Source organism: Streptomyces actuosus (assembly GCF_016921115.1).
GTDB classification, from domain to species: domain Bacteria; phylum Actinomycetota; class Actinomycetes; order Streptomycetales; family Streptomycetaceae; genus Streptomyces; species Streptomyces actuosus_A.
The window spans coordinates 1-57,671 of the sequence record NZ_JAFFZS010000019.1 but is presented as its reverse complement, the minus strand read 5'-3'; the positions used below and the strand labels follow the sequence as shown (position 1 = coordinate 57,671).

General features: G+C 70.2%; 34 protein-coding genes. 13 read left to right on the top strand and 21 right to left on the bottom strand.

Annotation, left to right across the window (positions count from 1 at the left end):
• Positions 1-169 precede the first annotated feature (169 nt).
• Entirely contained in the window at positions 170-1,675 is a 1,506-nt protein-coding gene (locus tag JS756_RS22585) for an FAD-binding oxidoreductase (protein ID WP_205384993.1), read from the bottom strand.
• 443 nt (positions 1,676-2,118) lie between these two features.
• Positions 2,119-3,564 carry an MFS transporter gene (locus tag JS756_RS22580; protein WP_205384992.1) on the bottom strand — a complete coding sequence of 482 codons (1,446 nt, stop codon included), beginning with the start codon at positions 3,562-3,564 and terminating at the stop codon, positions 2,119-2,121.
• A gap of 570 nt (positions 3,565-4,134) precedes the next feature.
• Between JS756_RS22580 and JS756_RS22575 the strand changes: the two genes are divergently transcribed.
• Positions 4,135-5,550 carry an FAD-dependent oxidoreductase gene (locus JS756_RS22575; protein ID WP_205384991.1) on the top strand — a complete coding sequence of 472 codons (1,416 nt, stop codon included), beginning with the start codon at positions 4,135-4,137 and terminating at the stop codon, positions 5,548-5,550.
• 224 nt (positions 5,551-5,774) lie between these two features.
• On the opposite strand, the gene JS756_RS22570 is transcribed toward JS756_RS22575, so the two are convergent.
• A complete protein-coding gene (locus JS756_RS22570; RefSeq protein WP_205384990.1) occupies positions 5,775-6,089 on the bottom strand; it encodes a hypothetical protein in 315 nt (104 codons plus the stop codon).
• A gap of 125 nt (positions 6,090-6,214) precedes the next feature.
• On the opposite strand from JS756_RS22570, the gene JS756_RS22565 reads away from it, so the two are divergent.
• A complete protein-coding gene (locus tag JS756_RS22565; protein WP_205384989.1) occupies positions 6,215-7,033 on the top strand; it encodes a rhomboid family intramembrane serine protease in 819 nt (272 codons plus the stop codon).
• 484 nt (positions 7,034-7,517) lie between these two features.
• Entirely contained in the window at positions 7,518-8,840 is a 1,323-nt protein-coding gene (locus JS756_RS22560) for an APC family permease (protein WP_205384988.1), read from the top strand.
• Positions 8,841-9,011: 171 nt separating this feature from the next.
• Here JS756_RS22560 and JS756_RS22555 read toward each other — a convergent pair whose 3' ends face one another.
• The 3 genes from JS756_RS22555 to JS756_RS22545 form a co-directional block, all read right to left on the bottom strand.
• The gene (locus JS756_RS22555; RefSeq protein ID WP_205384987.1) at positions 9,012-9,605 is read right to left on the bottom strand and encodes a hypothetical protein; all 594 of its coding nucleotides are present in this window, start codon (positions 9,603-9,605) and stop codon (positions 9,012-9,014) included.
• A gap of 377 nt (positions 9,606-9,982) precedes the next feature.
• Positions 9,983-10,402, bottom strand: coding sequence for a hypothetical protein (locus tag JS756_RS22550; RefSeq protein ID WP_205384986.1), 420 nt, complete (start codon positions 10,400-10,402; stop codon positions 9,983-9,985).
• Between the two features lie 42 nt (positions 10,403-10,444).
• Positions 10,445-17,698: a ricin-type beta-trefoil lectin domain protein gene (locus tag JS756_RS22545; RefSeq protein ID WP_205384985.1), complete on the bottom strand. Its 7,254-nt coding sequence runs from the start codon at positions 17,696-17,698 to the stop codon at positions 10,445-10,447.
• Between the two features lie 833 nt (positions 17,699-18,531).
• On the opposite strand from JS756_RS22545, the gene JS756_RS22540 reads away from it, so the two are divergent.
• Positions 18,532-21,639 carry an FG-GAP-like repeat-containing protein gene (locus JS756_RS22540; RefSeq protein ID WP_205384984.1) on the top strand — a complete coding sequence of 1,036 codons (3,108 nt, stop codon included), beginning with the start codon at positions 18,532-18,534 and terminating at the stop codon, positions 21,637-21,639.
• A 264-nt stretch (positions 21,640-21,903) separates the two neighbouring features.
• Here JS756_RS22540 and hemE read toward each other — a convergent pair whose 3' ends face one another.
• Positions 21,904-22,971: a uroporphyrinogen decarboxylase gene (gene hemE / locus JS756_RS22535; protein WP_205384983.1), complete on the bottom strand. Its 1,068-nt coding sequence runs from the start codon at positions 22,969-22,971 to the stop codon at positions 21,904-21,906.
• Between the two features lie 119 nt (positions 22,972-23,090).
• Between hemE and JS756_RS22530 the strand changes: the two genes are divergently transcribed.
• The 5 genes from JS756_RS22530 (at position 23,091) to JS756_RS22510 (ending at position 30,240) form a co-directional block, all read left to right on the top strand.
• Positions 23,091-23,765 carry a DUF3000 domain-containing protein gene (locus JS756_RS22530; RefSeq protein ID WP_205384982.1) on the top strand — a complete coding sequence of 225 codons (675 nt, stop codon included), beginning with the start codon at positions 23,091-23,093 and terminating at the stop codon, positions 23,763-23,765.
• A 288-nt stretch (positions 23,766-24,053) separates the two neighbouring features.
• On the top strand, positions 24,054-24,716 hold the full coding sequence (locus JS756_RS22525) for a response regulator transcription factor (RefSeq protein WP_205384981.1): 663 nt from the start codon (positions 24,054-24,056) through the stop codon (positions 24,714-24,716).
• A 257-nt stretch (positions 24,717-24,973) separates the two neighbouring features.
• On the top strand, positions 24,974-26,254 hold the full coding sequence (locus JS756_RS22520) for a ribonuclease D (protein ID WP_205384980.1): 1,281 nt from the start codon (positions 24,974-24,976) through the stop codon (positions 26,252-26,254).
• 639 nt (positions 26,255-26,893) lie between these two features.
• On the top strand, positions 26,894-28,114 hold the full coding sequence (locus JS756_RS22515) for a thiolase family protein (RefSeq protein ID WP_205384979.1): 1,221 nt from the start codon (positions 26,894-26,896) through the stop codon (positions 28,112-28,114).
• Entirely contained in the window at positions 28,111-30,240 is a 2,130-nt protein-coding gene (locus tag JS756_RS22510) for a 3-hydroxyacyl-CoA dehydrogenase NAD-binding domain-containing protein (protein WP_205384978.1), read from the top strand. The genes JS756_RS22515 and JS756_RS22510 overlap by 4 nt, the downstream gene beginning before the upstream one ends.
• 176 nt (positions 30,241-30,416) lie before the next feature.
• Here the strand turns inward: JS756_RS22510 and JS756_RS22505 are convergent, their stop codons facing one another.
• Positions 30,417-31,433, bottom strand: a complete 1,017-nt coding sequence (locus JS756_RS22505; RefSeq protein ID WP_205384977.1) for a PLL family lectin — start codon at positions 31,431-31,433, stop codon at positions 30,417-30,419.
• A gap of 173 nt (positions 31,434-31,606) precedes the next feature.
• Between JS756_RS22505 and JS756_RS22500 the strand changes: the two genes are divergently transcribed.
• Positions 31,607-31,984 carry a PIN domain-containing protein gene (locus JS756_RS22500; RefSeq protein WP_205384976.1) on the top strand — a complete coding sequence of 126 codons (378 nt, stop codon included), beginning with the start codon at positions 31,607-31,609 and terminating at the stop codon, positions 31,982-31,984.
• Positions 31,985-32,064: 80 nt separating this feature from the next.
• Here the strand turns inward: JS756_RS22500 and JS756_RS22495 are convergent, their stop codons facing one another.
• The 9 genes from JS756_RS22495 to ngcE all read right to left on the bottom strand — a co-directional run bounded on the left by JS756_RS22495 (position 32,065) and on the right by ngcE (position 44,502).
• On the bottom strand, positions 32,065-33,564 hold the full coding sequence (locus tag JS756_RS22495) for an amino acid permease (protein ID WP_205384975.1): 1,500 nt from the start codon (positions 33,562-33,564) through the stop codon (positions 32,065-32,067).
• 279 nt (positions 33,565-33,843) lie between these two features.
• Positions 33,844-35,763 (bottom strand): 1-deoxy-D-xylulose-5-phosphate synthase, encoded by a 1,920-nt coding sequence (dxs, locus tag JS756_RS22490; RefSeq protein ID WP_205384974.1) that lies wholly within the window; start codon positions 35,761-35,763, stop codon positions 33,844-33,846.
• 243 nt (positions 35,764-36,006) lie between these two features.
• Positions 36,007-37,299, bottom strand: coding sequence for a sugar ABC transporter permease (locus JS756_RS22485; RefSeq protein WP_205384973.1), 1,293 nt, complete (start codon positions 37,297-37,299; stop codon positions 36,007-36,009).
• Positions 37,296-38,087, bottom strand: coding sequence for an ATP-binding cassette domain-containing protein (locus tag JS756_RS22480; RefSeq protein WP_205384972.1), 792 nt, complete (start codon positions 38,085-38,087; stop codon positions 37,296-37,298). Before JS756_RS22480 ends, JS756_RS22485 begins: the two co-directional genes overlap by 4 nt.
• Before the next feature lie 186 nt (positions 38,088-38,273).
• Positions 38,274-39,380, bottom strand: a complete 1,107-nt coding sequence (locus JS756_RS22475; protein ID WP_205385061.1) for a substrate-binding domain-containing protein — start codon at positions 39,378-39,380, stop codon at positions 38,274-38,276.
• Between the two features lie 133 nt (positions 39,381-39,513).
• Entirely contained in the window at positions 39,514-40,725 is a 1,212-nt protein-coding gene (locus tag JS756_RS22470; protein ID WP_205385060.1) for an ROK family transcriptional regulator, read from the bottom strand.
• 238 nt (positions 40,726-40,963) lie between these two features.
• On the bottom strand, positions 40,964-41,887 hold the full coding sequence (locus JS756_RS22465) for a carbohydrate ABC transporter permease (RefSeq protein WP_205384971.1): 924 nt from the start codon (positions 41,885-41,887) through the stop codon (positions 40,964-40,966).
• Between the two features lie 15 nt (positions 41,888-41,902).
• Positions 41,903-42,832 carry a carbohydrate ABC transporter permease gene (locus JS756_RS22460; protein WP_205384970.1) on the bottom strand — a complete coding sequence of 310 codons (930 nt, stop codon included), beginning with the start codon at positions 42,830-42,832 and terminating at the stop codon, positions 41,903-41,905.
• A gap of 212 nt (positions 42,833-43,044) precedes the next feature.
• Positions 43,045-44,502 (bottom strand): N-acetylglucosamine/diacetylchitobiose ABC transporter substrate-binding protein, encoded by a 1,458-nt coding sequence (gene ngcE / locus JS756_RS22455; RefSeq protein WP_205384969.1) that lies wholly within the window; start codon positions 44,500-44,502, stop codon positions 43,045-43,047.
• Between the two features lie 424 nt (positions 44,503-44,926).
• Between ngcE and JS756_RS22450 the strand changes: the two genes are divergently transcribed.
• The gene (locus JS756_RS22450) at positions 44,927-48,673 is read left to right on the top strand and encodes a GH92 family glycosyl hydrolase (RefSeq protein WP_205385059.1); all 3,747 of its coding nucleotides are present in this window, start codon (positions 44,927-44,929) and stop codon (positions 48,671-48,673) included.
• Between the two features lie 114 nt (positions 48,674-48,787).
• Positions 48,788-49,312, top strand: a complete 525-nt coding sequence (locus JS756_RS22445) for a hypothetical protein (RefSeq protein ID WP_205384968.1) — start codon at positions 48,788-48,790, stop codon at positions 49,310-49,312.
• Between the two features lie 394 nt (positions 49,313-49,706).
• Here the strand turns inward: JS756_RS22445 and JS756_RS22440 are convergent, their stop codons facing one another.
• The 3 genes from JS756_RS22440 to acnA all read right to left on the bottom strand — a co-directional run bounded on the left by JS756_RS22440 (position 49,707) and on the right by acnA (position 53,750).
• Entirely contained in the window at positions 49,707-50,162 is a 456-nt protein-coding gene (locus tag JS756_RS22440) for a hypothetical protein (RefSeq protein WP_205384967.1), read from the bottom strand.
• A 3-nt stretch (positions 50,163-50,165) separates the two neighbouring features.
• Positions 50,166-50,951, bottom strand: a complete 786-nt coding sequence (locus JS756_RS38085) for a DUF3710 domain-containing protein (RefSeq protein WP_205384966.1) — start codon at positions 50,949-50,951, stop codon at positions 50,166-50,168.
• A gap of 81 nt (positions 50,952-51,032) precedes the next feature.
• Entirely contained in the window at positions 51,033-53,750 is a 2,718-nt protein-coding gene (gene acnA, locus JS756_RS22430; RefSeq protein ID WP_307790897.1) for an aconitate hydratase AcnA, read from the bottom strand.
• 786 nt (positions 53,751-54,536) lie between these two features.
• Between acnA and JS756_RS22425 the strand changes: the two genes are divergently transcribed.
• Positions 54,537-56,066, top strand: a complete 1,530-nt coding sequence (locus tag JS756_RS22425) for a helix-turn-helix domain-containing protein (protein WP_205384964.1) — start codon at positions 54,537-54,539, stop codon at positions 56,064-56,066.
• A gap of 241 nt (positions 56,067-56,307) precedes the next feature.
• Here JS756_RS22425 and JS756_RS22420 read toward each other — a convergent pair whose 3' ends face one another.
• A complete protein-coding gene (locus JS756_RS22420; protein WP_240204187.1) occupies positions 56,308-57,078 on the bottom strand; it encodes a hypothetical protein in 771 nt (256 codons plus the stop codon).
• Between the last annotated feature and the right edge of the window lie 593 nt (positions 57,079-57,671).

Below are 57,671 nucleotides of genomic sequence, written 5' to 3'. Positions count from 1 at the left end.
CTGCCGCTCCGCCTCAACCAGGCCCAGCTGCCTGCGGGTTCGAGCCCCCGGACATCCGGTATGCCGCACACGGCCGACCCGTCGACCCACCGCCTCGAAGATCAGTAGCCGAGGGCCGACCGTGCCCGCACTCCAGGCACGGCCAACGGGTGTCTCCGGCCGGCGCACGTCAGGCGTGCCGGCGCACCGTCGCGGGCGGGATGCTCTGCTCGTACTGGAAGACGTTGTAGGGGTCGTACTTCGCCTTGATCTCGCGCAGTCGGTCGAAGTGGCAACCCCAGTAGGCGGTCTCCCACTCCTGCATTCCGACATTCGGCACGTTGACGTAGGCGCCGTTCACGTAGGGCCGCAGTGCCTGGCTGAACTCGGCGATCCAGGCCTGGGCCTGCGGAGTGATCGCATCGCCGCTGCCCGCCTGTCCGCGAGTCCCCCAGCCGGCGCCGGGTTCGGAGTAGAAGATCGCGTCGCGATGAGGGAACGCCGTACCACCACGGGGAGTCCTCCTGACCGCCCCGCCGAAGGACTGGGTGAAGAAGTTACTGGCATCGGACGGGGCGTCCTGCATGAATGAGCCGATCAGGCTGATCGCCTGCTCCGGGAACGGCTTGCTGGTGAACTGTGAGAAAAACTTCCAGTTCGCGGGATCGACCTGGGTCGGAATCTGGAATCCCGTATATACGTCACCCCAATTACCGACCTGCGTCGAGACAACGGGGCTGCCGACCGACAGGATCGGGGCAAGCAGCTTCTTCGCCTCCGCCTCCGTCCCTTCCGCGAGGACCGCGAACAGCAGAATCTTGTTCCTGTGGACTTCGAGCTGGCTTCCGAGACGGTTGTCGGCGATCGGCGCCGTACGCTGCCACGTGTCGAACACCGCGTGCAGGTCCCCGAGGCCGTTCCACGTCGCTTGCACGTAAGCGACGCTCTTGAGTGGAGCCGCCTTGTAGGTAAGTGATGTAACGATCCCGAAGTTGCCGTTTCCCGCCCCGCGGAGCGCCCAGAGAAGATCCGAGTTGTGACGCAGGTCCGCCTTGACGACCTTGGCGCACTCTGCACCCGACGCGACGACGACCTCGGCCCCGATCAGGCTGTCGCAGGCCATGCCGAGCCAGCGGTTGAGGAAGCCGAAGCCGCCGCCGAGCGTCGCGCCGGACAGGCCCACGGTGCCCTCCGATCCGGTCGTCACCGCGAGGTCCTTCTCCGCGAGCATCGTCACCGCCTCCAACTGGGTGAGCCCGGCGCCGACCGTCGCGACATGGGAGTGAGTGTCGATGTGAGCCGACTTCAACTCGCTGACGTCGATGACGATGCCGTTGTCCACGTTCGACCAGCCCTCGAGGCTGTGGCGGCCGCTGCGCACCCGCAGCGCGACGTTGTGCTGCCGAGCCCAAGTGAGGGCGTTGACCACGTCCTGGGTGTTCTGCGCGTAGACGATGACCAGGGGATAGTGAACGAAGAGCTCGTCCCAGCCGAGGCTCGCGTCCGCGTACCCGGCGTCGCTGGGACGGACGATGCGACCGGTCAGCTTCGCCGGCTTGCATTTCACGTGTCCGGGCCCTTGGCCCACAGCACCCGCGGCCGGCGCTTCGGCGGCCGAAACACCCGGGAGAGCAACTGCTCCGGCACCCATGACCGCCGTCGCTTTGAGTGCTCCGCGACGAGTGAATTCATGCATGATCCGCATCCTCTCGGCCAGACTGCGCCAGTACTCGGCCCAGAAGACTCTTGTCCGCCGGCCGGCGTGTTCAATTCCTTGCAGGCAATCCCTGGGAGCGCAACGTAGCAAGTGCGACCATGACGGTGTCGTCCGACACACTGATCGCGAAAGGTGACGGCATCCGGAAAGGGGATGCGTGCGAGTGGGTGTGAATCAGCGCAGCCCGGCGGATCCGGCGGGCTGGGAACTCGCTGCAGAAAGGCACTTCCCCCTTGGAACAAGGGCACCTGATGGTGCGTCAGCCCTCGCATGTGGAGGGGTGAGACTTTCGTGGATCGCGTCCGATGAGTTGTGGGCACGGATCGAGCCGTTGCTTCCGGCAGCGCCACGCCGCAGGGGTCACCCGGGGGTCGTTACCACCGAATATGAGACGGAGCCCGAATCGCCCCCACGGGACGGGCTCAGTCGGCGGAGATGCCGAGGCGCCGTGGCATCAGCCGTGCGGCGAGCATCGCGAGGAGGATCGCGGCCGCGGCGCTGCCGAACGCGATCCAGCGCAGCACGGCCTCGACGGCTGCGGCCAGGCTTGCTCCCCGGCCGCCGACCTCGATGACCAGGGCGGTGACGGCGACGAACAGGCCCGCGACGCCGATCACGATGCTGAGCGTGACCCCCGATGCCTGGCCGGCCCGTTGAGGTGGGACGACGGTCTGGGTGCCGACACTGGCCATGGCCCACCCGATGCCGTACCCGAGACCGTTCATGGCGAGGCCGGGCAGAAGAGAGCCGAAGCCTCCGGCGAGCGAGACGAGAAAGGTGCCCGCGCCGCCGATGAGGGTCGCGGCCGCGATGGCGCGTGGAATGTCGAAGCGTTCGCCGAGCCGACCCGCCAGGGGACCGCCGACAGCCGCACCCAGGGAGACTGGCAGAAAGATCAGACCGGCCCCGAGCGGTGTGTGCTTCTCCACCTCCTGAAGGTAGATCGTCATGCAGTACACGGAGGAGGTGACGCTGATGTTGGCGACGGTCGCCATGACGGTGACGATCACATAGGGCACATTGCGGAACAGGTCGAGCGCAACCAGTGGCCATCGTGCGACCCGTTCCCAGAGAACGAATGCCACCAGCAGCAGGACCCCGGCCGCGAAGACGCCGACCGTCGCGCCTGCGGGCCAGTCGGCCACGCGGTCGACGGCGAAAGTGACGGAAGAGATACCCAGTGCCACCGCGACCAGGCCGGGCAGGTCGATCGAGCGCGGCACCGTGGTGTCGCGCGACTCACGCACCCCCACCCACACGGCGAGGATGGCCGCTGCAGTCAGCGGGACGTTGATCAGGAACACCAGCCGCCAGGTGATCAGCTGAGTCAGCCCGCCGCCGACCACCGGGCCGAGCGCCAGGCCGACGGCGCCGATCCCGTAGGCATTGCCGATCGCCCGCATCGTCTGGTCCTGGGGAAAGGCATCGGTGATCACCGCGACGGAGAGCGGGAACAACAGGCCCGCCGCCGCACCCTGGGCGACACGCAACACGATGACGGCGCTCGCGCTGGAGGCGAGACCGGCGCCGAGCGAGCAGAGACCGAACACGGCCAGACCCGCCATCAGCATCTGCTTGCGGCCGAGGATGTCCCCGAGCCGGCCGCCCGGGATCAGGAACGCCGCCAGCGCCAGCATGTAGCCGCTGACCGCCCACTGCAGGCCTGTCACCGTCGTGCCGAGCTCCGAAGCCATCCGGGGCAGCGCCAAGTTGAGGGCGAGGAAGTCGAGCTGGGGGACGAAGATGCCCAGGGATGCGGAGATCAGTGCCAGGCCCGTGCGCGGCCCGTGCGCGGCCCGGGCGACGCCCGAGGGCGCCGAACTTGCGGCCCGGCCGCGTCGACGCAACGGAAGACGTGGACCGGACATGTGTCTCCCTGCATCCGCCCTGTGAGGCGCGCCGACAGGACTGCCCACGCGCGCGGCACGGTCCACATGACGGCCGCGACGGCGACCACTGCGACCGCGTCATGGGTACCGATCGTCTCCACGCACATTCTGCGCATCCAGCAACCCCCGAGTGTGTAATGAATCGCGATTTCGAGACGAGTCTTGAGAAGCGACCTGCTGCGCCGGCAGCTGCGAGAGAGCCGGAAGCGATCGGCCGACCCGAGCCTGGTGGCTGTGGACGCGCAGAGCATCCACGCCTCCGTCGGCGTCCCTGCCGACACGACAGGCAAGGACGGCCGCCAAAAGGGTGCCGGACAGGAACAGATGCCTGGCCGTGGACGTGCTGGGCCTCGTCATCGACTGCGTCGTCCTGCGCGCCTCCGCACACGAGAACACCGCCGGCATCGCCCTTGGACGGTGTCGCCGGGCAGTGCGACACGGTGAAGAAAGCCCTCGCCGACCAAAGCTTCACGAAGAGCGTCTTCGATCACGGCACGGAACCACTCACGTTCCGCACGCTGAAATGCCCGCCGCCCGTAGCGTGTTCGCATGGACATGAGTGCTGCACGGGACGACGGGGGCGCCGGGGGCGCGAGGGAGCGGCTGGTCGTGATCGGGGGCGACGCCGCGGGTATGTCCGCGGCGTCGCAGGCCCGCCGGATGCGCGGGCCGGACGAGTGGGAGATCGTGGCGTTCGAACGGGGCCACTTCACCTCCTACTCGGCGTGCGGCATCCCGTACTGGGTGGGCGGCGACGTCGCCGACCGGGACGAGCTGATCGCCCGCACCCCCGAGGAGCACCGCGCCCGGGGCATCGACCTGCGCATGCGCACCGAGATCACGGAGATCGACACCGCCCGGCAGCGGGTCCGCGCGCGGGACGCCGACACCGGGGCGGAGTCCTGGACCGCGTACGACGGGCTGGTCGTCGCCACCGGCGCCCGCCCGGTCCGCCCCGACATGCCGGGCGCCGACGCGACCGGCGTGCACGGGGTGCAGACGCTGGACGACGGCCAGGCGCTCCTGGACACGCTGGCCCGCACGCGTGGCCGCCGGGCCGTCGTCGTCGGCGCGGGCTACATCGGCGTCGAGATGGCCGAGGCGATGATCAACCGCGGCTACGAGGTGACGGTCGTCAACCGGGGCTCGGAGCCCATGTCGACGCTCGACCCGGACATGGGCCGCCTGGTGCACCGGGCCATGGAGGGGCTCGGCATCACCATGGTCGACGACGCCGAGGTCACCAAGATCCTCACCGGGGACGACGGCCGGGTCCGCGCCGTGGCCACGCAGGACGCCGAGTTCCCTGCGGACGTGGTGATCCTCGGCATCGGCGTCCGCCCGGAGACGACGCTCGCCGCGGCGGCGGGGCTCCCGCTCGGCGCCCACGGCGGCATCCTCACCGACCTGGCGATGCGGGTGCGGGGCCACGAGAACATCTGGGCCGGCGGCGACTGCGTCGAGGTCCTCGACCTGGTCTCCGGCCAGGAGCGGTACATCCCCCTCGGCACCCACGCCAACAAGCACGGCCAGGTGATCGGCACCAACGCCGGCGGCGGCTACGCCACGTTCCCCGGTGTCGTCGGCACGGCCGTCAGCAAGGTCTGCGACCTGGAGATCGCCCGCACCGGGTTGCGCGAGAAGGACGCCCGCCGGGCGGGTCTGGCGTTCGAGTCCGTCACCGTCGAGTCGACCAGCCGCGCCGGCTACTACCCGGGCGCGAACCCCATGACGGTCAAGATGCTGGCCGAGCGGCGCACGGGCCGCCTGCTGGGCGTGCAGATCGTCGGCCGGGAGGGCGCGGCCAAGCGGGTGGACATCGCGGCCGTGGCCCTGACGGCCGGCATGACGGTGGACCGCATGACGGCTCTGGACCTGGGCTACGCACCGCCGTTCTCGCCGGTGTGGGATCCGGTGCTGGTCGCGGCGCGCAAGGCGGCGCGGGCGGTGGAGCGGCACCGCTGAGCGGGGCGGGCGGACTCCACTGCGCTTCGGCGGCGCCCCGAAGGGACGCGGGGAACGGCGCGGCCGGCCACGACGACGCCGGGGTCGACGGACGCCGCGCCGCGGCACTTTCGGCGCTGTGACCGGACGGGGGCCCGCTCGGCGCCGGGCGCGGGGGGCCGCGCGGGCGCGGCCACGACCGGCCCCCCGCGCCGCACCGTGCCCGTGCCGCCGCGTCCGCGCCGCTACGCCGTGCCGCTCAGACGCGGCAGGGAGGCCACGGAACCCGTGGCGGAGGACGCCGCGGAGGACGCCGCGGGAGACGTCGCGGGGGGCTGTTCCCCGGCGGGCTTGGCGTGCGCCGCCGGGACCCGGGCCGACCGCAACCGGTGGCTGGCGGCCTCGTCCAGCGTCACCGGCCGCTGCATCTGCGCGGCCAGCCGACCGGCCTCCTGACCCAGCCGTGCCACGTCCTCCCAGGAGAGGCGCAGCACGAGGGACAGTTCCGCCTCACCGTCGGGCAGGGCCTGCATCGCCGGTGGAGTAACCCGCTCGTTCATCGCCTGATCCTCACGTCGTCCCCGCGACGCGCCTCACCCGCGCCACGGACGGTCGCACAGACATACGGAGCCGGGCGAAGGGACGTTCACCGATTCGCCGCGCGCACGGCGGGCAATAGTTCCTCGTGGTCATCCCCGTCCATGACGTCAACCCGGTGCGCCGCACCCCGTGGGTGACGTACGCGCTGATCGTGACGAACGTCCTCGTGTTCGTGTCCACGCCCGGCCTCGCCGGTTCCGTGGCCGGTGACAGCGACCTGGCCCAGCTGTGCCATCTGCAGGCCTTCCTGGACCACTACGCGGCGGTCCCGCAGGAACTGATCCACCATCGGATGCCGCGGCTCGTCCCCACCGGCGAGGTCGGCTTCGGCGTCCACGGCCCCGGGTGCGTGGTGGGCCCGCCGCCGTACGACAAGTCGCCGGTGCTCAGCGTGTTCACGTCGTTGTTCCTGCACGGCGGCTGGCTGCACCTGCTGGGGAACATGCTCTTCCTGCTGATCTTCGGCAACAACGTCGAGGACCGCATGGGGCGGGTCCGCTTCGCACTGTTCTACGTCGTCTGCGGCTACGCGGCGGCGTACGGTTTCGCGCTGCTCAACGCCGACTCCGGCGACCCGCTGATCGGCGCGTCCGGCGCGATCGCCGGTGTCCTCGGGGCCTACCTGGTGCTGTACCCCAGGGCCCGGGTGTGGGTCCTGGTGCCGTTCCTGATCTTCCTGCCGCTCCGGCTGCCCGCCTGGCTGGTGCTGGGCTTCTGGTTCGGCCTCCAGGCGGTGTACAGCTCCGGCGGGGGCGTCTCCGACGCGGGCACGGTGGCGTACGCCGCCCACGTGGTCGGCTTCCTCGCGGGCATGCTGCTCGCCTGGCCGCTCAAGCCGGGCACGCCACCGCCACCGGAACCGCGCGGCCTGCTGTTCGGCAGGCGGGCCCGACCGGGCTGGTGAGGCGGAGCGCCGAACGCTCGGCCGGCCCAGGGGCGGTCCCGGAGAGACCACCGCCGGGCGCGCCACGGCCGTCCGGGGCGCTGTCCGCTCCGGCCCGCCCCGCGGCAGACCGGACCGTTCGCACACGCTGTCCAGCAGAGCGGTGAGCCGTTGCCTCCGCCGTGTCCAGGACGGAGCCCGCCACGGCGAAGGGGGCCCGGCGAGGTCGCCGGGGACGAACGTCGGGCCCGGCAGGGGCCGTTCGGCCCCGGGACGGCGGACGGCTCAGGGGCGCGAACAGCGGATCGTGGGCGGGACGTGCCTCGGCGACCGGGGTGAGACCGGGCGGCGCGTCGATGCGGAACCGCGGGTGCGGAGAGGGATGCCGCAGCGGGTGTCCCGGCCCTGCCGACCCGACGCCCCTGCCGTGCACGGTGGTATGTGATGATCGGCCGAAGCCAGGGAACGGCCCGGACGGCAGGGGGCCGTGACACGAGGAGGCCGGGTGGCAGCGACACGTACGCGGAAGCAGCCGACGGGCCTGGGTGTCCCGGCTCTCGTGTCGATCGGCATCGGCGGCATGGTCGGCGGTGGGATCTTCTCGGTCCTGGGCCTGACCGTCCAGGTGGCAGGTGCGGGCGCCTACCTGTCCTTCCTCGTCGGCGGTGTCGTTGCGGCCCTGACCGGTGTCTCCTACGCCCTGCTGTCGGTGCGGGTCCGCAGCCGCGGCGGCACGGCCGCGTTCCTCGACCACGCCTTCGGCGCGCGGGTGGCCGGACCTCTCAACCTGCTGCTGTGGCTCAGCTACTTCGTGATGCTCGGGCTCTACGCCGTCGCGTTCGGCTCCTATCTGGCCGCGATGCTGGGCCTGCCCGGCGGCTGGCACCGCCCCCTCGGCAGTGCCGTCGTGATCTGCTTCGCCGCGCTCAATCTGGCCGGCGCCCGGGTGGTCGGCCGGGCGGAGTCCGTACTCGTCTACTTCAAGGTGGCCGTGCTGCTGGTCTTCTGCATCGGCGGGCTGGCCTTCGTCGACACGGCCAAGGTCGCCCCGTCGGCGTTTCCGCACGGCGGCGCCGTCGTCTACGCCGGGACCCTGATCTTCCTCGGCTACGAGGGCTTCGAGCTGATCGCCAACGCCGCGGAGGACGCCGCGGACCCCGAACGCACGCTTCCGCGCGCGTATCTCATCTCCATCGGCAGCGTGATCGTGCTGTACGTGCTGGTGGCGTTCGTCGCGGTCGGCAACCTCACCGCACACCAGATCACCCATGATCGGGACTACGCCCTGGCGGTGGCGGCCAGGCCGCTGCTGGGCCAGGCGGGCTTCACCCTCATCGCGATCGCCGCCGTCGTCTCCACCGCGAGCGCCATCAACGCCACCCTCTACGGCACGGCCAAGTTCACCTACCTGATGGCCCGCCACGGCGAACTGCCCGAGCACCTGGCCGAGCCGGTCTGGCACCGACCGATCGGCGGCCTCATCGCCACCACGCTGGGCACGCTCCTGATCGTCAACCTGGTCGACATCGAAGGCATCAGCCTGATGGGTTCGGCCGGCTTCCTGATCGTCTTCGCCGCCGTGAACCTTGCCGCGTCCCGGGTCCCGGACGCCCGCCGCGCCGCACGGATCGCAGCGAGATGCGGCACGGCGGCGTGCGTCGGCTGTCTGGCCGCGCTGAGTGTCTACGCCGCCACCAACATTCCGCGCCAGCTCGCCGTGTTCGGCGCCATGCTCGGCGTCGCCGTCGGCGCCGAGGCCCTCATCCGCGCTCGCGGCCGCACCCTGCCCGCGGGTTCGGCGCCACACACCTCCGAGTCAAAGCGGTGACCTGCGCGGAAGCGGAAGGAGCTGCACGACGCTCCGGGGCCAGGAGGCGTGAGCGCCGGTCGCGTGCCGGTGGAGGGACCCCTCCCGCAGGGGACACGGCCCGGCCCCGGGAACGCCGGAGGCCCGCCGGACGGAAGGTGTCCGGCGGGCCCCGCTGAGGTGTGGGTCGGGTCAGGTACTGGGAACGGCCCGGTTCCCGTCGGTCAGGGTGCTCAGCCCGGGTGCGGCGGCGTTCCCGGGGAACTCCCCCGCGGCCCCTCGCACCTGGTCCGCGATCGAGGTCGCCAGGACCAGCGCGTCGGGCATCGGGCCGATGTCCGACGTGTCCCCGTTGACCAGTGCGTCCCAGTCGGCGTCAGCGGTCCTCCCGGTCTCGTCCACGATCAGCGCCACCGTCTCGGACGGCCTGGACAGCATCTGCGCGAAGAGCACGCGTTCGACCACGCGCATCTGTTCCGCGGTGAGGCCGTCCAGATAGTAGGTCTGCTTCTCCCAGCCGAACGGCTCGTACGAGAAGCAGCACGTCAGGTCGACGTCCGGGGAGAACCACCACTCCACGTTGAGCGTGCCGACCGCTGAGCCGACGAGCTCGGCCACGGTGGCCGCGGGCAGGGGCACCTGGCCGCCGTCGACGTCCAGGAGGATCGCCGATCCCCCGACCGGATGCTCGAGCGAGATCCCGGCCTCGGCGAAGGCCCGCGTCAGGGTGTCGAACCCGGCCCGGGTGGTCCGGGTCCGGTACCACGAGAGGTAGGCGTCGGACATGGTCAGCAGCTCGCTTCGGGGATAGGCACGTGCTCCGCTCCTGCTTCCACACGATGTCAGGCCGTCGTCCGAGCGTTCGGCCGGGGCTTCCGGCATGGCGTGACGGCCGATGGGGGCGTACTCGATGGGGGGCGTGGCCGAGTCGGCTCTTCGCCGTGTTCCTGTTGCTTCCGGTACCGGCGTCTCGACCGCCGGCCGATCGTACGACGGCGCGCCGGCCGTCGGCGTCGACCACCTCTGGCGGACACCTCTGTGGCCCTGTCGGGATACTCCCGACAGGGCCACAGATTTGCTGCTGCATGCAGATCTGATGCGAAGGTCAGGCCCTGCGACTGCGGCCTGGCCCGACCCTCCGCTCCACACCGCGCTGGAAGTGGTCAGCGTTCTTCAACGATTTCGATCGTGGCGCCGAAGTGACGTTGAAGATCACGGGCGAACTCCTCGCCTCCCCTTCCGGGAACCACGTGATGCCACCAGGCAAACACCTTCGGATCAGAAAGGTTGATACGCACGGTCGCAATCTCGCGGAATCGCTCGTCGACGACATTCACAGCATGCGAGAAATCGTCGAACCCTTCCATTCCCCTCAGAGAACGGTCCGCGAGTCCACGCTCGATCGCATCCCGGACACGAAGGTCATGGAAGTACTCGGGGAGCACGTCGTCGTAACCTTCGACGCACACGGCCACGAACTCTCTCCACGACGCCAGGTCCCGCACGGCGGAAACACCCTCATCTCGCCCTGCCCTGACCTGTACTTGCTCGTACCCTTGCAGGAAATCAGTTCCGATTCCCAAGATTCTCCACCACCTCTCGAAGGGAACACGCGGGGCATCCCGTCACTCGACAAAGGACCCGCCGTACTTTGACTGCTGTTCCCTCATGTAGTCATCCAGATTCCCGCCCGGACGGAAGAAGGTCTGAATATTCCCTCGACTGTCCAGCACTCCGAAATAGCCAGTTCCATGATCCGCTCGGAACAGCGTCCCATCGTTCGACACCAGGTCACCACGACGAGGACTTCCGGACATGAATTTACTGGCCGCTTCCTTGTAGGCCCTGAATCCACCAGGACCATTGAATTCGGCCATGTCCGGCTGATGGTAACCGTGCGCCCCGGTCCAGTTCCCCTTCTTGTTGAGCTGCACTCCAAACGCATGCTTCATGTAGTGCCGAAAGGCTGACATGGGAGAATTGAATTCCGGCCCACAGTTCGAGTTGTGTACAAGTACCGGCGTGGCCCCCGCCAGCACATAGTACGTGTGCAGTTCCTCGACGGTGAGGTTGTACGTGTCCTGATGTGCCTGGTAGGCGTGCGTGCCCAGGACGGTGACGGTGGCGCCGTCGTCCGTCCGCAGGGCCATTCCGGGCTTCAGGTCGGCGGCGTTCAGCCAGGCGTGCTCCGACTCCGACCAGAACGGGTGGTGGTCGGTGGTGTGGATGGTGCTGGCGTCGCCGGGAGTTCCGACCTTCACATCGACGTAGGACTTGTCGTCCTTGGTCAGGAAGGTAGTGGTGACGGTCTCGCCCGCGGTGTACCCGGTCTCGGGGTCCGTGGCGCGCACCCGGTCACCAGGCCTGAGGTCCTCGATCGGCTTGCTGGAACCGTCGGCGAGAAGTACCTCGGTCCCTGCCAGGAAGCTGTTGCAATGGTCCAGGAGCCGGCCCGCGGAGAACCCGTTCCCGCTGGGTGGCCGTACCGGCATCTCGACCGAGCGCGGCGTCTGCTCCTCGTGGAAGACCTTGTTGACAATCCTGCTGAACAGGCGGCTGAGCCGGCCGGAGTTCTTCGCCGTGGCCTCCGCCAGGCCGATCTCGGGCGCGGCGGGTGACGGTACGAACGGAACGGACGAGTAGCCGACGATGTAGCCGAACTTGTAGGCCTTGGTGTCCTTGTCCTCACCCCGGATGGTGTCGTGGACGCTGAACGGGGTGTTGCCGTTGCGGTCGTTGCGGACGTCCTGGGCGGCCCCGTCGGTCCATCCGAGCGCGTCTGTGATGCTGTAGACGCCTTCTGAGAAATCGTAGAAGCCGTCGACAGCACCGTTCCAGGCACCCTTGCCCGCGTCGCTGACGGCGTTGACGACGCTGTCCACCCAGCCCCAGAGCAGACCGGTCGGATCCGACAGCGTCACCGGGTTGCCGTTGGCGTAGGCGTACCCGTTCATCTGCAACGGGTCGCTGATGTCGATCACCGGGTCGACCGAGAGGAATCGCCCGGTGACCGGGTCGTACTCACGGGCGCCGATGTGGGTGAGGCCCGTGGTGCTGTCGGTGACGCCGGTGCCCAGGAAGGCACTGCGACCGGGCCAGTTGCCCGGCTCGGCACCGCGGGGGTTGCCGTACGGGCCGAACTTGCGCCGGGTGACGGCCTGGCCGTCGGCGAGTGAGACGGCTGTGGTGGCCGTGCCGAGCCGGTCGGACAACAGGACGCTCAGCTCGTGACCGGTGGGCTTGCCGTGGGTCCTGCGGAGCGTCGTAGGAGCGCCGGGCTGGCTGTAGTAGCGCTCGGCGTTCAGTGCGGTGCCGGCCGAGTCGACCGTCACCGTGGTCTCACCCAGGTACAAGGTGCGGGTGGTGGCCGTCTTCTCGACGAGGCGATCGCCCTGGGCGTCGTACAGGTAGCTGGTGGTGTCGCCCGCGGTCCAACGCTGGGCGTCGCCCGCGGCGCAGTCGCTGAGCTGCAGGTTCCGTCCGTCGGTGAAGTCCGCGGAAGGAACAGCCACACACTTGCCCGAGGCGGCCTGGTACAGCGAGTCGTCGGCCGCGCGGCGCGTGAAGGTCTGGGCCGCGCTGCCGTCGCAGGCGGACAGGACCAGGTTCGTGCCGGAGGCCGTGGCGCACTTGCCCATGGCCCGCAGGGTGTCCCCGGTGAACTGCCACTGCTGGGCCGGAGTTCCGTTGCACCGGTACAGCTGGACGGGTGTGCCGTCGGCCGTCTTGGCGCCCTCCACGTCCAGGCATTTGCCCGACGCGTTGACCACTGCTCCCTTGCCGGTGCCGAAGCCCGAGACCGAGGTGACCTTGTTGCGGCGGTCCCACTCCAGGTTCTGGGTGTCACCGCCCAGCGTGCGGGTGATGGTGTTGCCCGTCACGTCATAGCCGTACGTGGCCATCGAGGTGGCATTGGAGCCGGGTTCGCGGACGACGGAGTCGACGCGGGTCAGGGCGTGCGGCCGGGTGACGGTGCTGGGCTGGGTTCCGTTGTTGCCGGAGGTGACGCCGTAGTCGTAGGTGTAGGTGTCGTCGAGCGCGGGGTCGTTCAGGTCGTGGTCGACCAGTTCGGTGCGGTTGCCGACCGAGTCGAAGTCGTAGGAGTACCAGTAACCGTCGCCGTCGGGGCCGGCGGTCACGTCCTTCGGGTCGGGGCCCGCACCGCGCTCCCCCGAGGCCTGCGGGCAGCCACCCGTCGCACCGGTCCAGGCGTTGCGGAGCTGCCCCATCGGGTCGTAGGAGAAGCACTGCCGATCGCGGCTGCCGTCCGCGCGCACGTCGGTGATCCAGGTGACGTTGCCGGCGATGTCGTAGCCGTACCACGTGTCGTCGAGCCGGTGCGGGCCCGCTGTCTCGCGGTCGTACACGCTGCGGGTCAGGCGGCCGGTGTGGACGTCGTACTCGTTGGTGGACCACACCCGGTGCCCGGACTCACCGGAGACGGTGCGCAGGACCTGGCCGTAGGGGCTGTAGTCGGCGTCGGAGGTGTACCAGTTCAGACCGGAGGTCGTGAGGGGGACGCCGTCGCCGTTGTAGCGGGTGACGACGCGTTCGGCCGCCAGACCGCCGGGGGCCGCGGGCAGGTCGGTGTACAGCGGCTTGCCGGTGTCGGTGTAGCCGTAGCCGTAGCTGTAGCTGCCGGCCAGGCCCTTGGTGGCCTCCGTGTCGGGAACGGTGGTCCGTGTTCCGGTGACGCGGTACTCGCTGTCGTACCCGGTGACCTCGTTGACGAAGGCCTCACCGGAGTAGTAGCGGGCGGACGAGGCCAGTTGCCCCTTGCCTCCGGACACGGAGTCGTACGTCCACTTCGCCACCAGGGTGCCGTCCGCTGCGTCGTCGCGCAGTGCCGTCCTGCGACCGAGCACATCGTAGGCGGTGTACTGACGGCGACCCGCCCCGTCCTGCGACCAGATCTGGCGGTCGAGGTCGTCGTAGCCGAACGTGAACGTCCCCAGATCCGGGTCCGTGGCGCCGGTCAGGCGACCTCGGGCGTCGTGCTCGTAGCTCCAGGTGTTGCCCTGGGCGTCCGTGACCTTCGACAGGGTGTCGCGAGCGTCATAGACGTAGTGGGTGTTCTGGCCCTCGTGCAGGCCGACGTCCGTGTAGTAGCGGACGGCCCGGGTGCGGCCCAGGGTGTCCGTGAACGTCTTGACGGCGTTGCTGCCCAGGCGCGTGGAGGTGCCGTCGCCGGTCTTCCCGCTCCAGACGAGGGTCCAGTCGCCGCCGTACTTGTAGACGGTGGAGGCGTCCGGGTCGCCCTCGTGCAACTCGGTCGCCTTGACGGGGCGGCCCATGCCGTCGTAGGCGGTCTGGGTCGACGCGGGGATCTGGAACACCGATTCCGGCACGAAGATCTCCGTGTCCGGTTCGCCCTTCGCCAGGTATCCGTGGTCGGTCTGCTCGACGGTGCCGGAGGCATTGTGGAAGACGTCGGTGACCAGGCGGCCTCCGCCCAGGGCCTCGGACTGGGTCTGCCGCGGGCGCAGCAGACCGTCGTAGATCGTCACCGAGTCCTCGTAGGTGCCGTTGTCCCGCAGGGTGCTGCTGGTGACGGCGGGCGGCTCGTCGGCGCCGATCTGGTAGGCGAACCGGTGAACGGCCTTGTCGGTGCCCTGCTTGTGCGAGGGCGTCCACACCGCGGTGGTGCGGCCCAGGTCGTCGTAGGTGGCGGTGGTCCTGCGGTCGTTGGCGTCGGCCACCGTCAGCGGGGTGCCGCGCCCCGGGTCGACGAGGGTCGACCGGGTGAACCCGGCCGCGTCGGTGGTCGTCGTGGTGAAGGCCGGCCCCGTCGCGGGGGTGTACGCCGTGGTCGACTTGTGGCCCTGCGCGTCGGTGACGCTCAGTACACGGCCCAGGGCGTCGTACGCGGCGCGGGAGGTCGTGACCCAGCCCGAGCCGTCGCCCTGGACGGTGTCCACCTGGTACGGCAGGCCCCGGGTGGGCGCCGTGCCGAAGGCGTTCAGCGCGTCGTAGGAGGTCCGCGCGTCGGACACCACCTCGTCCGCGCTCGCGGTGGGGGCGTGGTCGCAGTCGCCGGCCGTGGTGCGCACGCGCTGGACGAGCCCGATGAGGTGCTCGGCGGTGTTGTGCACGTAGGTGGTGGCGGTGCACTGCCGGTCGCCGGTGGTCAGCTTTCCGTCGGCGTCCGGGGTCAGGGTGGATCGGTAGGAGGTGAGGGGCAGGCCGTAGGTACTGTCGACCGTGGTGACCGTCCGCACGGTGCGCTCGTGGCCCGTGCTGGTCATCCGGGCCGCGTCGGTGCGGGTGACCCCGGTGCGCCAGGCGTCCAGGTCGGGCAGGCCGTCGCCGCGCTCGCGGGTGGCGGTCTTCTTGGCCCACGGCACGGTCACCTGCCGCGAGGCGACGGTGCCGCCGGACTTGGTGTAGACGATCGTCTCGGCGGTCAGCCCCTGGTAGGGGAGCAGGTCCTCGGCCAGGGAGGCGCCCTGCGAGTCCTTCACGGTGACCTCGGCCCGGCCCGCGTCACGCGACATGCCGCGGAAGAACCGCAGCCGGGCCTGGGACTGCTCGGTGGCCTTGTTGCCGCCGGTCCCGGCGGTGACGCCCTTCTTCACCAGCACCGAGGCGTAGCCGCGCCACTGACTGTAGGTGCGCAGGGCGGGCTTGCTGAACTCGTCGGTGTCCTTGGCCCAGGCTCCGTCGCCCTCGTACGTGTAGGTGGTCACCACATCGGGCTGGCGGGCGACCCGGTCCTTCTCGGTCACCTTGGTGACCACGTACTTGTTGAACCACTCGATCTTCGGGGTCTTCAGGTCGGGGTCGGGCGACCAGTGCACCGGGAAGCAGCGGGTGCCGTTCGTCTTCGGGTCGGGTGCGGAACCGCTCGGGCACGGCGTGGAATAGGCGACCTGGATCTCGCCGCCGGTCTCGGTGCGGATGGTGGCCACGCGCAGCCGGTCGAAGTCCGGTGTCGGGTCACTGGCCGAGCGGGCCACCCGGTTGGGCATGTCGTCGACGTTCGGCAGGAAGGTCACGGGCGGCAGGGACGTGCCCGAGCCGTCGGTTCCGTAACCGGTGCGGGTGATGGAGTCCAGCCACAGCGGCGGGTGCGTGTCGGTGCGCTGGCGCGGGAAGGACTGCTCCAGCGCCCAGTGGTCCACCTTCGACAGCGCGGTGGAGCCCTCGGTGCGCTGGGCGTAGGTGGTCACGCCGGTCAGCCGCTTGCGGGTCCAGAAGGTGGGCGCGCTGACGTAGCAGTTCTTGACGTCCGCGGTGCAGTTGAGCGTGGAGGGGGTGTCCCACCAGGGCTGCTTGTCCTCGTAGTTCTTCGAGGTGAACTCGGTGTCGGAGCAGTCGACCGCACCTTCGGCCACGCACCGCTCGGACACGGAGAACGTCACCTTGGCGGACGGTGCGCCGCCCAGGTCGTCGGCGCGCAGGCCGTAGCGGATCTGCTTGGGGTAGCCGCCGCGCACGTAGGAGACGTGCTGCTTGAACTTGCCGTTCTTGGCGTAGTGATTGGTCTCGCGGGCCCAGTCGACGACCATCGCGTTGCCGTGGACGTCCTCGACGTAGTCGAGGTTCCAGCGCCAGGCCTGGGTGCAGGCCGAGTCGGCGAAGGCGGTCTTGTGGCAGGGTTCGCCCGCGTGGTTGCCGAAGACCGGTGCGGTGAAGACGGAGTTCGTGTCGGCGAGTCCGCCGCCCACCTTGTTGCGGCCGAACCAGTAGCGGGTGCCGTCGCGCGTGGTGACGATCCAGTACTCGCCGTCGTTGTCGCCGTTGCCGTTGGTGCTCGACGTCTTGTGCTCGACGCGCTCACCGCCGTCGGACGACGGTGTCCAGTCCCCGGAGGCGTCGTCGTGCACCAGGTCCGTCGTGGTGCCGCCGAGCGACATCACCACGTTGTCGGAGGCCCAGCACAGGTCGGCCTTCTTCTTGTCGGTGCCGTTGTCGTTGTTCGGGCTGCCGTCGAGGTCGTCGGAGCACGTGCGGTAGCGGCGTTCGATGAAGCCGGGGTGGTAGCTCCAGCCGTCGCCCACCCAGGAGGCCTGGCCGTTGGCGACCGATGTCTTGCCGTCGACCGCTTGCGACGAGTAGTTGAGGGCGATCTTGGGGGCGGGGCCGGCGGGCGGCTTGGGAATCGTCAGCGGGTACGTCCACGAGAAGCCGCCGCCACTGCCGCCCGCCGTCCAGGTGCCGGACGGGGAGAGGTCGGTGGCCTTGTAGGTGCCGCCCGCACCCGACGCGGAGTCCGTGGCGGCGAGCACCATCGGACCGCCACCGGACTGCGCGGTCAGGCCCTCGGTCTGCGCGGTGGCCGGGTCCACGGTGGCGCGTACGGTCTCGGTGCCCGGGTCGTTCTCGGTGGGCACCTCGGTGGGGGTGGCGCAACCGTCCTGCTCCGGTGCGGTCAGGAAGCACTCGGGGAGCTGCACCAGTTGGAGCCGGGAGGCCCATTCCGTGCCGTACAGGTCCTCGAACTTCCCGTAGTCCAGCTGGACGTCGACCGGGGTCGCGCCGCTCGACGGCGGGGTCACCGTGATGATCGCGCCGTCGACGGAGGCGTCCTCGGTGCTGGAACGCGGTTGTACCGCCACGTTCCAGGTGCCCGTGGGGGCGGGAGGCTCGGGGTCGGACTCGGTGGGCGAGGCCTTGCCGATACTCACCGGCAGGTCGCCGGCCTGCACCAGCCGGTCGCCGGACGCGTCCAGCGCCACAGCGGCCGAACCGCCGGGCGGAGGCGCGGTCTTGGTCGGGTTGTACTCGTCGGGAGGCGTCAGCTCGCCTTCCCAGTCCTCGTACTCGCCCGCCTTCGCCTCGTCCAGTGAGGCAGCGGTGCTCTTCTGAAGATCCGTCAGCGGCACATCGTCACGCGCGTGCGGGGCGATGGCCCACGCCGCGCTCGGCAGCAACGCCATGCACAGCGCCATGGAGACGCTGACGGCGGCCGCCCGAATCCGGAGCGGCCGCTGGTCGGCACGGAACGCTCTGACGGAAGGCAAGCGGAATGAACGCGCCGGAACCGGCGACATGTGGCTCCCCCCACACCCACTGCGAACCACGGTCGGGTAGCCCACAGAAAATTGACAAACAGCGCACAGATTCTGCGACGGGTGATCACACGAAATCCACCGGCGATCGTCTCACGTGACGTCAATCACATGAAATGAAGGGAACCTTTCGGCTTGTTTCCTCACGCGGTGCACGGATTCATGCGATGAACGGCCATCTCGTGATCACCCGAACAAGCTTCCCCTTGCCGCGGTTACATGCCCGAGCCGGACATCTACGTGATCACATCGCCCTCAGATGCCCCTTATGCCGGGGTGAATCGGCCGTACCTCTCCTCCGTCCGGCGCATCGATCAAGCTCCCACCTGCGGTAGCCGCCGCGGCGAGGCCCGCGGGCGGAGGCCGGCAGGTACACCGCCGCCGCACCGGACCACGCGTGACGAATCGTCGAACGATGGGCCATGCTCTGCTGGCGTCAATTCCGGGCGGTGATGCGACAGGACCGTTCCACACCGCGTTCCGGACGCCGATCCAGCCGGTTTCTGAGGGCAGACCAGCAGCACAACGCCCCAGGGGGGAGACAGAACATGGAGGCCGCGGACAACGCGGACACGGATGCGGGACAGGCGAATTCCGTATCGGCACGACCACCGACCGAACCCGAAACCGCCCCATCCGCGGGAGAATCGAGACGTCGGCGCACACACCGGATCAGAGCAGGCCTCGCCGCGCTGGTGGCGGTGGCGATCGCCGTGCCCGTGGGCCTGCACCTGGCCGGCGGCAAGGACTCCGGCACGCCGTCGCGTGAGCGAAGCGACCGCCACTCGAAGGGGCCACTGACCGCCCCGGAGGCCATGCGACGCGCGCGGGTGACCGGCAAGGACGTCGAGGTGACGGCGGAGCGCACACCGAACGCCACCACCTGGGCACAGCCCGACGGACTGTTGCGAACGCGAACGTACAGCGACACCATCCGGGCCGAGGTCGACGGGCGGTGGCAGCCGATCGATCCGACCCTGCGGCACACCGAGAAGGGCTGGGCGGCCACCGCGGTCAACGACCCGATCGTCTTCAGCGACGGGACGCCGGGCGCCGGGCGGAGCTCACGGGACACGGTTCGCGCCCCGCTGCATCCCGCCGGCACCGCCGAGGCCGACGGTTCCACGCCGAACGCGCAGTGGAGCGAACTGATACGGATGACCACCGGCGGTCACGAGATGACGGTCGGCTGGCCCGGCCCGCTGCCCGAGCCGGTGGTGGACGGCCCGCGGGCGCTGTACCGCGGCATACGTCCCGGTATCGACCTGCTGCTGACGGCACGGGACAGCGGCTACTCCCATGTGCTGATCGTGCACGACCGGGCCGCGGCGCACGACCCGCTGCTCGATGAACTGCGCTACCGGCTGTCCGCACCCGAGTTGGCGTTCCGGCTCGACCCCGCATCGCACGCCGTCAGCGCGCTCGACGCAGACGGTGCGGACATGGCCAGCAGCCCCACTCCGTACGCCTGGGACTCCGCGGGCCGCCCCGCCGTGACCCTGGGCGAGCAGCCCCCGTCGCCCAGCGAGGTCGACCCGACGTTCGACCTGCCGGGCCTGGCCGGACCGCAGCCCGGTACCCACGACGCCGCACTGGACACGGCGCTGGAGCCCACCGGCAAAGCCGCGCACGACGCCGTCCTGTCCGTCACGCCGGACCGCGCCCTGCTGGACGCCCCGGACACCGTCTACCCGGTCTTCGTCGACCCCTCCTTCAAGGGTCACAAGAAGAACTGGACGCTGTTGTACAAGCGTTACCCGACCCAGAGCTTCTACAACGGGCAGAACTTCAACGACGGCACCAACGACGCCCGCGTCGGCTACGAGGCCACCACGGGCGGCCTGTCCCGCTCGGTGTTCACCCTGGAGCAGTCCGGCAGTCTGCACGGCGCCACGATCAAGAGCGCGTACTTCCGGGCGCTGCAGACGTATTCCTGGGGCTGCAGCGCCCGGAAGTACGACCTGTGGCTCACCGGCACCATCTCCGGCTCCAGCACCTGGAACCACCAGCCCAGCTGGAACCGCGTGCTGTCCAGTGCCACCAACGGCTACGGCTACAAGTCGGGTTCCTGTCCGGACCGTTGGGTGAAGCTCGATGTGAAGTCCGCCGCTCAGGAGGCCGCGGACAAGAAGTGGGGCTCCATCACCGTCGGGCTGCGCGCCGCGAACGAGAGCGACACCAACTCCTGGAAGAAGTTCCAGGCCAACGGCGAGAACTCGCCGTACATCGAGGAGACCTACAACCGCAAGCCGAACCAGCCGACGGCGCAGACCATGACGCCGGGCCCGGACTGCGACCTCTCCAGCCCCTACTCGGCCGTGGGCAAGTCCGACCTGACCTTCCGCGCCAAGGGCTCCGACCCCGACGGCAACCTGAAGTACCTGCACTTCAGGGTCTGGCCCGACGGCGACAGCGGCCATCGGATCGTCGACCAGTACCTCACCACGGACAGCAACGGCTACGCGGACATCAAGGTCGGCTGGGACAAGTTCTCCGACGGCAAGACCTACGCCTGGGACGTCCGCTCCAAGGACAGCGAGGGCGCGGTGTCGTACTTCGCCCCCGACGGCAGCCAGCCCTGCCGGTTCCAGGTCGATCTCAAGGCACCGCCGTCTCCCACCGTGACGTCCACCGACTTCCCGGCGGCGGACGGCACCGACAGCACCTGGTCCACGGTGCGGTTCGGCACCGCCGGCAAGATGACTCTCACCTCCGCAGCCGAGGTCGTCCGGTACGAGTACAGCTTCAACTCGACCGGCTTCGGGCACAAGGCGAACGCCGACTCGCAGGGCAAGGCCACCTTGAGCGTCACACCACCGGAGGCAGGGCCCAACATCCTGTACGTGCGGGCCGTCGACGGCGTCGGCAACATCTCCCGGCAGACCGCCTACCGCTTCTACGTCTCGCCACGCGCCGAGCCGGACGGCGCAGGTGACACCACCGGCGACGGTCAGCCCGACCTCTTGGTGATCACCGACACCGGACGTCTCAAGGCCTTCCCGGGCGACAGCCGCGGTGACCTGCACACCGGGATGGACGCCTCCTACGACACCTCCTCCGGTAAGGCCGTGCCCACCCCGGACGGCTATTGGACCGACGCGCTGATCACTCACAACGGGGACTGGTTCGCGGGCGACGGCGTCCAGGACCTGCTCGCCCGCACGGCCGACGGGAACCTCTACGTCTACCCCGGCGACGGCTACAGCGGCTTCGACGTCTCCCGGCGCCAGCGGGTCCTGCTGCCCGCCGGAGCCCCCGACGCCTCGCAGCTCACCCAGATCCTGTCCGCGTCGGACGTGGACGGAGACGGCAGGCCCGACATGTTCGCGAACTACGGCGCCCAGCTGTGGATCTTCACCGGGTACACCGGAGGCAGCTTCGCCACCGCGCACAAGATGACCAACAGCGCCTGGGACGGCCGTGACCTGGTCCTCGTCGACGACGTGACCGGGGACGGAACGGCAGACCTGATCTTCCGCACCTACAGCAGCGGCCGGCTCTACCTGCGCGAGGGCAAGCCCGGACCGGGGGGCAGGGCGACCGACATCCTGTCGCTGGGCCTGGCCTCCACCTCCCGTACCGGCGCCGACGCCGTGTACGGAGAGTCGGGCTGGGCGACGGACAACATCCCGCACCTGATCGGTACGCCCGACGCCGACGGTGACGGCATCCCCGACCTGTGGGTGATGTTCAAGAGCGGAAACGTCTACCTCTACCCGGGCGGGCGCACGACGCACGGCAGCCCCCGCAAGGTCATCGACGAGGCGGGCGAGCACAGCGACTGGAAGCGGCCGGTGAGCCTGGGCTGATCCGGCGCCGAGCCGGGTGAGGGGCGTGGCAGGGGGCGCGTGCAGCGGTCCCCGCCGCGCCCCTCACCGGTGTGCGGACGGCCCGCGCGCGGAGGCCGGACGGGTCCGGCCCCGACGACGTCGTCCTCCACACGGAACGCTCACAGGCCATCGGCCACGCCGACGACCTGTCCTCACCGTGACCGGACGCGCGGGGCTCGACACCGCCCGGGCCCCGCGCCCTGCCGGTGTCTTCCGGCGGGCTCGGGGGCCCGGTGCCGTGCCTCAGTGCGCGGTGCGGGCGTGGACGTCCTCCACGAGCCGGGTGAGGGCGTCGGGGTCGGTGGACGGCATCACACCGTGGCCGAGGTTGAAGATGTGGCCCTCCAGGCCGGCGGCCGTCCGAAGGACCTCGCGGGTCTTGGCCTCGACGGCCTCCCGCGGGGCGAAGAGCACCGTCGGGTCCAGGTTGCCCTGGAGCGCCTTGCCGGGGCCGACGCGGCGGGCGGCCTCGTCGAGGGGGACGCGCCAGTCGACGCCGACGACGTCGGCGCCCGCCTCGCCCATGAGGCCGAGCAGTTCGCCGGTGCCGACGCCGAAGTGGATGCGCGGGACGCCGTAGTGCTCCACGGCGCGGAAGACCTTGGCGGAGGCGGCCATCACCGAGCGGCGGTAGTCGACGGGGGCGAGGGCGCCCGCCCAGGAGTCGAAGAGCTGGATCGCGGAGGCGCCGGCCTCGATCTGCACCTTCAGGAAGGCGGCCGTGATGTCGGCGAGGCGGTCCAGCAGGTCGGCCCACAGCTCGGGGTCGCCGTACATCATCGCCTTGGCGTTCTCGTACGTCCGGGACGGACCGCCCTCGACGAGGTAGCTCGCGAGGGTGAACGGCGCGCCGGCGAAGCCGATGAGCGGGGTGCTGCCGAGTTCGCGGGTGAGCAGGCCGATGGCCTCGGTGACGTAGGAGACGTCGTCCGGGGTGAGGTCACGCAGCCGGGCCAGGTCGGCTCGGGTGCGGATGGGGCGCTCGACGACCGGGCCGACGCCGGGCTTGATGTCGAGGTCGACGCCGATCGCCTTGAGCGGAACGACGATGTCGCTGAAGTAGATCGCCGCGTCCACGCCGTGCCGGCGCACCGGCTGCAGCGTGATCTCGGTGACCAGCTCCGGCCGCATGCAGGACTCCAGCATCGGGATGCCCTCGCGCACCTTGCGGTACTCGGGCAGGGAGCGCCCGGCCTGCCGCATGAACCACACCGGGGTGTGCGGGACGGGCTCACGCCTGCACGCCTTCAGGAAGGGGCTGTCGTACGTCACTGTCGGCTGCTGGCCCGTGGGGCTTCCGTTCGCACTCACGACGGCAAGTCTCGCACGGCCCCGGGGGGCGCTGCTCCCGCGTCCGCCCGCGCGCCCGGTGGGCCGTCGGCTGGTGTCTTGCCCTGCGCGAAGGCCCGCTTCCCCTTAACCTTCCCCGCATGGCTGCGGCTCAGGAACGACTGTCGGACGGCACGGGCGGAATGGACGAGGCGAAGGACAACAGCGGGGAGGGATCGGGGGGCGGGTCGGTTCCACCGCCGTTCCGGGCCGCAGTGGACGCACTGCGCACCGCGCGCTTGCGCCCGCAGGTCGAGGTCGAGCCGACACGGGCGCCACAACGGCTCGCGCCGTTCGCGTACGCGCTGGAGGCCGCGGTCGTCGACGGCGACCAGGACCTGGCGGACGGCCGGCTGGTGCTGCTGCACGACCCGGCCGGGCACGACGCCTGGCGGGGCACCTTCCGGCTGGTGACGCTGGTGCGGGCGGACCTGGAGGCGGAGATGGCCGCCGATCCGCTGCTTCCGGAGGTGTGCTGGTCCTGGCTGACGGGGGCGCTGCAGGCGCGCGGCCTGACCTACGGCGAGCCGAGCGGCACGGTCACGCGCGCGAGCTCCCACTACTTCGGCGGGCTCGCCGCGCGCCCCGCGGCCTCGCAGATCGAGATCCGTGCCTCCTGGACCCCGCGCGAGGGGCTGGGCGATGTCCCGGACACGGCGGCCCATCTGGCGGCCTGGTGCGATCTGCTGGCCCAGATCGCCGGTCTGCCGCCGGCCGGGCCGGGCGACGCCTCGGTGGTCACCCTGCCGCAACGGCGGGGGCCCGAGTCGCGCTGAGCCCGGCCACCCGGGCACCACGTATCCGGCCCGTAATCCTTTACGGGCTCGTCTTGGGCATCTCTTTGTCGATACGGACACTTTGCGACTTGCCTCGCCACCCAAACGGGCCCGATCGCGCCCGACCGATCCGATTCGATCTTCGGATGATCGAGCGCATGTCCGAATTGCACGGATTGTTACTCACTAGATCGTGATCATTCTCTAAAGCCCACCGGGGTCGGTGCCGAAGACGACTGTGACCTTGAAAGCAGGGTTCGTCCCCAATCCCGCACCCCAGGAGGCCTGGTGTCCGTTCTCCTCGAGCAGCCCTCAAGCCTGGTCGCCTACCGCCCGAACAAGCCCACCGCCATGGTCGTCGTCGCCGACCCGCGCGTCCGCTCCACCGTCACCCGCCACCTGTGGGCGCTCGGTGTGCGCGACGTCATCGAGGCCTCGTCCATCGCGGAGGCTCGTCCCCGCATCGGCAACCCGCGCGACATCTGCGTCGCCGACGTCCACCTGCCCGACGGCTCCGGCCTGACCCTGCTGTCGGAGACCCGCGCCGCGGGCTGGCCCAACGGGCTCGCCCTGTCGGCCGCCGACGACATCGGCGCCGTGCGCAACGCCCTCGCGGGCGGCGTCAAGGGCTACGTCGTCACCGGCACCCGCACCAACGTCGGGCTCCCCACCCGGCCCGGTGCGGCCCCCATCGGCGCCGCCGCCGCACGCATGCACCGCCGCCCCCCGGGTGCCCCGAGCCACCCGGGCGGCTACCGCGAGCTGTCAGGCCGCGAGGTGGAGGTGCTGCGACTGGTGGCGGAGGGCCAGTCGAACAAGGCGATCGGCGTCTCGATGGGCCTGTCCGCGCTCACCGTCAAGAGCCACCTCGCCCGCATCGCCCGCAAGCTCGGCACCGGCGACCGGGCCGGCATGGTCGCGGTGGCCCTGCGGACCGGGATCATCCACTGAGCCGTCCACCCGCCCGCTCCCGTCCCAGCCCCACCGCCTCCCACCTCCTTCCGCCTCCCTCGCCCCCTCTCCTGTCCCCCCACCCCCACCCGCGACTTCACTGACGTGAACGGGATCGGCCGCTGTTCCCGGCCGCGTCACCCCCCTCCCCCGTGAACCCGCTTCAGGCACCGCGCTGACTGGTTTGCGACCCCTGAGCGCCCGTCGACGGAACGTTCCGTCGACGGGCGCTGTCCGTGGATGGATACCCTTGACATGTGACCGACGCCCAAAACACCGCAGCAGACACTTCACTGCGAACCACCGGAGGCGCCCCTCCGGACGACGGCGGATCTTCTGCTGAAGGGGCGCCGATTCCTCTGCTGGACCCACGCGAGGGCATCCCGCCCGTGATCGCGGACGAGGCCGCGCTCGCCGAGGTCGTCGCCGCGTTCGCCGCCGGGACCGGACCTGTGGCCGTCGACGCCGAGCGGGCCTCCGGCTACCGGTACGGCCAGCGCGCCTACCTCGTGCAACTGCGCCGCGAAGGCGCGGGCAGCGCACTGATCGACCCCGTCGGCTGCCCCGACCTGTCCGGTCTGGGCCAGGCCCTGTCCGGTGTCGAGTGGGTGCTCCACGCCGCCACGCAGGACCTGCCGTGCCTGCGCGAGATAGGCATGGTCCCGACGCGGCTCTTCGACACCGAGCTGGCCGGACGGCTCGCCGGGTTCCCGCGGGTCGGCCTCGGTGCCATGGTCGAGAACGTGCTCGGCTTCGTCCTGGAGAAGGGCCACTCCGCCGTCGACTGGTCCACCCGGCCGCTGCCCGAGCCCTGGCTGCGCTACGCCACCCTGGACGTCGAGCTGCTGGTCGACCTGCGCGACGCGCTGGAGAAGGACCTGGACCGGCAGGGCAAGCTGGAGTGGGCCCTGCAGGAGTTCGAGGCGATCGCCTCGGCCCCGCCGCCCGAGCCGCGCAAGGACCCCTGGCGGCGGACGTCCGGCATGCACAAGGTGCGGCGGCGGCGGCAGCTCGCCGTCGTCCGGGAGATGTGGCAGACCCGCGACCGGATCGCCCAGCGACGGGACGTGTCGCCGGGCAAGGTGCTCTCCGACACCGCGATCGTGGAGGCGGCCCTCGCCCTGCCGGGCCAGGTGCACGCCCTCGCCGCGCTGAACGGCTTCGGCCACCGCATGGGGCGGCGACAGCTGGAGCAGTGGCAGGCGGCCGTCGACCGGGCCAAGTCGCTTCCCGAGTCGGAGTTGCCGCAGCAGGGGCAGCCGGTACTCGGTCCGCCCCCGCCTCGGGCCTGGGCGGACAAGGACCCCGCCGCAGCGCAGCGGCTGTCCGCAGCACGGGCCGGGGTGACCGCGCTGGCCGAGCAGCTGAACCTGCCGCAGGAGAACCTCGTCGCGCCGGACACGGTGCGCAGGATCTGCTGGGAGCCGCCGAAGTCGGTCGACGCGGAGTCGGTGCGGGCCGCGCTCGCCGGGTACGGGGCGCGCCCCTGGCAGGTCGAACTCGCCACACCGGTCCTGGTCGGCGCGCTGTCCGCGTAGCCGTCCACCGGGGCGGGCGGCGACCACCGGTCGGCACCCGCCCCCGGTCGTACGGGGCGGCTGCGGCGCGCTCCGGGCCCGGGCGACCGGCGGGCGGCGGGCGCGCATCGGCGGCAGCGATCGGCCTCGCGGCGCCGGGACGGGCACCGCTGGGCGACACACCCCTGGAGCCGCACTCCGGGTCCCTCCCGGCGCCCGCCGACCTCCTGGCGTCGCCCCGATTCGCACGCCGAGCCCCGGGCCGAGCCCTCTTCCACCGGCCGAACGGCCCCGGAAAGAGGGACAGGAGCGTCGAAATCACGCCAAGATCCTGCGCGAGCGGGCGGCGAACGGGGAAGGGAACAGGAGGCGGAGCCGTGGCGCCGGAGGCGGCACGGACGGCGACCCCGTCGGCAGGAGCGACGGACGCCGTCGCCCCCGCCTGCCGGCCGCCACCGGCCCGCGGCCGTGCCGGTGGCGGCGACCGCGGCGGGGCCGGCTCCGCCCCGACGGGAACACCGTCGGCTCCGCCAAACAGTGTGACCTTCGCCGCTTGAGCCTCCGGGACTGGGCAGCAACATTACCCATGAGTAGCATGGGCCTGAGCGCACGCTCAGCGTGCCGCGGCAGTGCCATCCCGCACCCTGGAGGAGAGCCATCGTGCCTCGTACCGTCAGGGACGTCGTCTTCGTCGACGGCGTCCGCACCCCGTTCGGCAAGGCGGGCCCGAAGGGCATCTACCACGAGACCCGCGCCGACGACCTCGTCGTGAAGGCGATCCGGGAGCTGCTGCGCCGCAACCCCGGGCTCGACCCCAAGAAGATCGACGAGGTCGCCATCGCCGCGACCACGCAGATCGGCGACCAGGGCCTGACGCTGGGGCGCACGGCCGGCATCCTCGCCGGGCTCCCTCAGTCGGTCCCCGGCTACTCCATCGACCGCATGTGCGCCGGCGCCCTGACGGCCGTGACGACGACGGCGGGCTCCATCGCCTTCGGCGCCTACGACGCCGTCATCGCCGGTGGTGTGGAGCACATGGGCCGCCACCCGATGGGCGAGGGCGTGGACCCGAACCCGCGCTTCGTCTCCGAGAAGCTGGTCGACGAGTCGGCGCTGTTCATGGGCATGACCGCCGAGAACCTGCACGACCGCTACCCGCACATCACCAAGCTGCGTGCCGACGAGTACGCGGTGCGCTCGCAGGAGAAGGCCGCCAAGGCCTACGCGGGCGGCCAGATCCAGCAGGACCTGGTGCCGATCTCGGTGCGCCGCACCAACCCGGAGGCCGGCGAGACGGGCTGGGGCCTGGTCACGGCGGACGAGCCGATGCGCCCGGGCACCACCCTGGAGAACCTGCAGGGTCTGAAGACCCCGTTCCGTGTGCACGGCAGGGTCACCGCGGGCAACGCGGCCGGCCTGAACGACGGCGCCACCGCCTCGATCATCGCGAGCGAGGACTTCGCCCGCGAGCACGGGCTGCCGGTCAAGATGCGCCTGGTCGCCTACGCCTTCGCCGGCGTGGAGCCGGAGGTCATGGGCTACGGCCCGATCCCGGCGACGGAGAAGGCCCTCGCCAAGGCGGGCCTGTCCATCTCCGACATCGGCCTGTTCGAGATCAACGAGGCCTTCGCCGTCCAGGTCCTGGCCCTCCTCGACCACTACGGCATCGCCGACGACGACGCGCGCGTCAACCAGTACGGCGGCGCCATCGCGTTCGGCCACCCGCTGGCCTCGTCCGGCGTCCGGCTGATGACGCAGCTGGCCCGCCAGTTCGAGGAGCAGCCGCACGTCCGCTACGGCCTGACCACCATGTGCGTCGGCTTCGGCATGGGCGCGACGGTCATCTGGGAGAACCCGTACTTCGACGGAGGCGACAAGTGAGCACCACCGCTGAACTCCTGAAGGGCGCGGCCGAGCTCTTCCCGGACGAGGTCGTCACGCAGGCGCACGTACGCCACTTCGACCTGCCGCTGGGTGCCGGGCGCTTCGCCCTGATCACCCTGGACAACGGCCACGACCACACCAAGCCGACCACCTTCGGCCCCCAGTCGCTGGCGAACCTGAACGCCGCCGTCGACCAGGTCGAGAAGGAGGCCTCCGAGGGCGCGATCGTCGGCGTCGGCATCACCGGCAAGCCGTTCATCTTCGCCGTCGGCGCCGACCTCAAGGGCGTCGAACTGCTGAAGGAGTGGGACCACGCCTACGCCATCGGCAAGGGCGGCCACGACGTGTTCAAGCGGCTCTCGGGCCTCGCGGTCCCGACGTTCGCCTACTACAACGGCGCGGCCATGGGCGGCGGGGTCGAGGTCGGCCTGCACTGCACCTACCGCACGGTGTCGAAGGCCGTCCCGGCGTTCTCGCTGCCCGAGGTGTTCCTCGGTCTCGTCCCCGGTTGGGGCGGCTGCACCCTGTTGCCGAACCTGATCGGCGCCGACAAGGCCGTCTCGGTCGTCATCGAGAACAGCCTCAACCAGAACAAGCAGCTCAAGGGCCGCCAGGTCTTCGAACTCGGCATCGCCGACGCCCTCTTCGAGGGTGCGGACTTCCTGGAGCAGTCGCTGATCTGGACCGCACAGGTCCTCAAGGGCGACGTCGTGGTCGAGCGGCCGGTGATCGACCGCGGTGAGGCCTGGGACCAGGCCGTCGCCAAGGGCCGCTTCGTCGCCGACGGCAAGGTGCACGGCGCGGCCCCGGCCGCCTACCGCGCCCTCGACATCATCGCCGCCGCCAAGAACGGCGACCTGGAGCAGGGCTTCGACGCCGAGGACAAGGCGCTCGCCGACCTGATCATGGGTGGCGAGCTGCGCGCCGGCATCTACGCGTTCAACCTCGTGCAGAAGCGCGGCAAGCGCCCCGCGGGCGCCCCGGACAAGAACCTGGCCCGTCCGGTGACCAAGGTGGGCGTCGTGGGCGCGGGCCTGATGGCCTCGCAGCTCGCCCTGCTCTTCCTGCGCCGTCTGGAGGTCCCGGTCGTCCTCACGGACATCGACCAGGAGCGCGTCGACAAGGGTGTGGGTTACGTCCACGCCGAGATCGACAAGCTGCTCGCCAAGGGCCGCGTCGGCCAGGACAAGGCCAACCGTCTGAAGGCGCTGGTCACCGGTGTCCTGGACAAGGCCGAGGGCTTCGCGGACGCGGACTTCGTGATCGAGGCCGTGTTCGAGGAGATGAGCGTCAAGCAGAAGGTGTTCGCGGAGGTCGAGGCGGTCGCGCCCGCGCACGCGATCCTGGCGACGAACACCTCCTCCCTGTCGGTGACGGAGATGGCGTCGAAGCTGAAGCACCCCGAGCGGGTCGTCGGCTTCCACTTCTTCAACCCCGTGGCGATCCTTCCCCTGCTGGAGATCGTCCGCGGCGAGACGACGGACGACGCCTCCCTGGCGACCGCGTTCGCCGTCGCCAAGAAGCTGAAGAAGACCGCGGTTCTGGTCAAGGACGCCCCGGCGTTCGTCGTGAACCGCATCCTCACCCGCTTCATGGGCGAGATCCAGGACGTCATCGACGAGGGCACACCGGTCGAGGTGGCGGAGAAGGCGATCGAGCCCCTGGGCCTGCCGATGTCCCCGCTGGTCCTGCTGGAGCTCGTCGGCCCGGCGATCGGCCTGCACGTCTCCGAGACGCTCAACCGGGCGTTCCCGGACCGCTTCAAGGTCTCCTCGAACCTGAAGGCGGTCGTCGAGGCGGGCAAGCGCGGCTTCTACGTCTACGACAGCGGCAAGCCCGAGCTGGACCCGGAGGTCGCCGCGCTGCTGAAGCAGGGCGAGACCGTCCTGACCGAGGAGCAGGTCCGCGACCGCGTCCTGGACGCCGTGGCCCAGGAGATCGGGCTCATGCTCGACGAGGGTGTCGTCGCCGAGGCGCAGGACATCGACCTCTGCCTCATCACCGGCGCCGGCTGGCCCTTCCACCTGGGCGGCATCACGCCGTACCTGGATCGCGCGGGCGTCTCCGAGCGGGTGAACGGCAAGACGTTCCTGGAGACCGGGGTGGCGTCGGTTCCCGCGTGACCGCAGCACCCCGTGTGACCGGCCTGACCGGCTCACGGACGTGAAGAGGGCCCCGCACTGAGCAGTGCGGGGCCCTCTTTGCCGTGCTCAGGGTCGGGATCCGCCGCCTCCGGGACCGGTGACCGGTCCGGGGGACCGGTCCGGTCGTGGTACCGGCGCCGTTCGGTGGCGCGGCGTCACATCGCGCGCCAGGGCGCCAGCGCCAGCCCCGGCTCGTCCGTGCGGACGGTGAGCAGCAGCTGACCGGTCGACGGCGACAGGGCCGCCGCGACGACGCGGCCGTCGGAGTCCAGGGCCAGGGAGACCTCGGCGTCGGCGGGCAGCTCGGGGCCGGACTCGCTCCACCGGGCCCCCGTCGGCTCCTCCTCGCTCGGGTAGGCGGCGAAGGCGACCCGGCCCGCGGCCGAGCGCTGGGCGAGCACCGTGCAGTCGCGGCCGTCGAGCTCACAGCGCACGGCGGCGACCGGACCGGGGCCTGCCGCGGCCAGCAGGGCGACGGGCTTGGCCCCGGGGCGCCAGGCGCACAGCCGGCCGTCCTCGTCGACGAAGAACAGGGTGGTGTGCTCCTCGGAGGTGGCCACGGCACGCAGCGTGCCCGGGCGGGCCACGATCTCCACGGCCTCCTCCACGGCGAGCGACCCCTCGGGCTCCTGCTGCCGCCAGTGCACGAGGCCGCCGGGCACGGCCGCGTACACCTCGACGCGGCCGCCGCGGCCCGCGACGGCGGCGGGCGGGCCCTGGATGTCCCGGCCCTTGAGGTCGCGCCACGGCTCCCAGCCGCCCTTCGCCGACTGGGCCCGCATGCTCAGCCCGCCACCGCCGTTGCGGACGAAGACATGGGCGCGGCCCTCGTCGTCGACGGCGACGGCGGGATCGCCGGTGCGGTCGCCCTTGCCGTTCGGGTGGCCGATGGGTTCCCAGTCCAGGGGGGCCAGCAGCGGCCGGAAGTGCGTGGAGTGCACCAGGCCGGACTCGCCGGGCACCGTGGGGCGCCAGGAGACCAGGTGCCCGTAGGCGTCGCTGCCCTGGCCGACCGCCAGGACGGGGTGCAGATGCTGGTCCCCACCGATCCTGCGCGGGGCGTCCCAGGGCCCGCCGGGTACCCGCTCGGCCCGGCACTGCACGGCCTCGCCGGAGAGCTGATAGACACTGAGGCGGCCGTCTCTGCCGCGTATGAGCCACTCGCCGTTCACCGGATCACTTTATGCCGTCGCAAGAAGTGCCGCTGCACTCGGGGCCGCCGTCCGGACCGCCTCGCGGCCGAACCGCGGGACGGGAAGCGCCGGCGCGGGCGGCACGGCGGGGCCTTGTGCGGGAGGGCGCCGCAGAGTGGGGCGGGCACCGGACGGCGTGCGACGCTTGCCCCATGGACGACAGCTCCTCCCTCCTCGTCGTCGTCGACGCCGCGAACGTCGTCGGCTCCGTGCCCGACGGATGGTGGCGGGACCGGCTGGGGGCCGCGCGACGGCTGCGGGACCGGCTGGCGTCCGACGGGCTGCCCGGGCACACCGGCCCCGTGGAGATCGTCCTGGTGGTCGAGGGCGCGGCCCGCGGCGTGGAGCCGGTTCCCGGGGTGCGCGTCGAGGAGGCGCCCGGCAGCGGCGACGACCATGTGGTCGCGCTGGTCGCGGGCGCCGCGGGGCGCCCCGCCCTGGTCGTCACCGCGGACCGCGAGCTGCGGCGGCGGGTGACGGAACTGGGCGCGCGGGTCGCGGGGCCGCGGGCGGTGCGCCCGTCGGAGTAGGGGCGGAGAGCCGGCGACCGGGAGCGCGCCCGCGGTGTCCCCAGATCGCCTGCCGGGGCGCGGCCCTCCGCCGGGGGCCTTCAGGAGCGGTCGGCGCCGGTGGTCTGTTCCTGGCGGGCCAGACGGCTGTGGGAGCGGCCGTAGAGGAAGTACACGAGGAAGCCGACGACCATCCAGATCGCGAAGCGGAGCCAGGTCTCGGCGGGCAGGTTGAGCATCAGCCACAGCGAGGCGCACACCGACAGGATCGGGATGACCGGCACCCAGGGGGTGCGGAACGCGCGGTGCAGGTCGGGCCGGGTGCGCCGCAGGATGATCACGCCGATGGCGACCACCACGAACGCGAACAGGGTGCCGATGTTCACCAGCTCGGCGAGCTCGCTGAGCGGGGTGAAGCCGGCGAGGACCGCGATGAGCACGCCGAGCAGGACGGTGGGCCGGTGCGGGGTCCTGAAGCGGGGGTGGACCTGGGAGAAGAAGCGGGGCAGCAGTCCGTCGCGGCTCATCGCGAAGAACACCCGGGTCTGGCCCAGGAGCAGGATCATGCACACGGTGGTCAGGCCGACGGCGGCGCCGAAGCTGATGAAACCCGCGAACCACGGGTACCCGGTGGCCTTGAACGCGTCGGCGAGCGGTGCCGTCACGGACAGGTCGGTGTAGTGCTGCATGCCGGTGACGACGATGGACACGGCGACGTACAGCACGGTGCAGATGAACAGCGAGCCGAGGATGCCGCGCGGCATGTCGCGCTGCGGGTTCCTGGTCTCCTCGGCCGCGGTGGCGACGACGTCGAAGCCGATGAAGGCGAAGAAGACGACGGAAGCCGCGGTGAAGATGCCCATCACGCCGAAGTTGGAGGGCGCCCACCCGAACATCAGCTGGATGAGGGGCGCCTTGAGGCTGTCGCCGGCGGGCACCTCCTGCGCCTTCGGGATGAACGGGTCGTAGTTGCTGCTGTCGATCAGGAAGGCGCCGGCGATGATCACGGTGAGCACGACGATCACCTTGATGGCCACGACGATCGAGGTGACGCGCGCGGACAGCTTCGTGCCGATCACCAGGATGGCGGTGAGGAACAGCACGAGCGCCGCCGCGAGGATGTCGAAGCCGAAGCCCTCGGCGCCGTCCCGGCTGCCGAGCGCGGTGGGCAGGTGCCAGCCGGCGTTGTCCAGCAGTGAGGCGATGTAACCGGACCAGCCGACGGCGACCACCGCCGTGCCGAGGGCGAACTCCAGCACCAGGTCCCAGCCGATGATCCAGGCGGGCAGTTCGCCGAGGGAGGCGTAGGAGAAGGTGTACGCGGAGCCGGCCACCGGAACGGTGGAGGCGAACTCGGCGTAGCAGAGCGCGGCGAGCGCGCAGACGACACCGGAGACCACGAAGGCCAGCGCGACGGCGGGACCGGCGTTGTTCTTCGCGACCGTACCGGTGAGGACGAAGATGCCGGTGCCGATGATGACGCCGACGCCGAAGACGGTCAGGTCCAGCGCGGACAAGGTTTTCTTGAGCGCGTGCTCTGGCGCCTCGGTGTCGAGGATGGACTGCTCGACCTTCTTCGTTCGGAAGAGGGTGCTGCTCACGGGGACCTCCCACGCTGTGTCGTCCTCGACATGATCGAGAGAGGGCCTGTCACATATGCCCTGGCACGCACCCTTTCACGCGAATGGGCCGGTTTCACCACTCTCGCAGGGGTGAAACCGGCCCATTCGGACGCTGTTCGGGGCGGCGGTCGCCCTCAACCGGTCGGGCGGAGTCCACTGCGGTTCGACTGCGCCCCGAAGGGGCGCGGGGAACTGCGCGACCAGCCACGACGGCGCTGCGGTCGACGGACCTCACGCCACGGCGTTCCGGCGGAGCACTCAGTCGCGCGCGGGCTCCGCCTCGGCGGGGGTGTGCGCGAACCGTCCGTCGAGCTTGGCGACCAGGCCGGTGACCTGGCGTGCGATGTCGGGGGCGGTCAGGCCGATCTCGGCGAGGACCTCGGCACGGGAGGCGTGGTCGAGGAAGCGCGGCGGGATGCCGAAGTCGCGCAGCGGCACGTCGACGCCGGCGTCCCGCAGGGCCTGGGCGACGGCCGAGCCGACGCCGCCGACGCGGGAGTTGTCCTCCACGGTGACGACCACGCGGTGCCGCTCGGCGAGCGGGGCCATGGCCTCGTCGACGGGCTTGACCCAGCGCGGGTCGACGACGGTGGTGGAGATGCCCTGCTTGTCGAGCAGGCCGGCGATCTCCAGGCACATCGGCGCCAGGGCCCCGACGGAGACGAGGAGGACGTCGGGACGTTCGGTGCCGGGTTCGCGCAGCACGTCCATGCCGCCCACCCGGCCCACGGCGGGCACGGCGGGGCCGACGGCGCCCTTGGAGAAGCGGACGACGGTCGGCGCGTCGTCGACCTCGACGGCCTCGCGCAACTGTGCGCGGACCTGGTCGGCGTCGCGCGGGGCAGCCAGCCTGAGTCCCGGCACGACCTGGAGGATCGACATGTCCCACATGCCGTTGTGGGAGGCGCCGTCGGTGCCGGTGACGCCGGCGCGGTCCAGGACGAAGGTCACCCCGCACTTGTGCAGGGCGACGTCCATGAGGACCTGGTCGAAGGCGCGGTTGAGGAAGGTGGCATAGACGGCGAAGACCGGGTGCACGCCTCCGGTGGCCAGTCCGGCCGCCGACACGGCGCCGTGCTGCTCGGCGATGCCGACGTCGAAGACCCGCTCCGGGAAGGCCTTGGCGAACTTGTCGAGGCCGACCGGCTGGAGCATGGCGGCGGTGATGGCCACGATGTCCGGGCGCTCCCGGCCGAGGGCGACCATCTCGTCGCCGAACACGGACGTCCAGTCGGCGCCGGAGCTGGCGATCGGCAGCCCGGTGTCGGGGTGGATCTTGCCGACGGCATGGAAGCGGTCGGCCTCGTCCTGGAGGGCGGGCTGGTAGCCGCGGCCCTTCTCGGTGAGGCAGTGGACGATCACCGGGCCGCCGAACCGCTTGGCGCGGGCCAGCGCCGACTCCAGGGCCTCGATGTCGTGACCGTCGATCGGGCCGACGTACTTCAGGCCCAGGTCCTCGAACATGCCCTGCGGGGCGATGAAGTCCTTCAGGCCCTTCTTCGCGCCGTGCAGTGTCTCGTAGAGCGGCCTGCCCACGACCGGGGTGCGCTCCAGGACCTCCTTGGTGCGGGCCAGGAAGCGCTCGTAGCCGTCGGTGGTGCGCAGGGTCGCGAGGTGATTGGCGAGGCCACCGATGGTCGGCGCGTAGGAGCGCTCGTTGTCGTTGACGACGACGACCAGCGGGCGGTCCTTGGCGTCGGCGATGTTGTTGAGCGCCTCCCAGGCCATGCCGCCGGTCAGCGCACCGTCACCGATGACGGCGACGACGTGGCTGTCGCGGTCGAGGATCTGGTTGGCCTTGGCGATGCCGTCGGCCCAGCCGAGGACGGTGCTGGCGTGGCTGTTCTCGATGACGTCGTGCTCGGACTCCGCCTGCGAGGGGTAGCCGGACAGGCCGCCCTTCATCTTCAGCCGGGAGAAGTCCTGCCGTCCGGTCAGCAACTTGTGCACGTAGGACTGGTGACCGGTGTCCCAGAGCACCTTGTCCCGGGGCGAGTCGAAGACGCGGTGGAGGGCGATGGTGAGCTCGACCACACCGAGGTTGGGGCCGAGGTGGCCACCGGTCTTGGAGACGGCGTCGACGAGGAAGGTGCGGATCTCCCCAGCCAGCTGGTCCAGCTCCTCCGGGCTGAGCCGGTCCAGATCGCGCGGTCCCCTGATGCGGGTCAGCAGCGGCACCCGTGCCTCCTTGAAAGTCAAGCTGTTCGAGCTGTTGCCGGGCTTGTCGAGTCTAATGTTCCGTCTCTGCCGGCGACGCCCGGCCTCTGCGTCGTACATCACGCGTTCGGCCGTACCCCGGGAGTGGCCTTCCGCGTCCCGGCGGTGCCGTCCCCGGGACAGGGCTGTGCCCGGCACCGCCGTCGGTGCCGGGCACGGGCCGGGGGCCGCCGCGCAGGCGCGCGGCGGCCGGGACTGCGGGCGTCAGGCGCGGCCCGCGGTCCGCTGGGTCTTGCGGGTGACCGAGTCGATGAGCACGGTGGCCAGCAGCACTGCTCCGGTGATCATGTACTGGATGGGGGCGCCGGTGCCCTCCAGGGCCAGGCCGTACTGGATCGAGGTGATCACCATGACACCGAGCAGGGCGTTCCAGATCCGGCCGCGGCCACCGAAGAGGCTGGTGCCGCCGATGACGGCCGCCGCGATGACGTTCATCAGCAAGTCGCCCGAACCGGCGCTCTGGTTGGCCGCCGCGATCTTGGACGCCCAGAACAGACCGCCGACCGAGGCGAACAGACCGGCCAGGGCGAAGACCGAGATGCGGACCGCGACCACGTTGATACCGGCACGGCGGGACGCCTCGACGCTGCCGCCGAGCGCGAACACCTTGCGGCCGTACGCGGTACGGCGCACCAGGAAGTCCATGCTCACGAGGACGACCAGGAACAGCAGCAGCGCCAGGGGAAGACCCTTGTACTGGTTGAACATGACCGCTGCGGCGAAGGCGACGACGGCCAGCAGGACCGTGCGGAGCACGATCTCGCTGAGCGGCCGGGACGGCACGCCCGCGGCGTCGCGGCGCCGGGCGTCCAGGAACGCGGTGACGAAGTAGAGCACCACGGCGGCTGCGGCCAGGCCGTAGGCGGCGGCGACGTCGGAGAAGTAGTACGTGGTCAGCTTGCCGACCACGCCGTCGCTGTCCAGGTTGATGGTGCCGTTCTGCCCCAGTAGGTGGAGCATGAAGCCGTTCCAGAACAGCAGGCCGGCCAGGGTGACCGCGAAGGCTGGTGCTCCGATCCTGGCGAAGAAGAAGCCGTGCAGGGCGCCGATGGCCGCGCCGGTGACGACGGCGATGATCAGTGCCAACCACTCGTTCATGCCGTGTGTGACGGCGAGCACTGCGAAGATCGCCCCGGCGACGCCGCTGACCGAGCCGACGGACAGGTCGATCTCGCCGAGCAGCAGGACGAAGATGATGCCGACCGACATCATGCCGGTCGCGACCATGGCGACCGAGATGTCGTTGAGGTTCTTCGCGGACAGGAACGCCGAGTTCAGGCTCTGGAACGTGATGCAGATCACGACGAGGCCGATGACGACCGGGATGGACCCGAGGTCACCGCCGCGGATCTTCCGCTTGAACTCGTTGAGGTAGCCGGCCAGTCCCTGCTCCCGTACGAGGAGCCGGGGGTCGACGGCGGTGTCGGAGCCGGCGGCGGCGTCGGGATTCTCGACGATGTGCTGGTCGGCGGTGGCGGAGGTCTTGTCGATGCTCACTGCTGAGCCTCCCCGTTGGTGCGCGCCGCACGGCGGGTCACGGCGTTGTCGGTGGCGCCCGTGATGGCGGAGATGATCTCCTCCTGGGAGGTCGACTTGACCTCGAAGACGCCGTTGTTGCGGCCCAGCCGCAGCACGGCGACCTTGTCCGCGACGGCCTTGACGTCGGCCATGTTGTGGCTGATGAGGATCACGGCGTGGCCGCGCTCACGCAGCCGCTCCACCAGGTCCAGGACCTGGGCGGTCTGCTCCACGCCGAGAGCGGCCGTGGGCTCGTCGAGGATGACCAGCTTGGGCTCGCCGAGCATGGAGCGGGCGATGGCCACGGTCTGGCGCTGGCCGCCGGAGAGCGAGGCGATCGGGATTCGGACGCTGGGAATGCGGATCGACAGGGTGTCGAGCAGCTCGCGCGAGCGGCGCTCCATCTCCACCTCGTCGAGGACGCCTCGGCGGCGCAGCTCCCGGCCCAGGAACAGGTTGCCGACGACGTCGATGTTGTCGCACAGCGCGAGGTCCTGGTAGACGGTCGCGATGCCCAGGTGCTGGGCGTCGTGGGGCTTGTTGATCGATACGGCCTTGCCGTCCCACTCGATGGCGCCCTCATCGATGGGATGCACGCCGGCGATCGTCTTGACCAGCGTGGACTTTCCGGCTCCGTTGTCGCCCACCAGGGCGACCACCTCACCGGCGTGGACCTCAAGCTCGACGTCGGTGAGCGCCTGGACGGCACCGAACCGCTTGGAGACCCCGCGCAACGCCAGCACGGGCGTAGCGGACACGTGAACCATCTCCTTCGCCGCCTGACCCGGCGGAAGGGTTGTGCAGAAGTATGGATGGGGGGTGTTCCGTCCGGCGCCCCGCTGGAGCTTGCGGGGCTGATGACGGCGGGGCGCCGGAGGAGCTTTGCAGAGCGGGTCCCTGACGGCGGGGTGCGGGCTCCGAAGGGAGTTCCCGCACCCCGACGGGGTCCCGGTCTAGTTGAGGCCGATCTTGTCGCAGGCCGCCTTGTACTTGGCGGTGCAGATCTCGTCGACCGTGTAGACGCCGTCCTTGACGACGGTGTCCTTGATGTTGTCCTGGGTCAGCGAGACGACCGGGACGAGGACCGAGGGGACGCCCTTGGTGGTGGGGCTGTCCACCGAGTCCTTGGCGACGGAGTCCAGGGACTCGCCGTGGGCGAGGGCGACGGCCATCTTGGCGGCGGCCTCGGCCTCGGGAGCGTACGGCTTGTAGACGCTCATGTACTGCTCACCGGCGACGATGCGCTGCACACCGGCGAGTTCGGCGTCCTGGCCGGTGACGGGCGGCAGCGTGGAGAAGCCGCCGGCCTTGAGGGCGGTGATGATGCCGCCCGCCATGCCGTCGTTGGCGGAGTACACGCCGACGATGTTGTCCTTGCCGAGGGCGGAGATCGCGCCCTCCATGTTCTTGTTGGCGTTCTCCGGCTTCCACTCCTTGGTGTCGTACTCCTTGCCGATGTTCACCTTGCCGTCGAGGACGGAGTGGGCGCCCTTCTTGAACAGGGCGGCGTTCGGGTCCGTGATGGAGCCGTTCATCATGACGATCTTGCCGCTCTTGGCCTTGTCGCCCAGGGCCTTGAGCAGGGCCTCGCCCTGGACCTTGCCGACCTGCTCGTTGTCGAACGAGGTGTAGGCGTCGATCGGGCCCTCGGCGAGGCGGTCGTAGGCGACGACCGGGATACCGGCGTCCTTGGCCTTCTTCACCGAGGTGGCGATCGCCTTGGCGTCCACCGCGTCCACGATCAGCACGTCGACCTTGTTGGTGATCATGGTCTCGACCTGCTGCGCCTGGACGGTGGCGTCCTGCTTGGCGTTGGCGTAGACGATCTCGCCCTTGTTGTTCGTCAGCGCCTTGATCTGCTTCTCGATCAGCGGGCGGTCGAACTTCTCGTACCTGGCGGTCTGGTTCTCCGGCAGCAGCAGACCGACCTTGATCGCGTCACCCTTGTCGGTGGCGCCACCGGACGACTGTGCCTTGTCGCCGGACTCCTTGGCGCTGCCACAGGCAGCGAGCGAGACGGCCATCGCACCAGCGGCAACGGCAACGGCAGCACGACGCATGCGCTTGTTCACTTCAGAAACCTCCCTGACGAGGCCGCGTCGTTGCGGCCGAGGTGGCTGGAAGTCAACTCGGCCACACGTGCGACGTCAAGAAGTAAATCCTTAACGGGTTGGCAACGGTGCCATCCGTTCTCTAAGTGAAGGCAGGTGCCGCCACAGGCAGGGCACCGGCTCCACTTCCGTCCAAAAGCGTCGAATCGCCCATCTCGCTGAGTGCGAGGGCAAGCGCTCCGAGCACCTCCGCACGACCCCCGAGAGCCCCGGGGAGAACGGAGAGTTGGCGGGCCGCACTGGGGATCGCATAGCGGCCGACAGACTCCCTGATCGGCCCGAGCACCAGCTCACCGGCCTCGGCAAGATCACCGCCGAGGACCACCCTGCTCGGGTTCAGAAGGTTGCACAGGTTGGCTACTCCCATGCCGATGTGGCGGCCTACGTCGGCGATCACCCGACGACAGCCCGGGTCTCCGTCCCTGGCCAGTCGTACGACGCCTTCCATCGTCAGGTCGGTACCGTGGCTGGACTGGAGAAGCGGCAGCACATAGCGCGCGGCCGCGAACGTCTCCAGGCAGCCCCGGTTTCCACAGCGGCAGACCGGGCCGGATTCATCGAGTGTAATATGTCCGATTTCTCCTGCGGTCCCGCCGGGGCCCCGATAGATCTTCCCCTCGATCACCAGACCGGCGCCGACACCGCTCGCGACCTTGATGTAGGCAAGATCACGCACGCCCCGTCCGGCCCCCCAGACCATCTCACCCAGGGCCCCCAGGTTGGCGTCGTTGTCCACGTGCACGGGCACGCCCAGCCGCTCCCGCAGCTCCTCGGCGGGCTTGGTGCCGCTCCAGCCGGGCAGGATCGCGGTGGACCCCAGGGTGCCGGACTCGACGTCGATCGGGCCGGGCACGCCGAGGCCCACCCCGGCGATCTTCGACCGGTCGACCCCCGTTGCCGCGATCAGGCGGCTGACCAGCTCTTCCGCCCGGTCGAAGCCCTCCCGGGCAGAGGCGTCGACGTCCAACGGTTCGGACTCCTCGGCCAGCACCTGGTGGGCCAGGTTGCCGATGGCCACCCGTAGGTGCGTATGGCCGAAGTCCACCCCGATCACGATGCCGGCGTCCCCGCTCAGCGAGACGCTGCGGGCCCGTCTCCCGCCCGACGAGGTGGGTGTGACCTCGACCGTCCCCCCGTCCTTCAGTTCTCGGACGATATTGGAGACCGTGGCCGCCGACAGGCCGGTGGTCCTGGCGATCTCCGCCTGGGTGAGGGATCCCGCCAGTCGCACGGCGCGTACGACCCGTTCCAGGTTGGCTCGGTGCAGCGACGACTGCGACCCCGGAGTCTCCACGACGACCTCCTGCGCGCGGGGCCGCTTCGATGAGGCCCCGTCCATGTCCAACTAGTGAACTCTAAGCTGAGCTGTTCGGGTTGCCTCCCGTCAAGAGGTTGAACAGTTTCCGCGATAGTGCACACACCGGAACGCGCCGCCCCCGATCCGGGGACGGCGCGCACACGGGCGGCTGCGGAGCGCCATGCCGACGGCGGGACGCCGACGCGGCGGCGGAGGCTCCACCGGCCGGTATGCCCTACTTCAGGGTCGCCGAGGTCAGGCCCGCCTGGACCTGACGCTGGAAGGACAGGTACACCACGAGCATCGGGATCATGGCGATGGTGACGCCGGCGAACAGCACCGGCAGGTCGGTGGCGTACCCCTGCTGCTGTTGCAGCTGGATCAGGCCCTGGGTGAGGACGTACCGCTCGGGGTCGTCGCCGCTCTGCGGCTGCATCAGCACGGTGGGCAGGATGAACTGGTTCCACTGCCCCAGCATGTTGAAGATGCCGACGCTGAGCAGACCCGGTTTGGCCATCGGCAGCATGACCTGGAAGAAGGTCCGGCTGTGCGAGGCACCGTCCAGGACGGCCGCCTCGAACACCGCCGAGGGCAGGGTCCGGAAGAAGGCGTGCATGAAGAAGACGGTGAACGGCAGCGAGTAGGCGACGTACACCAGGACCAGGCCCTGGTAGGTGTTGAGCATGTCCAGCCGCTTGACCATGAAGAACAACGGGACCAGGGCCAGGAACACCGGGAACATCGCGCCCGCGACGAAGAAGTAGTACAGCAGCCGGTTGCCCCAGAAGCGGTAGCGGGCCAGCACGTACGCGGCCATGGAGCCGAGGAGCATCGTCAGCGGCACGGAGAAGACCAGCACGATGACGGTGTTCAGGAAGTAGTCGCCGATGCCCTTGTCCCAGGCGCGGCCGAAGACGTCCAGGGACCAGTGCTGCGGCCAGCCGAAGGCGGAGCCGCCGATCTGGGCGTCGGTCTTGAAGGCGCTGAGCACCAGCCACAGCAGCGGCAGCACGATCAGCAGGGCCCACAGGGCGAGGAAGCCGTGCGAGAAGACGTTCAGGACGACGCCCTCGTCGCGCTTGTCGCCGGTGTGCGCCGGCACCTTGTCCACGCCCCGCTGGGCGGGGATGGCGGACGTCTCCTTGATGGGTGCACTCATCGTCGTCTCTCCCGCTCAGAACTCGATGCGCTCGCGGCGGGTGGCGCGCAGCATCACCACGGACACGATCAGGGTGAGCAGCAGCATGACGACGCCCATGGCGCAGGCGTAGCCGCTCTTGCCGTAATAGAGGAAGTTGCGCATCATCACCGTCGCCATGACCTCGCTGTGGTGGTCGGGGCCACCGCCGTAGTCGCCCGAGGTCATGGTGGAGACGAGGATGAACATGTCCATCGCCGCGATGCCCAGGTAGACCCAGGCGGTCTGCACCGCGTCCCACAGCAGCGGCAGGGTGATGCGGAAGAAGGACTGGGCGCGGCCGGCGCCGTCGATGAGCGCGGCCTCGTAGATGTCCCGCGGAATGGACTGCATGGCGGCGGAGAACAGCACCAGGTAGAAACCGACGCCGTGCCAGACCACGACCGCGATCAGTGCCCACAGCACGATGTTCGGCTCGTTCAGCCATTCCACGGGACTGCCCGCGTCGACCAGGCCGAGTTTGATCAGGATGCCGTTGAGCATGCCGCCGTTGTCACTGCGGTACACGGCGCCGAACAGCACCGCGAGAATGGCCAGTGACAGCACCTGGGGGAAGAAGTAGACGACTTTGTAGAACCTCGATCCGGCGACACCCTTGACCCCGCCCGCACGGCTGCGTCCGCCCGCGTTCAGCATGAACGCGAAGAAGAGCGCGAGCAGGATGGTGATCACCGGGATGAACACCAGGAACAGGATGTTGTGCCAGATGGCCCCGGTGAAGATGTCGTCCTTCAGCAGCGCCTTGTAGTTGTCCAGGCCGACGAACGAGAAGTTCTGCGACTGCCCCTTCCAGTCGGTCAGCGAATAGCCGAACGTCTGGACGTAGGGCCAGATGACGAAAATCAGATAGAGCGCCACGGGGACGAGGAGAAATCCCGCGACGAACCGGTACTGCCCTTTGCGCATGGCGTTCCTGCCCCTGCTGTCCGGTCGGTGGCCGCGCCCCGGTGGAGGGGGCGCGGCCGGGCCGAGCCAGTGACCTGGCTTGCGGCATCGAGCACTCCGCGGAAGTGCCGTGGTATGAGGTCCGTCGACCGCAGAGCCGTCGTGGCCGGTCGCGCGGTTCCCCGCGCCCCTCCGGGACGCAGCCGAACCGCGGTGGACTTCACCCGACCTGCTCAGTCGCGGTGGTTCTTCTTGGCCGCCGGGTCCTTCGCGGCCTTGTCGACGGCGGCCTGGGCCCGCTTCAGCCATTCCTTGGGCTGGATGCGCTTGGCCATCAGCTCGTTGGAGGCGTTCTGGATGGCGGTGTCCATCTCGCTGTACCACTCGGTGTACAGGTAGCGGAAGGTGTTGTCGCCGGCCGCCTTGGAGACCTCGACCGTGGACTGGGTGCCGGGGCGCAGTTGCACGCTGGGGTCGACGCCGTCCTTGAGGATGGTCAGCGAGTTGGCCTCCTTGGCGAACAGCGTGGACCACTCGCGGGAGAGCATCCGCCGCATGAACTCCTTGGCGGCGGGCAGGTTGCCGGCCTTGGCGGGGATGATGAACGGCTCGCCGGAGCCGGCTCGGATCGCCTCGTAGGGCAGCGCGCTGCCGGTCAGCACCGGCATCGGCATGAACTTCATGTCGAAGTCCGGCGGGGTCTGCTTCAGCTGCTCGTTCTCCAGCCAGGAGCCGCAGGTGATGAAGGCGGCTTTGTACTGGTTCCAACGGGTCTGCGACTCGGTGTGGGTCAGGCCGTTGGTGCCGGGCATGAGGTAGCCCTTCTCGACGACCTCGTAGATGGCCTCGACGCCCGCCTGCGCGGCGTCGGAGCCGACGAACGCCTTGGGGTCGAGGTTGTCGATCGCCTTCATGGCGTCCAGGCCGCCCTGCTTGGCGATCAGGTCCATGATGGCGACGTTGATGTAGTACGGGTACTTGCCCTGGTGGGCGAGGCCGCCGATGCCCTGCGACTTGGCGTCCTTGCAGAGGGCGAGGAAGTCGTCCCAGGTCTTCGGCTCCTCCCAGCCCTTCTCCTTGAAGAGCTTGCCGGAGTACCACAGACCCCACACCGTGTAGATGTAGTTGAGGGCGACGACCTTGCCCTCCTGCAGGCCCGGGTCGAGGGTGCCGGGGATCAGGGTGTCGCGGACCTTCTTGTCCGGGTCGTCGACGGAGGGCGCGTCGAGCACCTCGGCCAGGTCGAGCAACTGGCCGTTCTTGTAGAGCACGTCGATCTTGATCTTCTGCGCGCCGGAGTCGTCGACGATGTCCGGGGGGTTGCCGGCGTTGAAGCGCGGCTGGAGTTTACCCGTGATCTCCTGGGTGCCGGTGTGCGAGGAGGTGACGCCGACCTTCTTCTGGAAATCCGCCTCCCAGGCCTTGGCGTAGTCGTCGCCGTAGCCGCCCTTGAAGATGACGACGTCGAGCTTGCCGCTCTTCTGCACGCCGAAGGGGTTGTCCTTGGTGGTCTTGCCCTTGGCGTTGTTGTCACCGGAATCGCCGCCACCGCCACTGGCGCAGGCGGACAGCAGGCCCATCGCGGGCACCGAGACCAGGCCGAGCGCGGCGGACCGCTTGATCAGATCGCGGCGCCCGACGCCGGCGCCGGGGGTGGGTGAACCGTGCTTCTCTTCGGGGATGGATCCCATGCTCAAGTCCTCGCCTTCTCACAGGACTCAGGCGGTGAACCGGATCCTCCCCGGCACCGCGGTCAGGTCAAGCAGGGTGGTGCAAGCAAGGTCGTGCAGGAAGTGCGGATCGTGCGAATCGCCGACAGGTATAGTCCACTTCCCGCCAGCGGAGCAAGATCGAATGCAAGGTTGGCCGCCGGTCTTTTCCGAGTTGAGACCTGGCGGACATATGAGCACCCTGTGCACCGCGTGACGGAAAAGTTCGCGACACAGCCCCCGAATGGCGCAGCGAACACCCTTGACACCACTGGGCACTTGACCCACTACTGGTTCCTGCGCAGCGATCCTGACAACGTTGTCCAGCGGCGCGGGAGGGTGCCTGACGATGCTCGGAACTCGGCACGGACACGGACCGGCGGTCGCCTTGACGGCCGCCTTCGTCATGGCGGTGGGCGCTCAGGGGACGGCGGTGGCCCTGCCCGACCGCGCCCCGGCCGCCGCCCGGTCGTTCGCCTCGTCCTTCGAGGCGGGTGACCCCGCCCCGGACTGGCTCAGCACGGTCGACACGGCGGCCGACGGCGGCAAGCGCGCCTCCGGCGTGGACGGCGGTGACAGCACCGGCATTCCGGGCAACGTGAACGACCACGTCACCGCCGTACGGGCGAGCGGCGAGAACACCGGCGCCGGCGAGGTGAAGGAGAACCTGGTCGACGGCGAGCCGGGCACGAAGTGGCTCACGTTCGAGCCCACCGGCTGGGCGGAGTTGGACCTGGACAAACCGCAGAAGATAGTGACATATGCCCTCACTTCGGCCAACGACCACGCGGAACGCGACCCGCAGGACTGGACACTGAAGGGTTCCATGGACGGGTCGGACTGGAAGACCCTGGACACCCGGTCCGGCGAGACCTTCGCCGAGCGGTTCCAGACGAAGACCTACGACCTCCCCGCGGCCGCCGTCGGCGACTACCGGCACTTCCGCCTCGACATCACCCGCAACAACGGCGCCGCCGGCATCCTGCAACTCGCCGACCTGCAGTTGTCCACCGGCACCGCCGGCGGCCCCGTTCCGCCGGACATGCTGTCGTTCGTGGACCGCGGCCCCGCCGGGTCCCCCACGGCCAAGGCGGGCGCCGGCTTCACCGGGAAGCGGGCCCTGCGCTACGCCGGCCGGCACACGGCCGACGGGCGGGCGTACTCGTACAACAAGGTCTTCGACGTCGACGTCCGGGTCGGCCGCGACACCCGCCTGGCGTACCGGATCTTCCCGTCGATGACGGACGGCGCCCGCGACTACGACGCCACGAACGTCTCGGTGGACCTCGCCTTCACCGACGGCACCTATCTCAGCGACCTCGGCGCCACCGACCAGCACGGCTTCCCGCTGACCCCGCGGGGGCAGGGCGCGGCCAAGGTGCTCTACGTCAACCAGTGGAACGACGTGAACGCCCCGATCGGCTCGGTCGCGGCCGGGAAGACCGTCGACCGGATCCTGGTGGCGTACGACTCCCCGGCGGGCCCGGCGAAGTTCCGCGGCTGGCTGGACGACGTGAGCATCCGCTCGGTCCCGCGGGAACGGCCCAGGGCGCACCTGTCGGACTACGCGGTCACCACCCGCGGTACCAACTCCAGCGGCGGCTTCTCCCGCGGGAACACCTTCCCGGCGACGGCGGTCCCGCACGGCTTCAACTTCTGGACGCCGGTGACCAACGCCTCCTCGCTCAGCTGGCTCTACGACTACGCCCGCCGGAACAACGCGGACAACCTGCCCACGATCCAGGCCTTCAGCGCAAGTCACGAGCCCAGCCCCTGGATGGGCGACCGGCAGACCTTCCAGGTGATGCCGTCGGTCGCGACCGGCTCCCCGGACACCGGCCGCACGGAGCGCGCGCTGCCGTTCCGGCACGAGAACGAGACCGCCCGGCCCTACTACTACGGGGTCCGCTTCGACAACGGCCTGCGGGCCGAGATGACACCGACCGACCACGCGGCGATGCTCCGCTTCACCTACCCCGGCGACGACGCGAGCGTGGTCTTCGACAACGTCACCGAGGAGGCGGGGCTGACGCTCGACCGGGAGCACGGGATCGTCACCGGCTACTCCGACGTGAAGTCCGGCCTGTCGACGGGAGCGACACGGCTGTTCGTCTACGGCGTCTTCGACCGTCCCGTGACCGACGGTTCCGCGAGCGGCGTGCGCGGGTTCCTGCGGTTCGACGCGGGCTCCGGACGCACCGTCACGCTGCGCCTGGCCACCTCGCTCATCGGCATCGACCAGGCCAGGGACAACCTGCGCCAGGAGATCCCCGACGGCACGGGCTTCGACGCCGTGAAGAACCGCGCCCGGCGGCAGTGGGACGCCCTGCTCGGCCGGGTCGAGGTCGAGGGCGCGACGCCGGAGCAGCTCACCACGCTGTACTCCAGCATGTACCGGCTCTACCTGTACCCCAACTCCGGTTTCGAGAAGGTGGGCGGGAGACACCGGTACGCCTCGCCCTTCTCCCCGATGACCGGTCCGGACACCCCGACCCGCACCGGCGCGAAGATCGTCGACGGGAAGGTGTACGTCAACAACGGCTTCTGGGACACGTACCGGACGACCTGGCCGGCGTACTCGTTCCTGACGCCCACTCAGGCCGGGCAGCTGGTGGACGGTTTCGTGCAGCAGTACAAGGACGGCGGCTGGACCTCGCGCTGGTCCTCCCCCGGCTACGCGGACCTGATGACGGGCACCTCGTCCGACGTGGCGTTCGCCGACGCCTACGTCAAGGGCGTCGACTTCGACGCGAAGGCGGCGTACGACGCGGCGGTGAAGAACGCCACCGTCGTCCCGCCGTCCCCGGGCGTGGGCCGCAAGGGCATGGCCACCTCGCCCTTCCTCGGCTACACGAGCACGGACACCCACGAGGGCCTGTCGTGGGCGCTGGAGGGACACCTCAACGACTACGGCATCGCGCGCATGGCGCAGAAGCTCCACCGGGAGACGGGTGAGAAGCGCTACGGGGAGGAGGCCGCGTACTTCCTGAACCGCGCCCGCGACTACGTCGAACTCTTCGATCCGCGGGCCGGGTTCTTCCAGGGCCGCGACCGCGCGGGCGCATGGCGGGTGGACTCCGCGCAGTACGACCCGCGCGTGTGGGGCTACGACTACACCGAGACCAACGGCTGGGGGTACGCCTTCACCGCCCCGCAGGACTCCCGCGGACTGGCCAACCTCTACGGCGGCCGGGCCGGGCTCGGGCAGAAGCTCGACGCGTACTTCGCCACCCCGGAGACGGCCTCCCCGGACCTCGTCGGCTCCTACGGCGGCGTGATCCACGAGATGACCGAGGCGCGGGACGTCCGCATGGGCATGTACGGGCACTCCAACCAGGTGGCGCACCACGTGGCCTACATGTACGACGCGGCCGGCCAGCCGTGGAAGACGCAGGCGAAGGTGCGCGAGGTGCTGTCGCGGCTGTACGTCGGCAGCGAGATCGGGCAGGGCTACCACGGCGACGAGGACAACGGCGAGCAGTCGGCGTGGTTCCTGTTCTCCGCGCTCGGCTTCTACCCCCTGGTGATGGGCAGCGGCGAGTACGCGATCGGCTCCCCGCTGTTCCGGCAGGCCACCGTGCACCTGGAGAACGGCCGCGACCTGGTGGTCAAGGCGCCCCGGAACAGCGCACGCAACGTGTACGTGCAGGGAGTGAAGGTCGACGGCCGCACCTGGACGTCGACGGCGCTCCCCCACCGGCTGATCGCCGAGGGCGGGGTCCTGGAGTTCGACATGGGCCCGCGGCCGTCGGCCTGGGGCACCGGGAAGAACGCGGGACCGGTGTCGATCACCCGGGACGACCGGGTGCCGGAACCCAGGGCCGACGTGCTGAAGGCCGACGGACCGCTGTTCGACGACACCTCGGCGACCGAGGCCGCGGTGACCGCGGTGGACCTGCCGGTCACCGCCGACGCGAGAGCGGTGCAGTACACCCTGACCTCCGCGGACCGCGCACAGGCGCCCACCGGCTGGGTGCTCCAGGGCTCGAAGGACGGCACGCGCTGGCGCGACCTGGACCGCCGCTCGGGCGAGTCCTTCCGCTGGGACCGGCAGACCCGGGCCTTCTCGGTCCCCCGGCCGCGCGCCCTGCGCCACTACCGGCTGGTACTGGACGCCCGATCGACGCTGGCGGAGGTGGAGTTGCTGGCCTGATCCCGACGCCCGCACCCGAACGCCGGGTACCCCGAGGACGTCCCATGCCCCACAATGGCCGCGCCGCCCGGTGAACGCCGGGCGGCCCGCCGACGTGAGGGGGACGAGGCACGGATGGGCATCAGCAGACGGCTCACGGGACTGCTCACGGCGACGGCCGGAACAGCGGCGCTCCTGATCGGCGCGAGCGCACCGGCCCAGGCCTACAGTCCGAACCCGGCGTTCCACAGCTACTACTACGACACCGACGGCTGCCCGTGCAGCGGCGGCGACCTGACCGACCCGTTCGACAACACGTACTTCGCGCACGACGCCGGCGGCCTCGCCGTGAAGATGGAGATGTACTCCGGCGGCGCGTTCGTCGGGAAGGTGGAGTTCCATCCGTACGGCGAGAAGCTCTGGATCTACGACACCCGCAACGACGGCGACACGTTCTACGTCAGGGTCGGCTACTCCTCCGGCGGCACCTACCACAACCTCGGCACCTTCAAGCCGCCGGGCACCTCGGACGTCGTGGACCTGCTGGTGAAGGACTTCGACATCCCGGAGGGCGCCTTCGTGGACATCTCGGTCCACGACGACTCCGGTCTCACCGACCTCATCGGCGCCGCCCGCGGCACCGGCGCGGCCGTCGCCTGACGGCACCGGCCGGGCCGGGACCGGTGTGAGGCGGGAGCGGCCCCGGGGCGGGTTCCGGTCCGCTGGTTGGGAGCGCTCCCGTCTCGGTTGGGGACCGTAGCGCTCCGCAACCGGTCTGTAAACGGCTCCGCAGGTGGCGGCACACCTCGGTGAGAGTGGGTGTGCCGCCCCGTCGGCGGGGTGCCCGTCCGCGGGGAGGATGTCGCCGGGTCGTGCGGCAGCAGGCAGGGGACGACCGGGGAGAGGCCCGCTGTCCAGGGGCCGACCCGCGCCGCCCTCCACGGGAAGCCCCGGCGCACCCGGCGGGGTTTCGTTTTCCGCCGATGTGAACGCGGCCCCCTCGGACGATCCGGGGCAGCACACGGCAGCAGAACGCCGGCATGACGCGCAGCGCTCACGCGCTCCCCCACGACCCCGCCACGTAGCGCGCCCGGAGCTCTGCCGCGAGGCCGAAGGCCTCCTCGACACCGGCCTCCACGATCACCTCCCATGAGCCGCTGTCCACCGCCTCGAAGACCACGAGGCACTCTGCGAAGTCGTCGTCCACGGCCCATCTCTCCGGCGCAAGACGACTGCGGTCCTCAGCCGCCACGAGGAGCAGATCGAAGCACTGCCGGACACCGACGGCGAATTGCCGCAACTGCCCCCACGACATGACGTAGCCCTGCGGCGAGGCACGCACCTCGGCCCTGAACTCCTCGAACCCGAGGCCGGTGGGAACGTTGCCGATACCGTCGAAATCGAGGATGCTCCACACCCAGTCGTTGCCCGGGACCAGGGTGAGCAGGTCGGCAAGGCCCACCGTTCCGCCGCGGCCGTCGTGCATCTGGAACTCCACCAGCTCACTCACAGGTCACCCACCGTCCGTCCCATGTCTGCGGACTGCCACGACTGCGCATATCACCGGTCGGGTTCGTCGTTCCGGGGATGACGAAGGTGGTCGTGGTTCCCGAGCCACTCGGCCCGACGCTGCCCACCCGATCGAAGTCGTGGCGGACCCTCGGAAGCCTGCGCCGACCGATCCAAGGTCCCCGGAGGAGTCAAGCTCGGTCGCACAACGGCGTGTCGGTGTCGTTCCACCCGCCCGATGGGGCCATCTCGACCTGATGAGCCCGGTGGGCAGGGGCGTTGCGTCGCGGATGTCGGCCACAGGCCTCAAGAAGGCCCGCCTCATGTGCTCCTGGGTGAGGCCGGAGTCCGCACCGGGTCCGGTCATCACGCCTCGAAGCATCCACCCGGGGCCGGCGCAGCCGACGAAACGGACCGCGACCGGCTCCCCGCCGGACTCGCCCCCGGGCACCGCACCGCGGATCTCCGTCCCCAACTGCCCCGTGATCTCACGGACCTCACCGCCCCGGGATGCGATCTTCGCCATCAGCGCACCTCGGGCCCGGTCCCACCTCCCGTCCTTAGGCGCACTGAAGACCTGCAACTGCGGGAAGGCGCCTTCCAGGTGCGCAGTGAGGGCGGAGGCGAAGCCTTCGCCCTGCGACGAGGCGTCACCGTCCGCCCTGTTCCGGGCAACCGCAACGAGCCGGACGCGGAGTCGGCCCTGTAGAGGTTCCCGGCGCGGGACGAGGTTCCGGCGGCGGCCGACGGCCGGCAGGCGCGGAACGCGCGGGGCGTCCCGCGGGCGCACGCACGAGGGCCGTACCCTCCCGTCCTCGGGGGGTGCGGCCCTCGGCGCGCCGTGTGCTGCCGCCGGGATGCGGCGTACCGGCTACTTGCGGATCAGGCTCCGCAGCACGTACTGCATGATGCCGCCGTTGCGGTAGTAGTCCGCCTCACCGGGGGTGTCGATGCGGACGACCGCGTCGAACTCGACGCCCGTGTCGGTGGTGACCTTCACCGTGCGCGGCGTGCTGCCCTCGTTGAGCTCGGTGACGCCGGCGATGGAGAAGGACTCCTCACCGGTCAGGCCGAGGGACGCGGCGGAGGCGCCCTCCGGGAACTGCAGTGGCAGGACGCCCATGCCGATGAGGTTCGAGCGGTGGATGCGCTCGTAGGACTCGGCGATCACGGCCCTGACGCCCAGGAGCGCGGTGCCCTTGGCCGCCCAGTCGCGGGACGAGCCGGAGCCGTACTCCTTGCCGGCCAGGACGACCAGCGGGATGCCGGCGGCCTGGTAGTTCTGCGAGGCGTCGTAGATGAAGGAGACCGGGGCCCCCTCCTGCGTGAAGTCACGCGTGTAGCCGCCCTCGGTGCCCGGCGCGATCTGGTTGCGCAGGCGGATGTTGGCGAACGTACCGCGGATCATGACCTCGTGGTTGCCGCGGCGGGAGCCGTAGCTGTTGAAGTCGCGGCGCTCCACGCCGTGCTCCGTGAGGTACTGGCCGGCCGGGGTGTCGGCCTTGATCGCACCGGCCGGGGAGATGTGGTCGGTGGTGACCGAGTCGCCCAGCTTGGCCAGCACGCGGGCGCCGGAGATGTCGGAGACCGGCTCCGGGTCCATCGCCATGCCCTCGAAGTACGGGGGCTTGCGGACGTACGTCGACTCCGCGTCCCACTCGAAGGTGTCGCCGGTGGGGACGGGCAGCGACTGCCACTGGGCGTCGCCGGCGAAGACGTCCTGGTAGGACTTGGAGAACATGTCCTCGCCGATGGCGTTGGCGACGACGTCGTTGACCTCGGCCTCGGTCGGCCAGATGTCCTTCAGGTGGACAGGGTTGCCGTCCTGGTCGATGCCCAGGGCGTCCTCGGTGATGTTCACCTTCATGGAGCCGGCGAGGGCGTAGGCGACGACGAGCGGCGGGGACGCCAGGTAGTTCATCTTGACGTCGGGGTTGATCCGGCCCTCGAAGTTGCGGTTGCCGGAGAGGACCGACGTGACGGCCAGGTCGTGGTCGTTGACGGCCTTGGAGACCTCCTCCGGCAGCGGGCCGGAGTTGCCGATGCAGGTGGTGCAGCCGTAGCCGACCAGGTTGAAGCCGACCTTGTCCAGGTACGGGGTCAGGCCCGCCTTGTCGAAGTAGTCGGTGACGACCTTGGAGCCCGGAGCGAGGGTGGTCTTGACCCACGGCTTGCGGGTCAGGCCCTTCTCGACCGCCTTCTTCGCCACGAGGGCGGCGGCGACCATGACGTACGGGTTGGAGGTGTTGGTGCAGGAGGTGATGGCCGCGACCGTCACCGCACCGTGGTCCAGCTCGTAGGTCGTGCCGTCGGGGGCGGTCACCGGGACCGGGTTGGACGGGAAGCCGTTGGGGTGGACGGCCGGGGCGTCGGAGGCCGGGAAGGACTCCTTGCCCGCCTCGTCGACGTCGTCGACGTAGTTGCGGACGTCCAGCTTGAACTGCTCGGCGGCGTTCGCGAGGACGATGCGGTCCTGCGGGCGCTTCGGGCCGGCGATCGACGGCACGACCGTCGACAGGTCCAGCTCCAGCTTCTCGGAGAAGTCCGGCTCGGCCTTCGGGTCCAGCCAGAGGCCCTGCTCCTTGGCGTAGGCCTCGACGAGGGCGACCTGCTGCGCGGAGCGGCCGGTCAGGCGCAGGTAGTTCAGGGTCTCGTCGTCGATCGGGAAGATCGCGGCGGTGGAACCGAACTCCGGCGACATGTTGCCGATGGTGGCGCGGTTGGCGAGCGACGTGGCGGCCACGCCCTCGCCGTAGAACTCGACGAACTTGCCGACGACACCGTGCTTGCGGAGCATCTCCGTGATGGTGAGCACGAGGTCGGTGGCGGTGGTGCCGGGCTGGAGCTCGCCCGTCAGCTTGAAGCCGACGACGCGCGGGATCAGCATGGAGACCGGCTGGCCGAGCATGGCGGCCTCGGCCTCGATGCCGCCGACGCCCCAGCCGAGGACGCCGAGGCCGTTGACCATGGTGGTGTGCGAGTCGGTGCCGACGAGGGTGTCGGGGTAGGCCTGGCCGCCGCGGACCATCACGGTGCGGGCCAGGTGCTCGATGTTCACCTGGTGGACGATGCCGGTGCCGGGCGGGACCACCTTGAACTCGTCGAAGGCGGTCTGGCCCCAGCGCAGGAACTGGTAGCGCTCCTTGTTGCGGCCGTACTCCAGCTCGACGTTCTGCTTGAAGGCCTCGTTCGTGCCGAACTTGTCCGCGATGACGGAGTGGTCGATGACCAGCTCGGCCGGGGCCAGCGGGTTGATCTTGGACGCGTCGCCGCCGAGCTCCTTGACGGCCTCGCGCATGGTGGCGAGGTCCACGACGCAGGGCACGCCGGTGAAGTCCTGCATGATCACACGGGCCGGCGTGAACTGGATCTCCTGCGACGGTTGTGCCTGGGAGTCCCAGGTGCCGAGCGCACGGATGTGGTCGGCGGTGATGTTCGCGCCGTCCTCGGTGCGGAGCAGGTTCTCCAGCAGGACCTTCAGGCTGTAGGGGAGCCGGGCGGAGCCCTCGACCTTGTCCAGGCGGAAGATCTCGTACGACTCGTCGCCCACCTGCAGCGTGCTGCGGGCGTCGAAGCTGTTCGCCGACACGACAGTCTCCTTCATTGATGTGCGCGTACCACCGCAATCCTGCCGCCACACCGACTCGGCCGATCCGATAAGGTCAGGCTAAGTTAGGTAACCCTTACTGAGTTGGCGGCCGCGGTGCGCCTCAGCAGATATCTCGATGTCGAGATAACTCTAGTACATGGGGGCGAGATGGTCATGCCCGGACCGCCGTGGCGGCCACCATGCCGCCGCGAGACCGAACGGCGCCCACCGGGAGGGCGGCCCACGGGCGACGCCCGTGCGGCCACATGCGAGGCTCCAGGGCACCGACCGCGCGCCCCCTCCCGCGCCTGCGACCCCCTCGGGCACCGGCTCCAGGCCCCCCCACCCGGCCCCCCGAACCCGGCCCTGGCGATCGACCCCGACCCGGCTACCCGAACCAGCCCCCAGGGGTCGAGCCGGCCCCCAGGAACCGAAGCCGGCGCCAAGCCCGGGCCGAACCCCTGAGCCCCGCACACCCCCGAACCCGAGGCCGCGCGGGGGCCCGACTCCGACACGCTGAAGCGCGGGCGCACACGGGCGCCCCGGCCATCCCGCCCCGTCGGGACCCCGAATCAGGCCCTCCAGAGAACCTCCCCCGATGGCCACGCATGGCCTGCATCAGACATTGCGCATCATGCATGCATATATCTGGCATAGCAGGTGACATCATTCTTGGCTCACCCTCGGGCGCCTCCGAACGACGCCCACCCAGGGCGCGCTGACCGCCCGTCACCTGAATGGCCCCCTCGGCGAGCGCCATCTCATATCTGAGATAACCTCAGCCTCATGGCAGACGACTACCTCGTACGCATCGGCAAGCTCATCCGCGATGCCCGGCAACACCGTGGCTGGACGCAGACGCAGCTTGCCGAGGCGCTCGGAACCAGCCAGAGCGCCGTGAACCGCATCGAGCGGGGCAACCAGAACATCAGCCTTGAGATGATCGCTCGCATCGGTGAAGCCCTGGACAGCGAGATCGTGTCCCTGGGCTACGCGGGCCCGATGCACCTGCGGGTCGTCGGCGGGCGGCGCCTGTCCGGCGCCATCGACGTCAAGACGAGCAAGAACGCCTGCGTGGCGCTGCTGTGCGCCTCACTGCTCAACAAGGGCCGCACGGTGTTGCGCCGGGTGGCCCGCATCGAGGAGGTCTACCGCCTGCTGGAGGTCCTCAACTCCATCGGCGTGCGCACCCGCTGGATCAACGACGGCGTCGACCTGGAGATCGTGCCGCCGGCCGAGCTGGACATGGGTGCGATCGACGCCGACGCCGCCGTCCGCACCCGCTCCATCATCATGTTCTTCGGCCCGCTGCTGCACCGCATGGACCGCTTCAAGCTGCCGTACGCCGGCGGCTGCGACCTCGGCACCCGCACCATCGAACCGCACATGATCGCGCTGCGCCGGTTCGGGCTGGACATCGCGGCGACGGAGGGTCAGTACCACGCTCAGGTCGACCGTTCCGTACGACCGGAGCGGCCGATCGTCCTGACCGAGCGCGGCGACACCGTGACCGAGAACGCGCTGCTGGCCGCCGCCCGGCACGACGGCGCCACCGTCATCCGCAACGCCTCCTCCAACTACATGGTCCAGGACCTGTGCTTCTTCCTGGAGGCGCTGGGCGTCCGGGTCGAGGGCATCGGCACCACCACGCTCACCGTGCACGGCGTGCCGCACATCGACGTCGACGTCGACTACTCCCCCTCCGAGGACCCGGTCGAGGCGATGAGCCTGCTGGCCGCCGCAGTCGTCACGGAGTCGGAGCTGACGGTGCGCCGGGTGCCGATCGAGTTCCTGGAGATCGAGCTGGCCGTCCTGGAGGAGATGGGCCTCGACCAGGACCGCTCCCCCGAGTACGTCGCCGACAACGGCCGCACCCGCCTGGTGGACCTCACCGTCCGGCCCTCCAAGCTGGAGGCACCGATCGACAAGATCCACCCGATGCCGTTCCCGGGCCTGAACATCGACAACGTGCCCTTCTTCGCTGCGATCGCCGCCGTCGCCCAGGGCAAGACCCTCATCCACGACTGGGTCTACGACAACCGGGCCATCTACCTCACCGACCTGAACCGGCTGGGCGGGCGCCTGCAACTGCTCGACCCGCACCGCGTCCTGGTCGAGGGGCCCACCCGCTGGCGCGCCGCCGAGATGATGTGCCCGCCGGCCCTGCGTCCCGCGGTGGTCGTCCTGTTGGCGATGATGGCCGCCGAGGGCACGTCCGTCCTGCGCAACGTGTACGTCATCAACCGCGGGTACGAGGACCTCGCCGAGCGCCTGAACACGATCGGGGCGCAGATCGAGATCTTCCGGGACATCTGAATCGCCCGTGCCGCCGCACCCCGCCGGACCGCCTCCACGAGAACGGGCCTGCGGGGTGCGGCGGCACGGCTGTGACGTCACGGGGGGGGGTGGACGTCGCACGTAAGAGGGCTGTTTCCCCTCGTCCAGGTGGGGTCATCCACCCGCCGCGGACACCCGGCGGCGCCGATCCGGGGACCGGCAGCCGCGCTCGGCCCCGGCCAGGGTTCGGCCGGACGGGCTCTCCGCAGTCCCCGGTCGGCTATGCGTGGCCGTTCATCCCGACGAACTCGCCGTGCCAGCTGTGGTACCAGATCTGGCCGGTGGCGGCGTTCACCGAGAGCATTCCGGTGATCTTCCCGGACTGCAGGGTGTGCAGCGTGTAGTAGCCCGGGAAGGCCTCCGGGTCACCCGCGGTGAGCGTGGTGCCGCGGGCACGGAGCCACCGCTGGGCGATGTCGCGTGCCTGGGAGGCCGACACGCTGGTGCGGCTCCGGCTGCCGCCGTGCATGCCGTAGTCGGTGTTCCACATCATCGCCGGCCCGTACTCGATCTGCACGGCGCCGTCGGCCGGATCGATCAGCACCTCGGTGGCCTGACGGCCGGCGCCGGTCTCCAGCTGGGCGTAGAAGTTGCGGGTGAACTGCATGACCTCCCCGACCCGCAGGTCGAGCCGGTCGGCGAACGCGGTGGCCCGGTCGCGGGCCCGGTCCAGGGTCCGCACCGGTCGGCCGTCGCCCGGGAGCCACCAGTTGCCCGTCATGCCGGAGCCCATCATGCCGGGCGCCCAGGAGCCGCCGTCGCCGCCCATCATGCCGGAGCCCGTGTCGTCGTCCCACATGCCCGGTCCCCATCCGCTGGTCGGCCCCGCCGGCGTGGGCCCACCGCTCGCCAGGTCACCGGAGGGATGGCCGGGTGCGGTCACGGTCGGCACCGAGGGGGTGCCGCCGCTCGCCCCGCACGCGCCGAGGCCCACCGCGCCCGCCACGGCGAGGGACGCGAGAAGTGCCGCATGCCTGCGCCTACGCTTCATGATCCTCACCCTGCCGCCGGATCGGCTCCGGTCACCCTCGCGGGGCCGCTGTTCGTGCACACGTCCCATTCTGGCGCCGGCCGGACGGCCGCCCCGTGGGCCGTCCAGCCCGGGTCCACCGACGAACGTCCCGTCCACCCCTCCGTGCCGCTCGCCGGGTCACGAGGCCACCGCGGTGAACCCCGATTCCGGGCGCGTGGCCGGGCGGCCCGAGCGCGTCGGCAACCCGACGCGGCCGGCGCGGCCGGCGAGAGGAGGAACGGGCGGTCGGCGACGACCGTGCGCCGGTCCCTGGGCACGCCGCCGCCGGAACCCGCCGGCGCGGTGCCTCTCCGGTCGGTCGGCAGAGGCGGCTGAATGACCGTCAGAGTCGGGAACAGCAGGGCGGTCACGGGGCGGATGAGCCGGAAGTCGCCTGCCAGCAGGGCGAGTCCGCCAAACGGCCGACGAACGTGCCGGCCTGGTAGGAGTAATTGTCAATAGTTGTGGACCGGTTGAGCGATCAGATCAGTCAAGCCGGCGCCTTGCACGCTCAGCTCTCCGCCAGATCACCGCCATTCCGAGCGCCAGGACGCTCACGGCGACGACCACGA

Bases quoted from the DNA above. Each gene is read 5' to 3' on its own strand.
- JS756_RS22585 (WP_205384993.1), bottom strand. From the start codon at position 1,675: ATGCATGAATTCACTCGTCGCGGAGCACTCAAAGCGACGGCGGTCATG.
- JS756_RS22580 (WP_205384992.1), bottom strand. From the start codon at position 3,564: ATGTCCGGTCCACGTCTTCCGTTGCGTCGACGCGGCCGGGCCGCAAGT.
- JS756_RS22575 (WP_205384991.1), top strand. From the start codon at position 4,135: ATGGACATGAGTGCTGCACGGGACGACGGGGGCGCCGGGGGCGCGAGG.
- JS756_RS22570 (WP_205384990.1), bottom strand. From the start codon at position 6,089: ATGAACGAGCGGGTTACTCCACCGGCGATGCAGGCCCTGCCCGACGGT.
- JS756_RS22555 (WP_205384987.1), bottom strand. From the start codon at position 9,605: ATGTCCGACGCCTACCTCTCGTGGTACCGGACCCGGACCACCCGGGCC.
- JS756_RS22545 (WP_205384985.1), bottom strand. From the start codon at position 17,698: ATGGCGTTGCTGCCGAGCGCGGCGTGGGCCATCGCCCCGCACGCGCGT.
- JS756_RS22530 (WP_205384982.1), top strand. From the start codon at position 23,091: ATGGCTGCGGCTCAGGAACGACTGTCGGACGGCACGGGCGGAATGGAC.
- JS756_RS22500 (WP_205384976.1), top strand. From the start codon at position 31,607: ATGGACGACAGCTCCTCCCTCCTCGTCGTCGTCGACGCCGCGAACGTC.
- JS756_RS22480 (WP_205384972.1), bottom strand. From the start codon at position 38,087: ATGGTTCACGTGTCCGCTACGCCCGTGCTGGCGTTGCGCGGGGTCTCC.
- JS756_RS22475 (WP_205385061.1), bottom strand. From the start codon at position 39,380: ATGCGTCGTGCTGCCGTTGCCGTTGCCGCTGGTGCGATGGCCGTCTCG.
- JS756_RS22465 (WP_205384971.1), bottom strand. From the start codon at position 41,887: ATGAGTGCACCCATCAAGGAGACGTCCGCCATCCCCGCCCAGCGGGGC.
- JS756_RS22460 (WP_205384970.1), bottom strand. From the start codon at position 42,832: ATGCGCAAAGGGCAGTACCGGTTCGTCGCGGGATTTCTCCTCGTCCCC.
- ngcE (WP_205384969.1), bottom strand. From the start codon at position 44,502: ATGGGATCCATCCCCGAAGAGAAGCACGGTTCACCCACCCCCGGCGCC.
- JS756_RS22450 (WP_205385059.1), top strand. From the start codon at position 44,927: ATGGCGGTGGGCGCTCAGGGGACGGCGGTGGCCCTGCCCGACCGCGCC.
- JS756_RS22445 (WP_205384968.1), top strand. From the start codon at position 48,788: ATGGGCATCAGCAGACGGCTCACGGGACTGCTCACGGCGACGGCCGGA.
- JS756_RS22425 (WP_205384964.1), top strand. From the start codon at position 54,537: ATGGCAGACGACTACCTCGTACGCATCGGCAAGCTCATCCGCGATGCC.
- JS756_RS22420 (WP_240204187.1), bottom strand. From the start codon at position 57,078: ATGAAGCGTAGGCGCAGGCATGCGGCACTTCTCGCGTCCCTCGCCGTG.